Raw genomic sequence first — 57,671 nt, 5'->3', positions numbered from 1 at the left:
TGATGATAGCCGGCCGCCACCGTGGTGGAGGCCAGGCACAGCAGGAAACCATAGAACAGGGCATGGTGAAAGCCCCGTCGCCATTGGGTAAAACGCCCGTCCACGTCATTGCAGCCGCCGCCCCCGCCGTCCAGGTTGCGCAGGGTGAGCAGGTCCGCCGCCGCCCGGGGCAGGGCCCGCCACCAGGATGAGGCCGGCGGTGCGCCCCGACCGATGTCCCGCCAGAAACGGGCCACCCCGATGCCCAGGGCCAGCATCGATGTGCCCAGGGTGATCAGGGCCAGCGTGGTCATTACCCCCCAGGGGATCACCGCGTAGAAGGCCCCTGCCTCCCGGTGCACGGCAAACAGGGTGTCCCAGGGCACCAGTATCAACGTGAGCAGGGGGATCAGCAGGGTGGCGACCAGGCTCACCATGAGGGTGGCCGGACCGCTGCGGGCCAGCAGGGCGGCGAAGGCACGGGGCCAGGCGTAACGGCGGTAGCTGTCGTGGCGAACCCGGGCCAGGGTGGCGGGCACGTTGATGGCGAATTCGTGGGGCGGGGCATACTGGCAGGCATACCAGCAGGCCCGGCAGTTGTGGCACAGGTTGGCCAGGTAATGGAGGTCGTCCCGGGTGAGGTCCGGGCGCTGTTCCGAGGCGTGGAACACGGCGCAGTAGCCGGTGCAGTAGCTGCAGACGTTGCACAGGTTCATCACCCGCCGGGCCTCGGCGAGCGTTGTGGAGGAATCCGGGGGGCTCAGTTCAGGCATTTTTCTCCCTCGGGGCGCGGTGTCAGGACCCGGCGGGCGGCTTCCTCCCCGGCGATGCGGCCAAACACGGCGCCCACGGTCAGGGCGGCACCGGCCACGTAGCCGGTGCCCAGGACCGTGGGAGCCATGATCATCCCCGCCGCATGAAGACCGTCGCAGGGCCGGCCGTCGGCCGTCATGATCCGGGCCCGGGCGTCCACCTTGAGGCCGTGGCAGGTGAAGGTGATGCCGGGGGCCATGGTCCAGGCATGGAAGGGCGGGGTGGTCAGGGGCAGGGCGCGGCGGGTCTTGGGCGGTTCCAGGCCCTCGGTGTGGCCGTCCTCCGGGCCATCGGGCCGCAGGGCCGCGTGGTAGCGATCCACCGTGTCCCGCAGGATGGCCGGGTTCAGTGCCAGGGTCCGGGCCAGTGCCTCCAGGGTATCCGCCCGGTGGGTGGGATAGATGGAGGGTGGCGCCCGGCGCAGTCCCGCCGCGTCCAGGATCAGGTGGGCCCTGGCACCGGGCAGGCGGGCCACCCGGCGGCCCCAGAAGGAATACCGGCGCGGGGTGATCTCCGCCCCTTCATCCTGAAACCGGCGTCCGTCCCGATCCACCACCAAGCCCCAGGGCATGCCGTCCACCCGGGTGACGATACCGCCGTCGGCGGCGGGGGCCATGGCATTCACCGCCACCAGATGGCAGGCCCCGGGAACCCCCGCCGGCGCCGCGCCCTGGGCCAGCAGGGACAGCAGGATCTCGCCCCGGACATGGGGGCTGCCCCGGACCAGGAAGGCCGCGGCATCGATGCCCCAGGTCCGGGACAGGGCCTCGGGGTTGGCCTGATAGCCGCCGCTGCAGATCACCACGGTGCGGGCCGAGAGGGTCAGTGATGACCCTTCCCGGCATGCCGGAAGGTGGTGGTGGTCCCCGGCCCGCAGCCGGACATCCAGAACTTTCGTGTCGTGCAGGATCTCCACCCCCAGGTCTTCGGCGGTTCGGGCCAGGGCGTTGATCATGGCCCTGCCGCCGCCCAGGAAGAAGGCGGTCTTGCAGGACCAGGGAAGCATGCCGTCGCCGGTGGGCTGGAACCTCACGCCCTGGGCCTGCAGCCAGTCAGGTAATTCCCGGGAACGCTCCGCCATCAGACGGGCCAGATCTTCATCCATGTGGCCGCCGCTGACCCGCCGCAGGTCGGTGAGAAACTCCTCCACGGTATAACGACCCGGGAACAGGGGTGAGGGCGTGTCGTGGACCAGACGCAGGTTGCGGGAGTGACGGGCGTTGCCTCCCAGCAGATGGCGGGGGGCACTGTCCACCAGCTGCACCGAGGCACCGGCCCGGCGGGCGGCGAGGGCGGCACAGAAGGCGGCGATGCCGCCGCCGATGACCAGGACATCGTTCATGACGGGGGCAGGGCGCCCATGGGGCGGCTGATGTCCCAGAGCCGGTCCAGGTCCAGATCCTCTTCCAGTTGCACTGCCAGGGCGTCCAGGGTGGCCTGGGTCTGCCTGGCATGGTGCAGCTCGCCGGCCTCGCCCCCCATGCGCCGGAGCCAGTGGCCGCGGAAGCCGTCCCCGGCGAAGAGGCCATGCACATAGGCCCCCATGACCCGGCCATCGGCGGACTCCGCCCCTTCCGGCCCCTCATCCAGCATGAGCCAGGGTCGGGCCAGTCCCGGCCCCGTGGTGCGTCCCATGTGCATTTCGTAGCCCTGCACCTGCTGTCCGCTGCGACGGTCCAGCTGATCCAGATCCAGCAGGCGCTTGTCCCGGGTGATGGTGGTCTCCAGATCCAGCAGCCCCAGGCCCGGTGTGTCGCCGGGCGGGCCTTCCAGACCCTGGGGGTCCCGCACCACCCTGCCCAGCATCTGGTAGCCGGCACACAGCCCCACCACGCCGCCCCCCTGGCGTACGTGGGCCAGGATGTCGATGTCCCAGCCCTCCCGCCGCAGCATCTCCAGGTCGGTGCGGGTGGCCTTGGACCCGGGCAGCAGGACCACGTCCGCCGCCAGTGGGATGGGTTCGCCGGGATTGACCCAGCGCAGGTTTACACCCGGCTCCGCCGCCAGCGGGTCCAGGTCGTCGAAATTGGCGATGCGGGACAGCCGGGGCACGGCGATCAGCAGACCCGATTCCGTGCGGGCACGGCGTTGCTCCAGGGCCAGGGAATCCTCCTGGGCCAGCCGGGCGGCGCCGTCGAACCAGCGTACCAGGCCCAGGCAGGGCCAGCCGGTGGCCCCGGTCATGTCCTCGCGGGCAGGATCGAAAATCCGCGGGTCGCCGCGGAAGCGGTTGACGATATAGCCGCGCACCCGGTCCCGCTCCGAGGCCGTCCATAGCTGGTGCGCTCCCAGTACCGAGGCGGTCATGCCGCCGCGGGCATCCTCCCCCAGCAGGGCCACGGGGATGTCCGCCGCCTCCGCCAGACCCATGTTGGTGATGTCCCGGGCCCGCAGATAGCGTTCGGCGCCGCTACCGGCCCCCTCCACCAGCACCAGATCCGCCTCGGCGGCCAGGCGCCGCAGGCTGTCCAGGACGGCGGGCATGAGGCCGGGCTTGAGATCCTGGTAATCGGCAGCGGCCCAACTGCCCAGCACCCGGCCCCGCAGCACCACCTGGCTGGTCAGGTCGCTCTGGGGTTTGAGCAGGACCGGATTCATGTGCACCGAGCAGGGGGCACCGCAGGCCAGGGCCTGCAGGGCCTGGGCCCGGCCGATCTCCCCCCGGGCAGGGCTGCCGTCAGGACCCGGCGGGGCATCCGCGTCGATGGTGACGGCGGCGTTGTTGCTCATGTTCTGGGCCTTGAACGGCCGCACGGTCAGACCCCGGCGGCTATAGGCCCGGCACAGGCCCGCCACCAGCAGGCTCTTGCCCACGTCGGCACTGGTGCCCTGGATCATGAGGATGCGGGCGCGGGCCGGGAGGTCGCCGCAGGGGGAAAAATGGATTTTTGGCATCCGCTGGATTGATTGTCCGTCAGTGATGGCCGGAGCATCCGGCATGTGATGATACCCGATGGTACCCAAACGGGCGCCCTGTGATGAAGTGCGCCTTTGCCTTTATCGATTGGTTGCCGCAGTATCGCCGTTGCAGGGCAATTGAGGTTTCAGTCATCAGGTACCGGTCGTTCGGGCCGCGGCCTTGGGAAGCTGGCATGGACATCCCGACACTTTTCCTGATCATTGCACTGACCAACATTCTGCTGGCGGTGGCCATGGCGTCCATGGCCGATCAGCCCGGACACGACGCCATGGGGCCGTGGTCCCTGGCTGCGCTGGTCAATGCCGGGGCCTACCTGGGTTTCATCTGGCAGGCCCACGCCGGTCATCCTCTCCTGCTGGTGGTGTCCAACGTGATGGTGGCCGCCTGGCTGGCCCTGGTCGGCGAGGGGTTTCAACGATTCTATCAGCACCCATGGCCCCGCTGGATCCTATGGATTCCGTTGCCCGTCATGCTGGTGGGGCTGTTGGCCTTGCTGGACAACCTTCCAGGCCGGGCCATCCTGGTGGCCATCCTCCTGTCGTATCAGACGATCGTGATCCTGTTCATGGTACTGCGCAATCGTCACGATACACCGGGGCGCGGACAGGTCATCATTGTCATCAGCCTGGTGGTGCTGCTGGTTCTGCTCGGTATCCGGGCGCTTATGGCGGGGCTGGGAGGCATGGACAGGATGACGAGCATCCTGCAGGCCAATGCCCTGCAAGTGCTGACCTTTCAGGCGGGGTTGCTGGCCATGATCCTGCTGGCCTTGGGCGTGATCGTGATGACTCATGAACGCACGGGACAGGTCCTTGCCGCCAGTGAACGTCGCTTTCGCATGCTGTTCGAGGAATCCCGTCAGCCGCTGACCCTGATGGACCAGGCTGGTTTTTTCACCGCGGCCAATCCGGCGGCTCTGGCGTTGTTTCACCTGCAACAGCCCGATCAGCTCATCGGCCGGCCGCTGACCGATTTCACGCCACCGATGCAGCCCGATGGCCGTCTCTCCATTGATCACGCCAGGGAGATGCGACGGCAGGCCCCGACCCTGGGCGGCCATGAATGCGAATGGCAGTGCCGGCGGGGAGACGGGCAACCCTTTGATGTCTTGCTCATGCTGACGGCCATTCAGTACGAGGAGCGACCGCTGCTGCACGTGGCCTGGAGCGACATCACCCGGCGCAAGGCCGCCGAGACACAACTGCGCATCAACGAGGAAAAGTTCCGGACCTTCGTCGAGGACGCCAACGACGTCATCTATACCCTGAATCTGGATGGCACCTTCCAGTACCTTTCACCCAACATCCGCGAACTCCTGGCACAGGAGCCGGAGGATTTCCTGGGCGGCCATTTCGCGGCCATCGTGCATCCCGACGACCTGCCTGCCTGTCAGGTCTTTCTGGAGCGGCTGCTTGCCACCCGAAGCAAGCAGAGCGGGCTGGAATACCGGGTGCGGCACGGTACCGCCGGCTGGCGCTGGCATGTCACCAACGCCTCTCCTCTGTTTGACAAGGATGACGGAACCATCATCGGCATGCTGGGCATTGCCCATGATATTACGGAGCGCAAGCAGGCTGAGGTCAGGATCATGCACATGGCCCATCATGACGGGCTCACCGCCCTGCCCAACCGGTCCTTGCTGTTCAGCCGCCTGGACCAGGCCATGGGCAGGGCAGGGGAAGCCGGCAGGATGCTGGCCCTGATGTTCCTCGACCTGGACAAGTTCAAGCCGATCAATGACACCCATGGCCATGCCGTCGGCGATCTGGTGTTGAAGCAAGTGGCGCGTCGCCTGATGTCCTCCGTGCGGGAAGCCGATATGGTGGCCCGTATCGGCGGTGACGAGTTCATCGTCATGCTGCCGGAGATCCGTCAGATGGAGCACGCCCTGATCGTGGCGGAAAACATCCGGCAGTCCCTTCAGGAGCCGTTTTGCTTCGACGGGCTGGAGCTGAGCGTCTCCACCAGCATCGGCATCGCCATTTATCCCGAGCATGGCCGGGACAGCCGGGAGCTGGCGCAGTATGCCGACATCGCCATGTACCACGCCAAGCAGGGCGGCGCCAACCGGATCCGGGTGTATGCCCCGGACCTGGGCACGGAAGGGGCCTGATCCCGGGTGTTATCTGGCCAGGGCCAGCAGGGCATCCAGATCCAGGTTCTCCTCGCAGTGATCCGCCAAGGCCTCCAGGGCCGCTTCCACCCGCGCCTCGTAATCCAGGGCGGAGGCCTGGGCGCCCACCCGTGACAGCCAGGCGGCCCGGAAGCCGTCGTCCCCGAAGATGCCGTGGACATAGCCGCCGGTGACCCGACCGTCGGCGGACACCGCGCCTTCCGGCCGCGGGCTGCCGTTGCCGTCGTCCAGCATCAGCCAGGGCCGTTCCAGGCCGGGGCCGTGGGTACGCCCCATGTGCATCTCGTAACCGGTGACCCGGCAGCCGCTCAGGGTGTCCCGGGCATCCAGTTCAATGAGCTTTTTCTCGGCGCCGATCTCCGTTTCCACATCCAGCAGGCCCAGCCCGGGGGTTTCTCCCGGTTCACCTTCGATACCCCGGGGGTCCCGCACCACCCTGCCCAGCATCTGGAAGCCGGCGCACAGGCCCACCACCCGGCCGCCCTGGCGCGCGTGGGAGAGGATGTCGATGTCCCAGCCTTCCCGTCGCAGCACCTCCAGGTCGGCGCGGGTGGCCTTGGAGCCGGGCAGGATGATCACGTCGGTATCCCGGGGAATGGGATTGCCCGGCTTCACCCAGCGCACGCTCACACCGGGCTCCGCCGCCAGCGGGTCCAGGTCATCGAAGTTGGCCACCCGGGAGAGCTGGGGCACGGCGATGTTGAGACCCCGGCCCTCTCCGTCGGCGGGGCGTTCCAGGGCCAGGGAGTCTTCCGCCGGCAGGCGGGTGGCCCCCTCGAACCAGCGCAGCACTCCCAGCGAGGGCCAGCCGGTGCGCTGGGTCATCAGTTCGCAGGCGGGCTCGAACAGGGACAGTTCACCCCGGAACTTGTTGATGATGTAGCCCACCACCCGGGCCTGCTCGGATTCGTTGAACAGGGCATGGGTGCCGACGATGGCGGCCAGGGCGCCGCCCCGGTCGATGTCCCCCAGGATCACCACCGGCAGATCGGCCAGTTGCGCCAGTTTCATGTTGGTGATGTCGGACTTGCGCAGGTACACCTCGGCGCCGCTGCCGGCCCCTTCCACCAGCACCAGGTCCGCCTGGGCGGCGGTGCGGTGGAAACTGTCCATCACCGCTGGCAGTAATTGGGGCTTCATCTTGTGGTAGACCTTGGCCCGGCAGTTGCCCAGCACCCGCCCCCGCAGTACCACCTGGGAGCCGATCAGGGTCTGGGGCTTGAGCAGCACCGGATTCATGTGGATGGAGGGCTCCACCTTGCAGGCCCGGGCCTGCAGGGCCTGGGCGCGGCCGATCTCTCCGCGGGGGATCTGTCCGTCAGGCCCCGGCGGCAGGTCGCTGTCCCGGGTGACGGCGGCGTTGTTGCTCATGTTCTGGGCCTTGAAGGGCCGCACATTCAGGCCCCGGCGGGTATAGGCCCGGCACAGACCGGCCACCAGCAGGCTTTTGCCCACGTCGGAGCTGGTGCCCTGGATCATCAGTGCCCGGGCCTTGCGGGGACCGGGATCGGGCATGGCGGGGAAGTCGATGGGGGCGGTGGGATCTTCGATCACGGGGGATACCTGGGCAGTGACGGTAAAGGCGATGGGTCAAGATACAGGCAGGCATTTGGCCTGGGCAAGGCGATGCCCTGAAACGACGAAGGGCACCCCGGAAGGTGCCCTTGCGTCAATGACGGCCCTGGCTGTCGTTCAGACGGCGCCTCAGGCGTTTTCCTTGATCTTCTCCTTGATCTTGGCGTCATCCATGCTCTCGGGCAGCTGCTGGTCCCCGCCGCCGCAGATCTTCACCTGCTGGGCAGTGCTGGAGGTGTTCTCCGGCAGCTGCTCGTCGCCGCCACCGCAGGCCTTGAGGGCGGCACCCTTGGCACCGGCACGCTTGCGGGGCGGTGCGCTCTTCCACTTGATGACCTGTTCCTCAAGCTGCGGCTCGGGCTTGACCAGGGTGCGGGAGGTGTCGAAGTTCCAGTTCACGGTCTTTCTGGACTGGGGACCCCAGTAGCCGGCCTTGCCCAGGTCGTAGAAGCGACGCTCGAAGGCACTCTTGAGGAACGCCTTGAGGCAGCCCAGCAGGTACTTGCGGCGCAGCGGGTTTCTTTCCCACGGATAGCCCAGGAAGGCCTTCTTCATGTAGAAGCGGCGGTAGTTGTGCATCACCCGGTCCAGCAGTTCGCCGCGGGTCATGGCCTTGGGCTTCATGATGGGGGTCACGAAGTTGTACTTTTCGAAGTCGAAGATCTCCACCTTGTCCTTCATCTCCGTGTACAGGTCGGAGAAGGGCCAGGGGGTGAACATGGCCCAGTTGGCCATGTCCGGGTTCCAGTCCATGCACAGCTGGAAGGTTTCTTCCAGGGTCTCGGCGGTCTCGTTTTCCAGGCCGACGATGAACTGGGCCTCGGTGACGATGCCGGCATTGCGCAGCAGTTCGATGGCCCGCTTGTTCTGGGCCACGGTGGTTTCCTTGACGAACATGTCCAGGTTGAGCTGTGCTGCCGCTTCGGTGCCCAGGGAGATATGGACCAGACCCGCCTTGCGGTAGAAGGGCAGCAGGTCTTCGTCGCGCATGACGTCGGTCACGCGGGTGTTGATGCCCCAGAGCACGCCCAGGTCGCGGTCGATGAGTTCCTGACAGAACTCCACGAACTTGGCCTTGTTGATGGTGGGCTCCTCGTCGGCGAGGATGAAGAAGCCGACGCCGTGTTCCTTCACCAGGATCTCGATCTCGTCCACCACCTTCTTGGGATCGCGCACCCGGTAGTCACGCCAGAACTTCCACTGGGAGCAGAAGCTGCAGGTGAAGGGGCAGCCGCGGGCCATGTTGGGGGTGGCCACCGGCACACCCATGGGGATGTAGATGTATTTCTTCCAGTCCAGCACGCCCCAGTCGGGGATGATGGAGTCCACGTCGCGGATGGTGGGCGCGGCGGGGGTGGCGACCACCTTGTCGTCCTCAATGTAGGCGATGCCCTTGATGTCCTGACGGCCGGATTCCCAGCGGCCCTCGTCCACGGCACGGACCACTTCCAGCACCACGGCCTCGCCTTCGCCGCGCACGATGGCGTCGATCCAGGGGGCTTCGGTGAGCACCTGCTGGAACATGAAGGTGGCGTGGATGCCGCCGAGCAGGGTCACTGCGTTGGGGCAGGCTTCCTTGGCGATCTTGAGGGTCTGTTCGGCCTTGTAGATGGCGGGGGTGACGGCGGTACAGGCAATGATGTCGGGCTGGGCTTCGGCGAAGATCCTGCGCAGATCCTCATCCGAGGTGTCGTCGGTCATGGCATCGACGAAGACGTACTCGGTGTAACCGTGGGTCTTGAGATAGCCGGCCAGATAGGCCACCCAGGCGGGGGACCACTTACCGGCGATTTCGGCGCCCCCGGAGTGGTAATTGGGATGGACGAAGAGGATTCGCATACGTTGCTCCCGCGAAAGGATTCATCACCCCCGGGGTCTCCCGCGGGTGAACAAGACAGGCGGGGCGTTCCTAAGTTCCCCGGAATGCCCGATCGTACCCGTGCATTTTTGGCACTGTCAACCTTGATGGACAGCCTGACATGCGCTGCGTCAAGGGCTTGTGTCATCCAGGTTCTCCGGGGCGCCGCCCTTGCAGACGGTGCGGTTGCGTCCCTGGGACTTGGCTTCGTAAAGGGCCTCATCCGCCAGGGCCAGCATTTCAGTCAGACTGCTGTCCCTGGCGGTGACGCAGACACCGATGCTGATGGTGACGGGCAGTGCGCCGACGCGGGTCACAATCGGTGTTTGATGCAGCTGCCGGCGCAACATGTCGAAGAGCTGATATGGCCTGGCCCCGGTGGGCATGGCGGCGATGATCAGGAATTCCTCGCCCCCCAGACGGCCGACGGCGTCGTAGGACCGCACGCTCTCCCGCAGCATGCGGGAAATGCCGCACAGGACTTCATCCCCGGTCTGATGGCCGTAGGTGTCGTTGATGGCCTTGAACCGGTCCACATCGCACATGCCGATGGCGAGGGTTTCGCCATTGCGGGCGCAGCGTTCCCGCTCCCTTTCCAGTCGTTCCAGAATGGCGCGGCGATTGGGCAAGCCGGTGAGGGGGTCATGGGTGGCCTGGTAGGCCATGTCTTCACGGCTCTGCAGCAGGGCATCCTGGAGTTGGATAATCCGGATGCCCACGCCCATCCTGGCCCGCAGTTCGCCGGCGTCGAAGGGCTTGATCAGATAATCGTCGGCACCGCTGTCCAGGGCGTGGATCAGGTCGGTCTTGGTATCCCGGCAGGTCAGCATGATGATGAACGCGGGCAGTTCGGTGTCCGTGGCACGCACCCTGCGCACCACTTCGATCCCGTCCATCTCCGGCATCATCCAGTCGAGTATCGCCAGCCGGGGGGCGTCGGGCATCTGCAGAATCCGCCAGGCTTCCATCCCGTCCCGGGTCTCGATCACTTCATGACCGGCCTTCTCCAGCAACGATACCAGCAGGGTGCGGGAAGTCAGGTCGTCTTCAGCGATCAAGATGCGCACCGGCGTGTTACCTCGGGTGGTCATGCCGTTGCGGCACTGGGTCATGGATCATTATCGGATAACTCCCGCAGCGCAAGCCGCAGGGCCTCCAGCAGTTCCTTGCATTGCTGTTCGAGATCCGGTAGCAGGTCGGCTGCGGCCTGGACATCTTCGCCTGCGGCCGTTTCCAGGCGCTGAGCGGCCAGACGCAGGTGCTCACCCCCGGTGCTGGTGGCGGCCCCCTTGATGGCATGGGCCTGGCGCCGGATCTGTTCCGCGGTGCTGCCGGGCGTGATCAGCAGCCGTTCCAGTGTTTCAACCTGACGGGGCAGATCTGCCAGCGCCGTTTCCAGTACCTTGCGAAGCAGGTTCCGATCTCCCTGCAGACGCCTTTCCATGCCCGGCCTGTCGAAGACCGGAGAACCGGGAGATGGCCGTATCGGCACACCGGATGGGGGGGGCTCATCCCCTGTATCCCGACCGAGCCATGGCAGCAGCGTTCGTGCCACGACTTCGGGTGTCAGCGGTTTGCCCAGGTGCCCGTTCATGCCCGCTTCACGACAAAGGACCTGCTCTTCGGGGGTGTTCTGGGCGGTCATGGCGATGATCGGTATGTTCTTGGCGGCAGGGCCGGCCTCTCCGCGGCGGATGCGCCGGGAAACCTCCAGGCCATCCATATCCGGCATCTGGATGTCCAGCAGAAGGAGGCCGTAGTCCCGATGCCGCAGGGCTGCCAGCGTGTCCCGGCCATAAGGAACGGTATCCGCCGACAGTCCCAGCTTGCGCAGGATGCCCATGGCCACCTCGCGGTTCACCGGGTTGTCATCCGTCACCAGGATGCGGGTGACGGGGCCGTTGACCTTGTCGAGCCCCAGTGTCGGCGCAGGGTGGAGCGCTGCCGAGGTGGTGGCTTCGAGGGGCATCGTGAACAGAAATGTGGAGCCCTGTCCCTCCCGGCTCTCGACCTGGATATCTCCGCCCATGATTTCCACCAGCTGTCGGCAGATGGCCAGCCCCAGCCCACTACCGCCATAGCGGCGGGTGGTGGAGGCATCCACCTGAGTGAACTTCTGGAACAGCAGGTCCAGCTTGTCCGCCGCTATGCCGATCCCGCTGTCCGCGACCGCGAATTGCAGCAGCAGGCGCCCCTGCTGCTGTGCATGTCGGCTGACGGTGATTCTTATGCCGCCTGCGTGGGTGAATTTGACGGCATTGCCGGTGAGGTTGAACAGGACCTGACGCAGCCGGGTCGGATCACCCAGCAGCCATGCCGGTACATCCGGTTCAATGTGATACTCCAGCGTGAGACCCCGGGCATGGGCGGCGGGAGCCAGTGGGCCGGTCACGCTATCCAGCAGTTCAGGAAGGCAGAAGGGGATTTTTTCCAGTTCCAGTTTGCCGCTTTCGATCCGTGAGAAATCCAGGATGTCGTTGATCAGGTCCATCAGGGTACGCGCGCTGGCCAGCAGGGCACGGATGTAACCGGCGTGCCGGGGTGCCATGGGGACGTCCCTGAGCAGTTCCGCCATGCCGATGATGCCGTTCATCGGCGTGCGTATCTCATGGCTGATGTTGGCCAGGAAATCGCTCTTGGCCTGGCTGGCTATGAGGGCGGCTTCCTTGGCCTGTACCAGTGCCTGCTGGGCCTGATGACGGGAAGTGGCGTCATGGACGATGGAAAACAGCAGGGTCTGACCGTCCAGCGCCAATGGTGTGGCGTGGACCTCCACATGACGGATGCTGCCGTCATGCAGGCGGTGTTGAAATTCAAACTTGCATTGGCGCTGCAGCAGGGCTTGCTGCATCGCCAGCCTGACTTCAGCCTCCGGCAGGTTGTTGATCTGGAAGATGCTCATGGTACGCAGTGTTGCCGGCTCATGACCGTAGAATCGGGCGGCAGCTGGGTTGGCATCCACGATGCTCCCGTCACGGGGGTTGATGAGCAGCATGACGGCACTGTTTTTCTCGAAAAAGCCGCGGAAACGCTGTTCACTTTCCCGCAGTTCCCGTTGCTGCTCACGGATACCGGCATCGGTCCGCCGCAGCAGCACGACCAGGAATCCGAGCAGGCCTCCCAGCAGCACCAGAGTCCATGCACCGGACAGGCCCAGGACCCTGCTGTGGGCCGCCTGGATTCCGGAAATCTCGTGCAACAGCAGCAGGTTGCCGATCCGATACCCGCCGGCGTCCTGAAATGGGAGGGCCGTCAGGCGCCACTGCCCGTCCCTGAATGGGACGTCCCGCAGGGCATGCATGGGCGGCGCGGTGACGAAGGGCGCAAGGATCTCCCGCAACAGTGGGTCGGAGGCATAGAGCAGCGTGCCTGACCGGGGCCGATGTTCGCCCGGCTGATGGCCCTCCGGTGCGGATACCGGTGCGAGGAAGGCCAGCTCCATGTCCGGTCGCAGATGGCTGCCGGCAAGCACCTGATCGAAGGGCAGCGCAAGCTCCAGGGTGCCGAGCAGCTGTTCCCGCGAGTCCAGGATCGGGCGGGTAGCCTGCATGAGCAGGTTTCCCGTCTCATCCAGCATCAGTCGTGATGGCGCCTGCTCCCCTGTCGGGGGGTATCCCCAAAGGGGGTGGAGTCTGGTGGGCATCCGGGTCGTGCAGGCCCGGCACTCGCCTTCCGTGGTCAGCAAGGCTGCGTAACGGAGTGGGTAGAGTGAGGCGAACTGATGCAGCAGATCGAGGACATCGCCCGTTGATGCGGCGTCATCGGGGTGGCGCAGTGCCTGCTCCAGGCTCGGGTGATGGATCAGCAGTTCGGCGCTGGTGTTCAGGATGCGCGCCTGCTCGCCCTGGAGATGGCGGATGTCTCTCACGACCCCGGTGTAGGCCTCCCGGCTGGACTCCCGGAGTTGCGCAGACTGGAGCCAGAGTACGATGAGATTGAAGCCGCTCACCAGCAGGATGAGCATCAGCACCAGCGGGATCAGCAGCCGGCCAAGGATGGGGCGGGGAGATTCGTGGAGCCGGTGTGTGGAGACAAGCGCGGCGGCAAACCCGATGAACAGGCTCCAGAAAAAGCCCAGAGGGAGGGCCGCCCGCCCGGCAATGTCCTGTTTCCACGTGCTTGCATCCACGTCGATGCCCAGGATGGCCGGTATGTTGCCGGTGTCGGGATCCTGGATGGGCAGGATGGCGCTGACCCAGGTGCCCCACTCGTCGGTCAACGGGCCTTCCACGAAGGGTCTGCCGTGTTCGAATGCGGCAACAAGCTCCGCCGAGTGCTCTTCGAATATCGAGCCGGGCGGCAGTTCAGCCCATTCTTCCCAGGGGGCGAATGGCTGATCCACCAGGAAGATCACCCTGCCGGTCGAATCCAGCCCCAGGAGATAGAGATAGGCATAGCGCTCGTTGCCGAGGCGTGCCTGCATCAGCCTGGACTGCAGCGAGCGGAAGGCTTCCAGTTCGGTATCGTCGGTGTGGCCGCTCAGGGCGCGGATCTGCTCAATGTCCAGGCCAAGCCGGACCCCCCCTGCCTTCTCCAGCAGTTCCTGGCGAAGTTTCAGGTCGATGTGCTGGATGGCGATGCTGCTCAGCAGCAGGCCGATACCCATGGTGATCGCCATCACAAACATGACGTGGCGGAGAGCCCAGCGATTCATCCTTACCCCGGTTGTAGACGAGGTAGCTTAACCAATATTTCCGGGGTGGTGCAGGTATCAACTGATGATTGATGGCGCTGTGCGCAGGAGCGGTGGCATGCCTGGATACGGGCAGGCCATTCACGGTTCCGGCTGCGCATCCTCCGGCCGGGTCACCCGGTAGCGGGTTTGTTCGTGACCGTCCCACAACACCGGACGTTCCAGCCATTTCTGGATGAAGTTCCATGACTGGCGGTAACCGTCATGGGGCAGGGTGCAGTCACTGCAGTCCTTGCGCCGCATGCCCCGTGGATCGGTGAAGACCGTGTAAGGCCCGGGACATTCATAGGCAATCAGCGGGCAGTAGCAGAACAGGCAGTTGAATTCCCGGGTGACGCCCCGGTGGCAGGGCATGAACGGGCAGGCGTTGTTGGTAAAGCCTTTGTAGGCCTCGTTTTCGGTGCTGTCTTTGGGCTCCATGGTGCTCCTCCGGGGCCTGCGCGGGAGGGGCAGGTTTGGGGATTGCCGGCCACTTGTCAAGCATGCCCGGGTCCGGGGAAAGTCCGATGACTGTACTATGCTTCATGCAGGGCGGATGCCCGTTCCCGTGGCAAAAAGCCGGTCTTGCACAGGAACTGTGCACGCCGGTCGGCGTCCAACCGGAAAGACAGGCCACGGGTCAGGCTTGAAAACGTACCCGGGCAGCTCATCCACCTTCCCGTTCAGGTTGCCGGCGAATCGGGCCCTTGCCCAGGGGCGGTCTGGCGGGTTGAGTGCGACAGACATTCGGCTGTGGTCCCTATCTTGCATAGGTCAACGCAGTGTCATCTGACTCCAAATGACGAGGGGGTGATTGCGATGGATTCGGCTGAAGCCTTGATTGCGCAGTACGCACGCGCCTATCAGAAACGCCAGGAGACGGAGATGTCCCTGGGTGAATATCTGGAGGGATGCCCCGATGATCCGATGCGCTATGCCAGTGCCGCCGAGCGGCTGGTGGCCGCCATCGGCGAACCCAGGGTACTGGACACCGCCAAGGATGAACGGCTGGGGCGCATCTTTCTCAACCGCACCATCAAGATCTATCCCGCCTTCGAGGATTTCTACGGGATGGAGGAGACCATTGAGCGCATCGTGGGTTTTTTCCGCTATGCGGCCCAGGGTCTGGAGGAGCGCAAGCAGATCCTCTACCTGCTCGGTCCCGTGGGGGGCGGCAAGTCATCCCTGTCCGAGCGTCTCAAGGCCTTGATGGAGAAGCATCCCATCTATGTGCTCAAGGCCGGTGACGAGATCTCGCCGGTGTTCGAGAGTCCGCTTGGATTGTTTGATCCCACCGTCATGGGCGAGACCCTGGAGCAGCGCTTCAACATCCCCCGGCGCCGCCTCACCGGCCTCATCTCCCCCTGGGCGGTGAAGCGCCTGGACGAGTTCGGCGGCGACATCGCCCGCTTCTCCGTGGTGCGCCTCTATCCCTCCCGCCTGCGCCAGATCGCTGTCTCCAAGACCGAGCCGGGGGACGAGAACAACCAGGACATCTCCTCCCTGGTGGGCAAGGTGGATATCCGCAAGCTGGAGCTCTACAGCCAGAACGATACCGACGCCTACAGCTATTCCGGCGGCCTCAACCGGGCCAACCAGGGGATGCTGGAGTTCGTGGAGATGTTCAAGGCCCCCATCAAGATGCTCCACCCGTTGCTCACCGCCACCCAGGAAGGCAACTACGTGGGCACGGAGAACATCGGCGCCATCCCCTATCAGGGGATCATCATGGCCCATTCCAACGAATCGGAATGGCAGAGCTTCAAGAACAACAAGAACAACGAGGCCTTCATCGACCGCATCTCCGTGGTCAAGGTGCCCTACTGCCTGCGGGTTGAGGAGGAGGAGAAGATCTACGGGAAACTGATCCAGTCCAGCGAACTGGCCGACGCCCCCTGCGCCCCAGCCACCCTGGACATCCTGGCCAAGTTCTCCGTGCTCACCCGTCTGCGGGAGCACGAGAATTCCAACCTGTTCTCCAAGATGCGGGTCTACAACGGCGAGAGCCTCAAGGACACCGACCCCAAGGCCAAGTCCATGCAGGAATACCGGGACGTGGCCGGGGTGGACGAGGGCATGGACGGGGTCTCCACCCGCTTTGCCTTCAAGGTACTGTCCGAGACCTTCAACTACGACACCCGGGAAGTGGCCGCCGACCCGGTGCACCTGCTCTACATGCTGGAGCAGTCCATCCGTCGCCAGCAGTTCCCGGAGGACACGGAGCGGCGCTACCTGGAGTACATCAAGGCGGAACTGGCGCCCCGTTATGCCGACTTCATCGGCCACGAGATCCAGAAGGCCTATCTGGAGTCCTACAGCGACTTCGGCCAGAACCTGTTCGAACGCTATGTGTCCTACGCCGACGCCTGGATCGAGGACCACGACTTCAAGGACCCGGACACCGGCCAGTTGCTGGACCGTCAGGCCCTGAACCAGGAGCTGAGCAAGATCGAGAAGGCGGCGGGCATCGCCAATCCCAAGGACTTCCGCAACGAGGTGGTCAAGTTCGCCCTGCGGGCCCAGGCCAGCCAGGGAGGCAAGATGCCCTCATGGACCTCCTACGAGAAGATCCGGGAGGTGATCGAGAAGCGCATGTTCAGCCAGGTGGAAGACTTGCTGCCCGTGATCAGCTTCGGCGCCAAGACGGACTCGGACATGGAGCGCAAGCACACCGAGTTCGTCCAGCGCATGGTGGAGCGTGGGTACACCGAGCGGCAGGTGCGCCGCCTGGTGGAATGGTACATGCGGGTCAAGCAGGCGGGCTGACGGCCCTGCCGCGGGAGTGCCACTGTGGTCAATATCGTCGACCGGCGTCTCAATCCGAAGGACAAGAGCCTGGCCAACCGCCAGCGCTTCATCGGCCGTGCCCGGCGCCAGATCCTGGACGCGGTGCGGGATGTTTCGGCCCGGCGCAAGGTGGCGGACATCGGGCAGGGGGGCGAGGAGATCAGCATTCCGGCCGATGGCCTGCAGGAGCCCGGCTTCCGCAAGGGCAGCGACAAGGGTCTGCGTCGCCATGTGGTGCCCGGCAACAAGCAGTATGTGGCCGGAGATGCCATCCCGCGCCCCGAAGGCGGGCAGGGGCAGGGCGGTCGCGGCGGCAGTCCCCAGGGGGAAGGGGAGGATGCCTTCCAGTTCACCGTCAGCCGGGACGAGTTTCTGGATCTGTTCTTCGAGAACCTGGAACTGCCCGATCTGGTGTGTACCCAGCTCACCAAGGTGAAGCATCATGGCCTGCAGCGGGCGGGCTATTCCGTCTCCGGTTCCCCCTCCAATCTCAACCTGGCCCGCACCATGCGCAACTCCCTGTCCCGGCGCCTGGCCCTCAAGCGTCCCCGGCGGGAGGAGACCCGGGCCCTGGACGAGGAGATCGACCGCCTGGAGCGTTCCGGCAAGGATCCGGAGCGTCTGCGGGCGCTGATCCGGCTGCGGGAGGAACAGGTCGTCCGTGCCAAGCGCATCCCCTACATCGACCCCATCGATCTGCGCTACAACCGCTTCGATCCGGTGCCCAAGCCCATTTCCCAGGCCGTGATGTTCTGTCTCATGGACGTTTCCGGCTCCATGACCGAGGACATGAAGGACCTGGCCAAGCGCTTCTTCATGCTGCTGTACCTGTTCCTGCAGCGCCGCTACCAGCATGTGGACATCGTCTTCATCCGGCACACCCATATTGCCCAGGAGGTGGACGAGGACACCTTTTTCTACTCCCGGGAAACCGGCGGCACCCTGGTCTCCCCGGCTTTGGAGGAGATGGAGCGGGTGCTGCGGGAGCGCTATGACCCGGCGGACTGGAACATCTACGCCGCCCAGGCCTCCGACGGCGACAACACCCCGGCGGACAACCCGGCGGTGGTGGATCTGATGGAGTCGGTGATCCTGCCGGTGTGCCGGTACTTTGCCTACATCGAGGTGGCCGAGGAGCGGGGCTGGGAGATGACCACGGACCTGTGGCAGGTCTACGAGCGCCTGGTGAAGGCCGGCCGGCCCCTGGCCATGCGCAAGGTGAAGTCCCGGGCGGATATCTTCCCCGTGTTCCGGGACCTGTTCACCCCGGTGGAACTGCGGCGGTAGGAGGATGCACCCGATGACCACGAACGCCCCCCTCTACACCGGTGCCGACTGGGACTATCCGCTCATCAAGAAGGCCTTCGACGCCATCGAGCGGGTGGCCATCGACGAGATGGGGCTGGACCCGTACCCCAGTCAGGTGGAGATCATCAGTTCGGAACAGATGCTGGATGCCTATTCCTCCATGGGCATGCCCCTGTTCTATCGTCACTGGTCCTTCGGCAAGCACTTCGCCCGGGACGAGATGTACTACCGCAAGGGCATGACCGGCCTGGCTTACGAGATCGTCATCAACTCCAATCCCTGCCTGTGCTACATCATGGAAGAGAACACCATGACCATGCAGACCCTGGTCATGGCCCACGCCGCCTTCGGTCACAGCCATTTCTTCAAGAACAACCACCTGTTCCGCTCCTGGACCGACGCGGAAGGCATCCTGGACTACCTGGATTTTGCCAAGGCCTATGTGGCCGAGTGCGAGGAACGTTACGGCCCGCGGGAGGTGGAGCGGGTGCTGGATGCCGCCCATGCCCTGATGAGCCACGGGGTGCATCGCTATCCCCGCCGCCAGCCGCTGAACCTGCATCAGGAGTTGCAGCGCAAGAAGGAACGTCGCCGTTACGAGGAGCAGACCTTCAGCGACCTGTGGCGCACCCTGCCCCAGCGTACGGGCGGGCCGGCCCCCCGGGAACGGGCCCTGGACGAGCGCCGGGAGGCCCTCGGCCTGCCGGAGGAAAACCTGCTCTATTTCCTGGAAAAGCGTGCCCCCCGGCTGCAGCACTGGCAGCGGGAGATCCTGCGCATCGTGCGGGTGGTGTCCCAGTATTTCTATCCCCAGAAGCAGACCAAGGTGATGAACGAGGGCTGCGCCACGGCGGTGCACTATCACCTCATGACCCGTCTGCACGAAACCGGCCGGCTCACCGACGGTGCCTTCATGGAATTCCTGCACCACCACACCAACGTGGTGTTCCAGCCGGAGTACGATGACCCTCGGTTTTCGGGCATCAATCCCTATGCCCTGGGCTTCAACATCCTGCAGGATCTGAAGCGGATGTGTCTGAATCCTACCGAGGAAGACCGGCGCTGGTTCCCGGACATTGCCGGCAACGGGGACGTTCTGGGCACCTGGAAGCAGGCCTGGGCCGAGTATCGGGACGAGAGCTTCATCCTCCAGTTCCTGGGGCCGAAGGTGATGCGGGACATGCGACTGTTTTCGGTACGGGATGATGCGGACGAGGCGAAGCTGGTGGTGGAGGCCATCCATGACGACGGTGGTTACCGGGATGTGCGCAGGGCCTTGTCGGCCCAGTACGATCTGGCCCGCCATGAGCCGGACATCCAGGTGGTGGACGTGGACCTGTCCGGAGACCGGCGGCTGATTCTGGAGCATCGCGTGGTGGACGGCCGCCTGCTGGAGGAGTCCGATGCCCGCCAGGTGCTGCGGCATCTGGCCACCCTGTGGGGGTACGGGGTAAAGCTCCACGAGGTGGACGCACGCACCGACCAGGTGCTCAACGAGTTTCCCGAGGTGGCCCCGGCCGCGGACTGAGGCAGAACCCCCACTCCCGCCTCAGACCCATTCCCTGGGGGTGAGATACCGCTCCAGCAATTGCGCCTCCGGGCTTCCCGGCGGCGCCTGATAGTTGTACTCCCACCGCACCAGCGGCGGCAGGGACATGAGGATGGACTCGGTCCGTCCCCCCGACTGCAGCCCGAACAGGGTGCCCCGGTCATGGAGCAGGTTGAACTCCACGTAGCGCCCCCGCCGGTAGAGCTGGAAATCCCGCTGGGCCTGGGTGTAGGGCGTTTCGTGACGCCGCGCCACGATGGGCAGATAGCCGGGCAGGTAGCCGTCCCCCACGCCGCGCACGAATTCAAAACAGCGCTCAAAGCCCCATTCGTTCAGGTCATCGAAGAACAACCCGCCGATTCCCCGGTGTTCCCGGCGGTGTTTGAGATAGAAGTACTCGTCACACCACTGCTTGAAGCGGGCATGGACCCCCTCGCCGAAGGGCGTGCACAGGGCACGGGCATGACCGTGCCAGTGAATGCAGTCCTCGTCGTGGCCGTAATAGGGGGTGAGATCGAAGCCGCCGCCGAACCACCACACCGGTTCCTCGCCCTCCTTTTCCGCCAGAAAGAAACGCACGTTGGCATGGGAACTGGGGACGTGGGGATTGAGGGGGTGAATGACCAGGGAGACCCCCGCGGCCTGGAAGCGCCGTCCCGCCAGGGCAGGGCGGTGGGCAGTGGCGGTGGGGGGCAGGTTGCGGCCGGAGACGTGGGAGAAGTTGATGCCGGCCTGTTCGAAGATCGCCCCTCGGCGCATCACCAGACTGCGGCCACCACCACCTTCCTCCCGGGTCCAGGCATCCTCCACCCAGGCGGCGGCCGGGTCCCTGTCGGCCAGGGTCTGGCAGATCCGGTCCTGCAGACCGCGGAAATAGTCCAGAACCGGTTCAATGCGGGGAGGGGCCGTGCTGGTCATTCAATCCGTATCATCCTGTGGGTCGGGTCGGGTCGGCGCTGGTGCCGGAGTCGATCTCCCTGGGGGCTGGCAGGGTTTCAGCTGCTCCTGACCTGCCGGCCGGTCTGCAGGTCCCGGATTTCGCTGGGGTTTTCCCGGCCGCCGGTGGGGCCTTCCAGGATGGCGTCCAGCAGCTTGCCCAGGGCCGCGTCCACTTCGTCGGCGGATCGGCCCGGGGGACGGCCGGACAGGTTGGCGCTGGTGGAAACCAGGGCCATGCCGGCCGCCCGGCACAGTGCTGCCGCCAGGGGATGATCGGTGACCCGCACCGCCAGGGTGTCATGGACCCCGGTGAGCCAGCGGGGGGTGTCCGGCCGGGCCGGCCACAGCCAGGTGCAGGGTCCGGGCCAGGTGCCCAGGGCCTGCTCCTGTAGCCGGGCATCCACCGGCCGCAGGAAGGGGGAGAGTTGGGGGAAATCCGCGCCGATGAGGATCAGCCCCTGGTCGGGGAGGCGTTGCTTGATCTGCAGCAGCCGGTGGACCGCCACTTCGTTACGGGGATCGCAACCCAGACCGAACACGGCCTCGGTGGGGTAGGCAATGACGCCGCCCCCACGGATGAGGGCGGCGGCATCGGCGGCGTCCGTCAGTCGTCTTGCCATGGAGGGCCGTCAGCGGGAGTTGCCGGCACTGCGCTCGGCGGGAGGGCTGTCCCGTTCGCCGGTCTTGGCAGCGGCGGCCTTGCGGGAACGGGTACCCGTCCTGGCAGTCCCGGATGCGGTGGTCCCGGTCTTGCTTTTGCTTGTGGTGGCCTTTTTTCTGGGTTTAGCCTTGTCGTCGGAAGCCTCCTTGGCAGTGGCAGCCTTTTTCTTCGGCGCGGCCTTCCGGGTACCCCGGCCCTTCTTCTCCGGCGCGGCCGCCAGCAGGGTGCGGCACTGTTCCAGGGTCAGGGCCTTGGGATCCTCATCCTTGGGAATGCGGGCGTTCTTGTTGCCGTCGGTGATGTAGGGGCCGTAGCGTCCATTGAGGATCTGGATGCCAGCTTCCTCGAACACCTTGATGAAACGGTTGGCGTCCGCTTCCTTCTTCTCCGCCACCAGTTCCAGGGCCCGGGGCAGCTCAATGGTGTAGGGGTCGTCCTCCTTCTTCAGGGAGGCATAGCGGCTGCCGAACTTCACGTAGGGTCCGAAGCGGCCGATGTTCACGCTCACCGGCTCCCCTTCCGGGGTCTCTCCCAGTTCCCGGGGCAGCTGGAACAGGGCCAGGGCCTCGTCCAGGGTGATGCCGTCCATCTTCTGGCCGGGGCGCAGGCCGGCAAAACGGGGTTTTTCCTCGTCTTCCTTGGTGCCGATCTGGACGAAGGGCCCATAGCGCCCCATGCGCACGGAGACCGGTCGGCCCGACTTGGGATCGGTGCCGATCTCCCGGGCCTGCACCGCCTCCTCGCGGGTCACCGAGGCATCCTTTTCCTTCACCTGCTCATGGAAGCGGCTCCAGAAGCCTTCCATCACCGGGATCCAGTCCTTCTCGCCCCGGGAGATCTCGTCCAGTTCGTCTTCCAGGCGGGCGGTGAAATCGTAGTCCACGTACTGGGTGAAGTGCTGGGTCAGGAAGGTGTTGACGATGCGGCCGATGTCCGTGGGCACGAAGCGCCGGTTCACCAGTTCCGCGTATTCCCGTTGCAGCAGGGTGCTGATGATGGAGGCGTAGGTGGAGGGACGGCCGATGCCGTGCTCTTCCAGGGCCTTCACCAGGCTGGCTTCCGAATACCGGGGTGGCGGTTCGGTGAAGTGCTGATCCGCCTGCACGTCGTTCAGGGTGACGTGTTCGCCTTCCTGAAGCTCCGGCAGCAGACGCTCGTCACTTTCCACCGGGGCGTCGTCCTGGTCTTCCCGGTAGACGGCCATGAAGCCGGGGTCGCGCACGGAGGAGCCGGTGGCGCGGAAGACATGTTCGGGACTGCCCGCTTCCAGGTCGGCGGCCACCGTGTCCAGGGTGGCGTGGATCATCTGGCAGGCCACGGTACGTTTCCAGATCAGGTCGTAGAGCTTGAACTGGTCGGCGGTCAGATGGCCCTTCACCTCATCGGGCAGGCGCAGCACCGAGGTGGGGCGGACGGCCTCGTGGGCTTCCTGGGCGTTCTTGGATTTGGTCTTGTACTGGCGCGGGCTGCCGGGGACCTTGTCGCGGCCGTAGCGCTGGGCGATCAGGTCGCGGATTTCCTCCACGGCCTCGTTGGCCAGGGTGAAGGAGTCGGTACGCATGTAGGTGATCAGACCGATGGGGCCCGAACCCAGATCGATACCTTCGTAGAGCTGCTGGGCCACGCGCATGGCCCGGCTGGCGGAGAAGCCCAGCTTGCGCACGGCTTCCTGCTGCAGGGTGGAGGTGGTGAACGGCGGTGCCGGATTGCGGCGCCGCTGTTTCTTTTCCACCCTGGCCACCCGCAGCCGGCCCTGGGCGGCAGCCAGCAGCGTCCGGCGCGCCTGGTCGGCGTCGGCCTCGTTGTTGATGTCGAACTGTTCCAGCTTGCGGCCGCCATGGATTTGCAGGCGGGCGGTGAACGGGCTCTCGTCCTTGGCCGCCAGGGCGTCCAGGGTCCAGTATTCCCGGGTGATGAAGCGCTCGATTTCCTCTTCCCGCTCCACGATCATGCGCAGGGCGGGGCTCTGCACCCGGCCGGCGGACAGGCCGCGCTTGATCTTCTTCCACAGCAGAGGGGACAGGTTGAAGCCCACCAGATAGTCCAGGGCGCGTCGCGCCTGCTGGGCGTTGATCAGGTCGTTGGACAAGCCGCGGGGATGGTCGATGGCATCACGCACGGCCCGCTGGGTGATCTCGTGGAAGACCACCCGCTCGGTGGTCTTGTTGTCCAGCAGGCCCCGTTCCCGCAGCAGCTCATGGAGATGCCAGGAAATGGCCTCGCCTTCCCGGTCCGGGTCGGTGGCCAGGATCAGGCGATCGGCCTTCTTCAGGGCGCGGGCGATACTCTCCACATGCTTCTCGTTGCGGTCGATCACCTGATAGTGCATGCGGAAGTCGTGGTCGGGGTCCACGGCGCCCTCCTTGGGCACCAGGTCGCGCACGTGGCCATAGGAGGCCAGCACCTCGAAATCGCTGCCGAGGTACTTCTTGATGGTCTTGGCCTTGGCGGGGGACTCGACGATGACCAGGTTCTTGCTCATGTCCTGGCTACCTGTGGTTCTTTGTGGGGTTTCAGTGCAGATACTCCGGCGGGCTGTCGAACATCATGCTCTCCAGCCAGGTATAGGCGGCTTCCTGCCCAGGCTGATTGAACAGCACCATGAGCGTGATCCATTTGATTTCTTCCAGGCTGATGTCTTCGGCATCCAGATCCATGATCCGGTTGATGACCACCTCGCGGGTGGCGGGGCTGATGACGCCGTTCTGTTCCAGAAACAGCAGGAATCCGCGGCTTTCGGCATCCATCCGGTTCATCTCGGCCTCCGTGTAGAGGCGCAGGGCCGAGCCGGCATGCACCGTCTGCGGGGAGTCCTGACCCGCCAGGTTTTCCAGCCAGTCGAAGGCCTTGTGGATCTCGGCCACCGGAAACCCGGCATCCAGCAGAAGGTCCCGAAGCTGCTCACGATCCGGTTCCAGCTCGGTATCATCATCCATGTAGTTTTCAAACAGGTACATCAGGACATCAAGTACGTTTTCTTTCATTTTCCGCTTTCCGACCTCAGGCGGACATAACGACCACCGGACAAGGAGGCCACCTGGCCACGCAACTCCATGAGTAGCAGCATGGAGGAAACCGCACCTACGGTCAATGTGGTGCGGGCCACCAGCTGGTCCACCGAGACCGGGTCATACCCCATGGCTTCCAGCAGGCGGACATGATCCTCGTCCGGCATATCCTGGTCGGGAGCCGCCGGCGGTTCCATCAACCGGGACTGGCGTGCATGGGGTGGCAGCAGGTCACCCAGTTCTTCAAGGATATCATCCGCCGTCTCCACCAGTTTTGCGCCCTCGCGGATCAGGCGGTGACAGCCCCGGGCCAGGGGATTATGGATGGAGCCGGGGATGGCGAACACTTCCCGACCCTGTTCCGCCGCCAGCCGGGCGGTAATCAGGGAGCCGCTGCGGGTGGCCGCCTCCACCACCAGGGTTCCCACGGCCAGCCCCGCCAGGATGCGGTTGCGCCGGGGGAAGTTCTGCGGGGTGACCGGAGTGCCGGTGGGCAGTTCCGTCACCATGGCCCCTTCGGCCACGATGCGATGCGCCAGGGCGCGGTGGGCGGCGGGATAGATCCGGTCAGGGCCGGTGCCCGTTACCGCGACGGTCAGTCCCTGGGCCGCCAGGGTGCCTTCATGGGCGGCGGCATCAATGCCCTTGGCCAGGCCGCTGGCGATCACCAGTCCCCGGCGGGCCAGGTGGGCGCTGAAGGCCGCGGCGGTTTCACGACCGCCGGGCGTGGGGTGGCGGCTACCCACCACCGCCAGCATGGGCCAGGACAGCACCTGAGGGTCGCCCACCACATAAAGGACCGGCGGAGGGGCAGGCGTATTCTTCAGTCTGGGAGGGTAGCGGGGATCTTCCAGGGTCAGGATGTGATGCCCATCCCGGCAGACCCAGTCCAGATCCGCCTGAATCCCGGGCGGGGTATCCTGCTCAAGGAAGGCCATGGCCTCCGGCGACAGCCCTGCCTGTTGCCAGGCAGTCCGGCCTGCCGCCAGCACCCCCTGGGGGGTGGCGTGTGCCTGCAGCAGTCGCGTGAAGGTGACGGGCCCCACCCCCGGCGCATGCCAGAGGTGGAGCCAGGGGGCCAGCGCCGACGGTTCCATGTGTCCTGTCAGTATCCCTGTCCGCCCCTGTTCAGGGGCGCTTGACGGTGAAGCCCTTTTCAATGGGATGGGTGGATTCCATCACCAGCGCGTAGCTCACCTTTTCGAAGGTCCGGAATACCATGACAAGGCCCACCCGCTCGTCCGGCAGGGTGACCAGTTCCCCCGTGCGCCCCGCCAGCCGGTCGCGGACCACCCGTCCGGACTGGTAGGTGGCGAAGACATGGCCGGGCTCAATACCTTCCCTTTCCCCCAGGTTGATCACCGCCACCTGAAACCGGGCGATCTGGCTGATGGCATCGAACAGGGAGATGATCTGACCTTCCGCTTCAATGGGTGGGGCGGAAGGGGTGAACAGAAATGCCTGCTCATCGGCCTGCTGGGGCAGCAGGCGATCTCCGATCAGGGCTTCACGGTCACTGCGTACCAGGAGCACGGTGGCTGGATCACCCTCGCGCACCAGCTCGGCCTCGCCAACGGGAATGGCCTCGTAACCCAGCAATTCACGGGTCTTGGGATCAATGAGCTCGCCGCCGGCGCGGAAGACGTCGAAGCGCTGGCCGACAGGCTCTCCCCCCAGACGACGGGCGTAGAGGCGGTCATGGGCCCCGAATATCAGTCGTTCGTCACGGGCGGCCATCAGATAGGCGGAATCTTCAAGCTGTTCTTTTGTCACAACCCTCGGACGCACCAGAAACTGCTGCAGGGCCTGTATGGGAACATCCAGGGACGGCGGCAGGGGTTCCGCCCTGACCTGGGGCGAGAGACGTATGGCCGGCCTGACTCGCGGCCCTCCGTCCACCGTGAGGTGGGGAACGCCATCCACGAAGTACAGGGTGATGATGTCGCCGGGATAGATCAGATGAGGGTTGGCTATCTGCGGATTGCTGACCCAGATCTCGGGCCAGTACCAGGGTTCCCGCAGGAAGCGGTTGGAGATGTCCCAGAGTGTATCTCCCCGCTGGACCACGTAGCGTTCCGGCGCGGTGGGTCGGATTTGCTCCCTGGTGGGAGTCCTGGCCGGTTCCGGCGCTGGTGCCGGGGTGGCCACCGGCTGCTGGGCCGGGGCCGGCAGCTCGGGTTCGGGTTCAGCCGGTATGCTGGCGCATCCTGAAGCCAGGAACGCTAGAATAAGCGCAACGGCGGTCAGGCGGCGTCCATTACGCCGCATGATTGGAGCGGACATGTTTTCCCCTCGTGACTTAAGGCATCATTGTTCCGGACCTTTTCATCGTGCTGTCCCCGTGACAGCCCATGTAAAGCTCCATGGCTGGTGTGAAGCAACCTACCAGTACGGCAATGATCTGATATTGTCTCAACCGATATTGCCTGAACTGTAGCAGAAATGATTTTGAGCCTGCACAAATACACCCACTTTAGCGGATGAGCGGTCATGGCCCTGCTAGAAATCCTGCATTTTCCCGATCCCCGGCTGCGTCGTCAGGCCGAAACCGTCAAGGTGGTGGATGACGCCACCCGCAGACTGGTGGACGACATGTTTGAAACCATGTACCACGCCTCGGGCATCGGTCTGGCCGCGACCCAGGTGGGGGTGCTGCACCGGGTGGTGGTGATGGACGTGGCCGAGGAGGGTTCGGACGAGCGTTCCGGCCGGGGGCAGCACCCCCTCTGCCTGATCAACCCCGAGATCATTGCCCGCGAGGGCGATGTGGAAACCGAGGAAGGCTGTCTGTCCGTCCCCGGCTTCTATGAGCCGGTGCGGCGCGCCCAGCGGGTGCGGGTGCGGGCCCTGAACCGTGACGGCAAGCCCTTCGAACTGGAGGCCGGCGGTCTGCTGGCGGTCTGCATCCAGCATGAGATCGATCACCTGGACGGCAAGCTGTTCGTGGATCACATCTCGTCCCTGAAGCGGGGCCGCATCAAGAAAAAACTGGAGAAACAGGCCAGGCTGACCGGAGCCGCCGGTACCGCCCGTCACCGGGAGGCCGTCTGAGCCTCCCGTTCGCCTCCGCGCCTGATTCCACGTTCATCCACAAGGTTTCCCATTGCCCAGTCCCCTGCGCATCATCTACGCCGGCACCCCGGATTTTGCGGTGCCGGCCCTTGAGGCATTGATTGCCTCCCCCCACGACGTGGTTGCGGTCTATACCCAGCCGGATCGCCCGGCCGGTCGCGGTCGCAAGCTGACCCCCAGCCCGGTGAAGCAGGTGGCCCTGGCCCACGGGATTCCGGTGGAACAGCCCGAACGCCTGCGACCCGAGCCGGTGCAGGAGCGATTGCGCGACTATCGGCCGGACCTGATGGTGGTGGCGGCCTACGGCCTCATCCTGCCCCAGTCGGTGCTGGACATTCCCCGCCTGGGTTGTGTCAACATCCATGCCTCCCTGCTGCCCCGCTGGCGGGGCGCGGCCCCCATCCAGCGGGCCCTGGCGGAAGGGGATGAACGGACCGGTGTCACCCTGATGCAGATGGCGGCCGGCCTCGATACCGGCGACATGCTGCTCAAGGGGGAATGCCCCATCACTCCCGCCGACACCGCGCAGACCCTGCACGACCGCCTGGCGGCGATGGGGGCGGCACTGCTGCTGCCCTGCCTGGATGATCTGGCCGACGGCCGGCTCTGTCCCGAGCCCCAGGACGAGACACTGGCCACCTATGCCCGCAAGCTGGACAAGGCTGAAGCCCTGCTGGACTGGTCCCGCCCGGCAGTGGTGCTGGACCGGTGCGTCCGCGCCTTCAACCCCTGGCCGGTGGCCCAGACCCTGTATCAGGGGCAACCACTCAGGCTGTGGATGTCATGCGCCCTGCCCACGGACGTTGCCGAGGCGGCACCGGGCACCGTGGTGGCGGAAGGGCCGGAAGGGATCGACGTCGCCACCGGCGAGGGGATTCTGCGAATCACCCGCCTTCAGCTCCCCGGCGGTAAACCCCTTGATGCGGCGCCCTTTCTGAACGCGCGGTCGTTGCTGGGGGTGGTGCTGGGAAATGACGTGAACGTGGAATAATCCGAACATTGCCTGTCTTGCCCGCTCAGCCGGGCATCCATCCGTAGTCCCGCATGGTCGATGGGATCGTGTTATTTTTCCGGTGAATAACACTGGAGTCCCGCATGTCCCTGTCTGCCCGTGAAGCCGCCCTCCATGCCATTCTGCGTGTCCTGCGGGACGGCGGCTCCCTGTCCGAGGCCCTGCCACCCCTGCTGGATCAGGTTGGTGCCCGGGACCGGGGACTGGCCCAGGCCCTGAGCTACGGTACCCTGCGCTGGCATCGCCGTCTGGAGGCCATGCTGGCCCAGTGGATGGACAAGCCCCCGCGGGGACGGGACCAGGACGTGGCCTGCGCCCTGGCCATGGGCCTGTTCGAGCTGCTGTACATGAACACCCCCGACTATGCGGCCATCCAGCAAACGGCGGATCTGGGGCGGCGGCTGCGCAAGAAATGGGCGGTGGGTCTCATCAACGGGGTATTGCGGCGGGCCCAGCGGGAGATGGATGAGACGGCCCGGCTGGTGGACCGGGATCCCGCGGTGCGCCACGCCCTGCCGGACTGGCTCTACCGCCGTCTGGCGTCTGCCCATGGGGATGACACCGAGGCCCTCTGTGACGCCCTCAACGCCCATCCCCCGATGACGCTGCGGGTCAACCTGACACGCTCCACCCGTGATGACTACCGGCATCGCCTGGCGGATCAGGGGCTGGAGGCGCGGCCCCACCCCTGGGTGGAGACGGCGCTCACCCTGGAGCAACCCGTGGCGGTGGAACGCTTGCCGGGTTTTGATCAGGGCCTGGTATCGGTTCAGGATGCCGCCGCCCAGCTCACGGCCCCGCTGCTTGGTTGCCGGCCGGGAATGCGGGTACTGGATGCCTGTGCCGCTCCGGGTGGCAAGACCCTGCACCTGCTGGAACAGGCGGGTGGGGCGCTGGATCTCACGGCCGTGGATGTGGACCCTGACCGCCTGGAACGGGTTCGCGAGAACCTGCGGCGCGGCGGTTTTGATGCCCGCCTGATCGCCGCCGACGCGGCGGAACCCGCGCAGTGGCACCACGGGGGCAGTTATGACCGCATCCTGCTGGATGCGCCCTGCTCCGGCACCGGGGTGATCCGTCGGCACCCGGATATCAAGCACCTGCGCCGGGAAGAGGATATTGCATCATTGCAGGCCCGGCAGGCACGTCTGCTGCGGGCACTCTGGCCCCTGCTGGCCCCGGGCGGTATGCTGCTTTATGTGACCTGTTCCCTGATGCCCGAGGAAAATGTCACTACAGTCTCTCGTTTCCTGGCCGAGGAACCCGAGGCCCGGGAGCTGCCCATCGAGGCAGACTGGGGTCTTGCCGGCCGGGCCGGTCGCCAGCTGCGTGCCGGTGAACAGGGAATGGATGGATTTTACTATGCCCGATTGAGCCGCCATTGAGCCCGCTACCCCGTCAGCTTCGAGTTGTATCTCCGGCCATCCTGCTGATGAGCTGGCTGCTGGCGTGGCCGGGCATGTTATCGGCGGAAGAGGGCAACCCGCTCCAGGTTCGCTGGGCCGGTACCGAACTGGTCAATGGCATCTATCTGCTCAATGCGGATATCGATTACCGCCTCACCCGCAAGCTCGATGAAGCCCTGCACAACGGCGTCAAGCTCACCTTCGAGGTTCAGGTTGAAATCAGCCGCAGCCGGGACTGGTTATGGAATGCCTCCGTGGCCGAGCTGGTGCAGCGCTACCGCGTGGAATATCACGCCCTGACCCGGCTGTATGTCATCACCCACCTCAATACCGGCGTCCAGCGGGGCTTCTACCGCCTGGAGTCGGCCCTGACCGTCCTGGGAGACCTGCGGGAAATACCGCTGCTGGATGTCTCCCTGCTGGATGGGGGACAGGACTACATCATTCGCCTGCGTGCCCGGTTGCGGGCGGAAGACCTGCCCCTGCCGCTGCGTGTTCGGGGGTATCTGTCCCGGGAGTGGAGCCCGGTGAGTGAGTGGTACTCATGGTCGCTGCGCTGAAAAAGGCTCCCGTGGGGCTGCTGTTCATGGCCACCGTGTTCATGCTGTTGCTGGGCTCTCTGGTGGTGATGGGGGATGCGGCCCAGAACTCCGAGCGCTTTGAACGTCTTTACGTCTGGATGCTGCTGTTCAATTCCCTGGCCCTGGTGGCCATGGCCCTGGCCATCTGCGTGCGTCTGCTGAGGGTGAGCCGACAGGTCATCCGCAGTGAGCCCGGGTCCCGGCTTACGGCCAAGCTGCTGGTCCTGTTCGTGGCCCTGTCTCTGCTGCCGGTCACCATCGTGTACTATTTTTCCATCAAGTTTCTGGACGAAGGCATCGACAGCTGGTTCGACGTGCGGGTGGAAAAGGCCCTGGAAGATGCCCTGGAGTTGTCCCGTTCGTCCCTTGATCTCAGGGTCCGGCAGCATACCCGTCAGACCGAGTTGCTGGCGAGGGAGCTGGTCGATGTCCCCGATACCCTGGCGGCCCTGCGCCTGAGGGACATGCGTGAAGGCAGCCAGGCCCTGGAGCTGTCCCTGTTCGGGGCCAACAACCGCATCATCGCCTATGCCAGTGGGGAGCGGGTACAGCGGTTGCCGGTCCTGCCGGCGGGCGAGGTGCTGCTGGCGCTGTCCCAGGGCCACACTTATGCCGCGCTCGAACCCATCTATGAGAGCGGTCTGCATATCCGGGTGGTGACCCAGGTCCCCAGTCGCCATCCCACCGGGGAGGGGAGCATCCTGCAGGCTGTCTACCCCGTGGCGGCACGCATGGGCCTGCTGGCGGACAGCGTCCAGGACGCCTTTTCCGACTACAAGGAATTCGCCTATCTGCGGGTGCCCCTGAAGCAGAGTTTCAACACCACCCTTTCACTCGCCCTGCTGGTATCCGTGATGACGGCCATCTGGGCGGCCCTGTACTTTTCGGGCCGTCTGGTCGCCCCCATCCAGGAACTGGCCGAGGGCACACGCTCAGTGGCCGCCGGTGAGTATCACAAGAAACTGCTGGTCACCCGCAATGACGAACTGGGTTTTCTGGTGAGTTCCTTCAACACCATGACCGCCACCCTGGCCGCCACCCGTGATGAGGTGGATCGCAGCCGCCGTCTTGCGGAAAGCCAGCGCATGTACCTGGAAACGGTGCTGCAGAATCTTTCATCCGGTGTCATCACCCTGGACCGGCGCCTGACCCTGAGAACGGCCAATGCCGCCGCGGCGCAGATCCTGGAAGTGGATCTGGAGCGCCATCTGGGGCGCTCCCTGGAGGAGATTGGACAGCATTCCAGGGTGGTGGAAACCTTCAACGAAACCCTGCGTAACCGCTTCCATCATCGTGAGCCCGAGTGGAGCGAACAGCTTGCCGCCTTTGGCGCCAGCGGACGCAAGGTGCTCATGTGTCGCGGTGTCTGGCTCTCCTACGGCGGTGGACTGCGGGGCGGCCCGGTGGTGGTATTCGATGACATCACCACCCTCCTGCAGGCCCAGCGGGATGCCGCCTGGGCCGAGGTGGCCCGGCGCCTGGCCCATGAGATCAAGAATCCCCTGACCCCCATCCAGCTCTCCGCCGAGCGTTTGCAGAAGAAGCTGCTTCCCCATCTGGGGCCGGAGGAGGAACAGGTGCTCCGGCGGGCCACCCATACCATCGTGCAGCAGGTGGAAGCCATGAAGGCCATGGTGAACGCCTTCAGCGACTATGCCCGGCCTCCCGCCATGAGTCCCGGGCCGCTGGATCTGAACCGCCTGATGCGGGAAGTGACGGAGCTTTATCGCCATGGGGACAGCCCGGTTCAAATCAATCTGGCGCTGTTTGAGGACTTGCCCACCCTGGTGGCCGATGCCGGCCGTGTTCGTCAGTTACTGCATAACCTGATCAAGAACGGCCTGGAAGCCCTGGAGGGCATTTCCGGGGGGCAACTGGTTCTGGAAACCCGTTGCATGCAGGATGACAGCCACGGCATGGTGGAGATCCTGGTCAGTGACAATGGACGCGGCCTGCCGGAGGACATGATGCCCCGCCTGTTCGAACCGTATGTCACCAGCAAGCCCCGGGGCACCGGGCTCGGGCTGGCCATCGTGAAGAAGATCGTTGAAGAACATAACGGCATGGTTTGGGCGGAAAACCGTGACGGGGGTGGGGCGCGGATCATCATACGTCTGCCCCTGTCCGGGCCCGGGGGCATGCACGCCCTGGACAGTGAAGCGCGGGAGGTTGTGTGAACCAAGCCAGTATCCTGGTCGTAGACGATGAGCCGGATATCCGGACCCTGGTTCAGGAGATCCTGGAGGACGAGGGTTACAGCGTGGAGGTGGCCGGCACCGTGGAAGCGGCTCGCGAACAGCGACGCCGGCGCCGGTTCGATCTCATCCTGCTGGATATCTGGATGCCGGATGGGGATGGCATCAGCCTGCTCAAGGAATGGAGCGAGGCCGGTGGCCAGCCCAGCCTGGTGATCATGATGTCCGGTCATGGATCGGTGGAGACCGCGGTGGAGGCCACTCGCCTGGGGGCCTATGATTTTCTCGAAAAGCCCCTCTCCATGGCCAAGCTCACCCTGACGGTGGAGCGGGCCCTGGAGGCGGACCGTCTGACCCGGGAAAACATCGGCCTGCGCAAACGATTCAGCCATGTGGTCCAGCCGCAAGGGTCCAGCGCGGTGATGCAGGCCCTGCGGGAACAGGTCCTGCGCATTGCCCAGCATGACACCTGGGTCCTCATCAGTGGCGAGGCGGGGGTGGGCAAGCAGACCTTTGCCCGTTACCTGCACAGCCAGAGTGCCCGCGCCGCCCGTCCCTTCGTGGAGGTGCCGGTGGGAACGATGACTGCCGATGAGGCGGCGGTGGAGATCTTCGGGCAGGAACAGGGCAACCGTATCCGCTATGGCCTGCTGGAGCAGGCCGAGGGTGGCGTGCTCTATCTGGACGAGGTGGCCCAGATGGACCTGCATACCCAGGGCCGCCTGCTGGCCGCCCTGGAAAACCGGCGCATGACCCGGGTCGGCGGCAGTGATCCCATCGCCGTGAACGTGCGGGTGGTGGCCGCCACCCGCGTGGACCTGCGTACCCTCGTGCATTCCGGCGGGTTCCGGGAGGACCTGTACTATCGCCTGAGCGTGGTGCCCCTGCATGTTCCCCCGTTGCGGGGGCACCCGGAGGACATTCCCGAGTTACTGCATCATCAGGCCGAAGCCCTGCATCAGGAGGAAGGCCTGCCCCTGCGTCATTTCAGTGAAGCCGCCTGCGCCCGTCTGGCCCGCTACCCCTGGCCCGGCAATATCCGCGAGTTGCGCAATCTGGTGCAGCGCCTGCTGATTCTGGGCAATGCCGATGAAGTGGACGAGGACGAGGTCGAGGCCACGCTGGCCGGCCGTGGCCCGCTGGCGCATGACAGCCGGGAAACCCCCCGGGTGGATGTGGGGCTACCCCTGCGGGAAGCCCGTGAACGGTTCGAGCGGGAATACCTGCTGCGACAAATGGAGCAGGTGGACGGCCACATGACCCGGCTGGCGGAGCGGGTGGGGCTTGAACGCACGCATCTTTACCGTAAACTGCGCGCCCTCGGTATCGAGCCCAAGAAGGCGAAAGAATGAAGATCCTGATCCTGGGGGCAGGGCAGGTGGGCAGTTCCGTGGCCCACAACCTGTCCAGCGAGGCCAACGACATCACCATCATCGATACCCGGTCGGACATCCTGCGTGCCCTGCAGGACCGCCTGGATTTGCGTACGGTGACCGGTTTTGCCTCCCATCCGGAGGTTCTGGAAGCGGCCGGTGCCCGTGACGCGGACATGATCATCGCCGTCACCAACTCCGACGAAACCAACATGATCGCCTGTCAGGTGGCTTACACCCTGTTCCACACCCCCACCAAGATCGCCCGGGTCCGTGGTGTGGAATACCTGGGCTATCCGGCCCTGTTCGCCCCCGAAGCCCTGCCCATCGACGTGCTGATCAGTCCCGAGGAAGAGGTCACCAACTACATCCAGCGCCTGATCGAACATCCCGGCGCCCTGCAGGTGCTGGATTTTGCCGATGGCCGGGTCTCCCTGGTGGCGGTACGGGCCTATCATGGCGGGCCGCTGGTGGGTAAGGAACTGCGTCATCTGGCCACCCACATGCCCGGAGTCCAGACCCGGGTGGCGGCCATCTTCCGCAAGGACACCGCCATCTACCCGGACGGCCAGACGGTCGTCGAGGTGGACGACGAGGTCTTCTTCATCGCCGCGCGGCGGAACATCCGGGCCGTCACCAGCGAGCTGCGCAAGCTGGACAAGCCCTACCGGCGCCTGATCATTGCCGGTGGCGGCAATATCGGCAAACGTCTGGCCCAGGCGCTGGGGCCTCACTTCTCCGTCAAGCTCATCGAGCACAACCCGGTACGGGCCAGGGAACTGGCGGAGGCGCTGGACAAGGTGGTGGTGCTCGGCGGCGATGCCGCCGACGAGGAGCTTCTGATCGAGGAAAACATCGAAAACACCGATGTCTTCGTGGCGGTGACCAACGACGACGAGGCCAACATCCTCTCCGCCATGCTGGCCAAACGCCTGGGGGCGCGCACCGTGATGTCCCTGATCAATCGCCCCAGTTACGTGGAACTGGTGCAGAGCGGCATCATCGACATCGCCATCTCTCCCCAGCAGGTGACCATCGGCGCCCTGCTCACCCATGTGCGGCGGGGCGACGTGGTGGCGGTGCACAGCCTGCGCCGCGGGGCCGCCGAGGCCATCGAGGCGGTCGCCCACGGCGACAAAAAGACCTCCCGGGTGGTGGGGCGCATGGTGGAGGAGATCAACCTGCCCCGGGGCTGCACCATCGGCGCCCTGGTGCGGGGGGACGAAGTCATCATCGCCCACCGCGACACGGTCATCCAGGCGGAAGACCATGTGATCCTGTTCCTTACCGACAAGCGCCGCGTCAAAGAGGTCGAGCGCCTGTTCCAGGTGAGTGTGACCTTCCTCTAGGGGGTTCATCCATGAGCAACATTCAGCGTTTTGAAGCCATGCTGGCCGCCGGCCAGGACAATGCCATGCTGCGTTTCACCCTGGGCAACGCCCATCTGGCGGAAGGGCGGCCGGGAGAGGCCGCCATCCATCTGCGGGCCGCCGTGGGCCAGGATCCCGGGTATTCCGCCGCCTGGAAACTGCTGGGCCGGGCCCTGGCCGAGGGCGGCGCCCTGCACGAGGCCATCGAGGCCTTCGACGAGGGTATCCGGGTGGCCGGGCAGAAGGGCGACCTGCAGGCGGTCAAGGAGATGCAGGTGTTCCGCAAGCGGGCGGAGAAACAGCTGGCCGGGCCGGATCAATGACGGAAGTGACGGACACCGCCGGGCGCAACCAGGCCCCTGAAGGCTATTTGCCGCCTTTCCGGCCTTTCATGCTCCATCCCCGCTACTGGGTGACCTGGCTGGGCATCGGCCTGCTGTGGGCGGTCATGTGGCTACCGCGGCCCGTGGCCCTGGGTCTGGGCCGATTGGTGGGCTGGCTGGCCTGGCGCAGCGGCGGCAAGCGCCGGCACTTTGCCGACGTGAACCTGCGCCTGTGCTTCCCCGACTGGGACGCCGCCCGCCGGGAACAGGTACTGCGGGACCATTTCCGCATCGCCGGTCAATGCTTCGTCGATTATCCGCTGCTGTGGTTCGGCAGTCGCCGTCGTCACCGGCAGCGCATCCGGCTGGTGGACGAGGCCGGGGTACTGGCCATGCAGCAGGCCGGCCGGCCGGTGATCCTCTGTGCCGCCCATGCCCCGGCACTGGATTTCGGCGGTCTGCGGCTGAGCCTGGAGGTGGGCGGCGTGTCCTTTGCCAAGCCCATGTCCAATCCGGTGGTGGAGTGGATCAACACCCGCAGCCGTTCCCAGTACGGGGCCGCCATGTTCTCCCGGGATCAGGGCCTGCGCCCGGCCATTCGACATATCCGTCTGGGCAAGGTGTTCTACTATCTGGGCGACGAGGACCTGGGCCGGGAAAATGCGGTGTTCGCTCCCTTCTTCGGCATCCCCAAGGCCACGGTGCCGGCCCTGGGGCGCCTGGTGAAGCTCACCGGGGCACCGGTGGTACCCGCCATCGGCTTCTACCGCACTGATGAGGACTGTTACGAGCTGGTGATGGCGCCGCCGCTTGAGGACTTTCCCACCGGGGATGACGCGACCGACGCGGCCCGCATGAATGCCGCGCTGGAAGCGCTCATCCGCCGGGATCCGGCCCAATATCTCTGGACACTGCGCTTCTTCAAGACCCGCCCGGAAGGGGCGCCCCGCGTCTACTAGCGACCCGGGCGGCCGAGGGGGCGGGATTGCGTTGAGTCAAATTCTGCTTGACCTGCCCGTCCGGTGCGTTATAAATAAACGTACGTTTACTATTCCCAAAGGCACCATGGCTGAAGCGAACGACACCAAGGATCGTATCCTGGACACGGCGGAACATCTGTTTGCCGAGCGCGGCCTTGGGCAGACCTCCCTGCGCCAGATCACCTCCCATGCCGAAGTCAATCTGGCGGCGGTGAACTATCACTTCGGTTCCAAGGAAGGGCTTATCAAGGCGGTACTGGCGCGGCGGCTGGAACCCCTCAACCGGGAGCGCATCCGTCGTCTGGACCGGTTGGAGCGGCAGGGCAGCATCACCCTGGAAGGCCTGATCGAGGCCTTCATCGGTCCCCCTCTGGAGCTGAGCCGGGACGGGGGGGGCGGCAGCCGTTTCGTGCGACTGATGGGGCGTACCTATACGGAACATGCCAGTTTCCTTCACGAACACATGCGCCACGCCAACGAGGCACTGGTGAGCCGGTTCAAGCCGGCATTCCGGATGGTGCTGCCGGAATTGCCCAAGGCGGAGCTGTACTGGCGGCTGCATTTCCTGCTGGGTGTCATGTCCTATGTGATGGCCGGCAACGACATGATGCAGTTGCTGGCATCCAGCCGGAACGCGGAACTGGAAGAACCCCGGGAAATCATCCGTCGCGTGGTGCCCTTTCTGGCCGCCGGTCTGCGGGCACCGCTACCGGAAGAACTGGCCCGGATGGGGCGGGAAGCAGTGGAGACCGATGCCATGAGCCCGGTCTGAGCGGTCATGACGGGCATGCAGTAATGCCCGGTGTTTTTTTGAGCCTCAGTAAAACAAACGTTTTAATGACGCATTGCAGCATCCACGGTGGCTGCACGATGATTCATCAAGGCACGGCACGTATTATTTTTTTCAATGGAGTAAAACAAACGTTTAATCTTTTGCGCTGCACCATCGGCCTCACGGAGGGCCGGTCACATGCAGCGCATGAAATCCCAAGAAATCAGGCTGCGCAGACAGCCCGGACAGGATCGGAGGTAACACCATGGAAACGCGGACGGATTACATACCCCCCGGGGAAGCCGGCACCTTGCCCCGTCTGTTTCAGGCGCGGGTACGGCGCACCCCCGAGGCCATCGCCTATCGTCAATTCGATGCCGGCCAGGGTCTCTGGCGGGAATGCAGTTGGGCCGCCGCCTCGGCGGCCGTGGAACGCTGGCGGGCGGCCCTGTCCCGGGAAGGCCTCAAGCCGGGTGATGTGGTGGCCATCATGCTGCCCAACAGCGGTGAATGGCTCACCTTTGATCAGGCGGCCCTGAGCCTGGGGCTGGTGGTCGTTCCCCTCTATACCAGCGATCGGGCCGACAACCTGGCCTACATCCTGGAAGACAGCGGCGCCAGCGTGCTGATCCTCCAGCAGGTGGAAACATGGCGTGGTATCGAGCAGGGTGGTCAGGCACTCAAGCGCCTGCAGCGGGTGATCGTGACCCAGGCGGCGGGTCCCATGGACAGCCGAGGGCGGGTCATGGGCCTGGACCAGTGGCTGGAACGGGGCGGCGACGGCGGGGCCGAAGCGATAGCCGCAAACGGCCATGATCTGGCCTCCATCGTCTACACCTCCGGTTCCACGGGACGTCCCAAGGGCGTGAGGTTGTCCCATCTGAACATGCTGGAAAATGCCTGGGCCGGTCTGCAGCGCATCCCCATCTATCCGGACGATCTGTTCCTGTCCTTCCTGCCCCTTTCCCATACCCTGGAGCGCACCATCGGCTATTACGTGCCCGTCATGGCCGGTGCCACGGTGGCCTATGCCCGGTCGGTGAACGACCTGCCCGAGGACCTGGCCCATCACCGTCCCACCGCCCTCGTTTCGGTGCCGCGCATCTATGAGCGGGTCTACGGACGCATCCTGCAGGGACTCAAGGAAAAATCCCCAACTGCCCGGGAGTTGTTCCATCAGGCGGTGGCGGTAGGCTGGCATCGCTATCAGCGTGAGCAGGGCCTGACCTCCTGGCATCCGCGAGAACTGTCATGGCCGCTGCTTCGCGCCCTGGTGGCCGGCAAGGTCACCCGTCGCCTGGGTGGCCGCCTGCGGGTGGCCATCAGCGGCGGCGCTCCCCTCAGCCCCGAGATCTCCCGCCTGTTTCTGGCCCTGGGCGTCCCGGTGCTGGAAGGCTACGGACTCACCGAATCCAGCCCCGTCATTGCCGTCAACACCCTGAAGGACAACCGCCCGGGGAGCGTCGGCAAACCCCTGCCCGGCGTGGAAGTGCGCATCGGTGAACAGGATGAACTGCAGGTGCGCGGTCCCAACATCATGGCTGGTTACTGGAACAACCCCGCCGCCGACCGTCAGGCCCTGACCCGGGATGGCTGGCTGCGCACCGGCGACAAGGCCCGCCTGGACCCGGAGGGGCGCATCACCATCACCGGCCGGATCAAGGAAATCATCGTGCTGGCCAACGGCGAGAAGGTGCCGCCCATCGAGGTGGAGATGGCCATCGCCAACGACCCGATGTTCGAGCAGGTGATGGTGGTGGGGGAGGGGAGACCCTATCTGGTGGCGCTGGTGGTACTCAACGAGGCGATCTGGCGGGAGGTGGCCGCCGAGCACGGCCTGCCCGCCCGCATGGATGCGGCCAGTACCTCGCCGGAGGTGGAAGCCTGGCTGCTGGAACGGATCGGTGACCTGCTGCACCGCTTCCCGGGTTACGTGCAGGTGCGGCGTCTGCGGATCCTGCCCGAACCCTGGACGGTGGACAACGCCATGCTCACGCCCACCCTCAAGCTCAAGCGCAACAGCATCCTGAAATGCTTCCAGGACGATCTGGAGGCTCTGTACGAAGGGCATCACAGCCCCCGCCAGGCCCCGCGTCTGGCCCACTCAAGATGATAATGGAGGAGTCCATGAGTTCAGTGATGATGCACCAGGCGGCGCTTGGCGCCCCCTTTCGTCCGGCGCCCACCTTCATCCGGCGTGCCGCCGTGCTGGGCGCCGGGGTGATGGGGGCGCAGATTGCCGCCCATCTGGTCAATGCCGGCATCCCGGTGGTCCTGTTTGAACTGCCCGCCGACGGCGGCGATCCCAATGCCCATGCCCGTCGCGCCATCCAGGGGTTGGGCAGGATGCAGCCCGCCCCCCTGGCGGACCCGGCCGATGCCGCCCATATCCGTCCCGCCAACTATGACACCGGCCTGTCGGCCCTGTCCGAGTGCGATTTCGTCATCGAGGCCATCGCCGAGCGCATGGACCTCAAGCGGGAACTCTACGGTCGCATCATCCCCTTCCTGTCCGAGGATGCCCTGCTGGCCAGCAACACCTCGGGGCTGTCCATCAATGCCCTGGCCGATGTCCTGCCCAAATCCCTGCGCCGCCGCTTCTGCGGCGTTCATTTCTTCAATCCTCCCCGCTACATGCACCTGGTGGAGCTGATCCCCGGGCGGGAAACCGATCCCGAGGTGCTGGATGCCCTGGAGACCTTCCTGGTGGGCGGTCTTGGCAAGGGGGTGATCCGTGCCCGGGACACACCCAACTTCATCGCCAACCGCGTCGGCGTCTTCTCCCTGGTGGCCACCATCCACCATGCCGAGGCGATGGGCCTGGGGGCGGACGTGGTGGACGCCCTCACCGGTCCCGCCATCGGCCGGCCCAAGTCCGCCACCTTCAGGACCGCGGACGTGGTGGGGCTGGATACCCTGGCTCACGTGGTGGACGGATCGGCCCGTCTGCTGCGGACGGACCCCTGGCAACCCTTCTTCAGGCTGCCGGACTGGATCGGCGGGTTGATCCAGCAGCGGGCCCTGGGCCAGAAGACCGGGGCGGGCGTCTACCGTCGCCAGGACAGGCTGCTGCAGGTCTTTGACCCCTCCCAGGGAGGATACCGGGAGGCTCGCCAGGTGATGGACGAGGCGGTGCGGGAGATCCTGAGCCTGAAGGACCCGGGGGAGCGGCTGGACGCCCTGCGGTCCAGTGAACATCCCCAGGCCCGTTTCCTGTGGGCCATTCAGCGGGATGTCTTCCATTACGCCGCCTGCTGGCTGGCGGAGATTGCCGACAGTGCCCGGGACGTGGATCTGGCCATGCGCTGGGGCTTCGGCTGGGCAAGCGGACCGTTCGAGACCTGGCAGGCGGCGGGCTGGGAGCGGGTGGCCGGCTGGATCCGGGAAGACATCCAGGCCGGACGCAGCCTGGCCGGCGCCCCCTTGCCCGATTGGGTGGATGACGTATCCGAGGTCCACCGCTCGGAAACCTCCTGGGATGCCCATGGGCGGGAGTATGTCGCCCGCTCGCCGTTGCCGGTGTACCGGCGCCAGCTGTTTCCTGACCGGGTGCTGGGAGAGGTTCCTTCGCGCCCCCGTTATGTGACTCTGGATACGGGGGCCGTTCGTCTGTGGCATCTCCAGGAAGACGTGGGCATCCTCAGTTTCCTGACCCCTCAACATGCAGTGGGGGCCGCCGTGCTGGAGGGTGTGCTGCAGGCCGTGACCGAGGCGGAACAGCGCTATCAATCCCTGGTGCTGTGGCAGCCCACCGAACCCTTCTGCGTGGGGGCGGACCTCAAGCAGGTGCTGGCCGCCCTGGAACGCAAGGACTATGGCAGCCTGGAAGACATGCTGGCCCGCTTCCAGGAGGCCACGCTGCGTCTGCGCCACGCCAGCATCCCGGTGGTGGGGGCGGTGCGCGGCCTGGCCCTGGGGGGCGGATGCGAATTTCTCATGCACTGCGACCATGTAGTGGCCGCCATGGAGAGCTACATCGGCCTGGTGGAGGCCGGGGTGGGCCTGATCCCGGCCGGGGGCGGCTGTAAGGAACTGGCCCGGCGGGCGGCCCAGTCCAGCCCTGACGGGGACCTGTTCCCCTTCATCCGCGGCGCTTTTGAAACCGTGGCCCTGGCCAAGGTGTCCCGCAGTGCCAGGGAGGCCCGGCAGATGGGTCTGCTGCGCCCTTCGGACACGGTGGTGCTCAATCCCCACGAGCTCCTGCACGTGGCCCATGTGCAGGCCCGTGCCCTGGTGGAAAGCGGCTACCGGCCCCCCTTGCCGGTGCCTGTCCCGGTGATCGGCAAGGCCGGGCTGGCCAATCTGCAGGCCCAGCTGGTGAACATGCACGAGGGCGGCTTCATCTCCTCCCACGATCTGGCCATCGCCCGTCATGCCGCCGCCGCCCTGTGTGGCGGGGAAGTGGAAAGCGGCAGCAGCGTCAGCGAGGAATGGCTGCTGCAGCTGGAGCGCACCGCGTTCATGGCGCTGCTGCGCACCCCCCAGACCGAGCAGCGGATCGCCCACATGCTCAAGACCGGCAAGCCCCTGCGCAACTGAGCCGAACCGATGACGGCAAGGAGTCATGCATCATGAGTGAAAACGCTGTGTACATTGTTTCTGCCCTGCGCACCCCGGTGGGCAAGGCGCCCCGGGGGAATCTGCGCCACACCCGTCCGGACGACCTGCTGGCCCATGTCATCCGCGGCGTGCTGGATGCCTGTCCCGACCTGGACCCGGCCCTGGTCGACGACGTGGTGGTGGGCTGTGCCATGCCGGAAGGCTCCCAGGGACTCAACGTGGCCCGGGTCGGCGCCCTTCTGGCCGGGTTGCCGGACCGGGTGCCCGGCTATACCGTCAACCGTTTCTGTGCCTCCGGCCTGCAGGCGGTGGCCCTGGCGGCGGACCGCATCCGCCTGGGGGAGAGCGAGGTGATGATCGCCGCCGGCACCGAGTCCATGAGCCAGGTGCCCATGATGGGGCATCGTCCCCAGTTCAATCCTTCCCTGTTCCATGACGAGGGCCAGGTGGGCATTGCCTACGGCATGGGCCTGACCGCCGAAAAGGTGGCGGTCCGCTGGGGCGTGAGCCGGGAGGATCAGGATGCCTTCGCCCTGCAGAGCCATGCCCGCGCCGTCGCCGCAATGGATGCCGGGCATTTCCGGCGGGAGATCCTGCCGGTCACGGTGCGCCATGCGGAGCCGGGCCCCCAGGGGAACTGCATCGCCGTGCGGGAGTGTCGGGTGGACACCGATGAGGGGCCGCGTCCCGACACCAGTGCCGAGGCCCTGGCCCGCCTCAAGCCGGTGTTTTCCGCCACCGGCAGCGTCACCCCCGGCAACAGCTCCCAGATGAGTGACGGCGCCGGTGCCGTGCTGCTGATGAGCGAGCGACAGGTGAAGGCCCTGGGACTGGAACCGCTGGCCCGCTTCGTCGGTTACGCGGTGGCCGGGGTGCCGGCGGAGATCATGGGCATCGGTCCCGTGGAGGCGGTGCCCATGGCCCTGCGCCGCGCCGGCCTGGGCATTCAGGACCTGGACTGGATCGAACTCAACGAGGCCTTCGCCGCCCAGAGCCTGGCGGTGATGCGGGAACTGGATCTGGATCCGGCCCGGGTCAATCCCCTGGGCGGCGCCATCGCCCTGGGGCATCCCCTGGGAGCCACCGGCGCCATTCGCACCGCCACCCTGACCCATGGCCTGCGCCGCACCGGCGGCCGCTACGGCATGGTGACCATGTGCGTGGGCACCGGCATGGGTGCCGCCGGCATCTTCGAGCGCATGTAGGCGCGCCGGACCTGGAAAGCACGGGTTGATGCGACCCGGTGTAAAACGATCGTTTGTATATGGGGCGGGATGCCCTTGCCACCAAGAGGTGAACAAAAATGATGCTGGCAATTGCTATGGCCGTGGCCGTTCTGGGCGGGGTGTACCTGGCCTATCAGGGTGCGCCACTGGTGATCTGGACCCTGGCGGTCTTTCTCTACGCGCTGGGACTGTGGGGCGGCGGCTTGCTGCCGGATGGGGGGATGCTCCTGACCCTGGCGGTGCTGACGCCCCTGGCCCTGGTGCTGAATCTGCCGACGCTGCGCCGTCGCCTGCTGAGCCGTCGGCTGTTCACGGTGTTCAAGCGCAGCCTGCCGCCCATGAGCGCCACCGAACGGGAGGCCCTGGAGGCCGGTGATACCTGGTGGGAAGGGGAGCTGTTCAAGGGCAACCCGGACTGGCAGCGTCTGCGGTCCATCCCGGTGACCCGACTCACCGAGGAGGAACAGGCCTTTCTGGATCACCAGGTGGCTCACCTGTGCCGGATGCTGGACAACGATCGCATCGAACGGGAACAGGGCGACCTGCCCGCCGAGGTGTGGGAATACATCCGCAAGGAGCGCTTCTTCAGCCTGATCATTCCCAAGGCCTACGGTGGCCGGGAGTTTTCCAGCTACGCCCAGAGCTGCGTCGTGACCCGCATCGCCACCCGCAACATCTCCACGGCGGTGACGGTGATGGTCCCCAACTCCCTGGGACCGGGGGAACTGATCCTGCACTACGGCACCCAGGCCCAGAAGGATTACTGGTTGCCCCGGCTGGCGGATGGCCGGGAAATCCCCTGCTTTGCCCTCACCGGTCCCGACGTGGGCTCGGATGCCGCCTCCATGCCGGATTTCGGCGTGGTCTGCCGGGGCATGCACGAAGGCCGGGAGGTCCTGGGGGCGCGGGTCAGTTTCTCCAAGCGCTACATCACCCTGGCCCCGGTGGCCACGGTGGTGGGTCTGGCCTTCCGTCTCCATGACCCGGAGGGTCTGCTGGGCGCGCCCCGGGAACACGGCATCACCTGTGCCCTGGTACCCGCCGCCCATCCGGGCATCCGCATCGGCGACCGCCATCTGCCCATGGGACTGGCCTTCATGAACGGTCCGGTGGAAGGGCGGGACGTGTTCATCCCCCTGGAGTGGATCATCGGCGGCCCGGAAATGGCCGGCAAGGGCTGGCGCATGTTGATGGAATGCCTGTCGGTGGGGCGTGCCATCTCCCTGCCGGCCCTGGGCACCGCGGCCGGGCACATGAGTTTCCGCATGACCGGCGCCTATGCCCGCATCCGGCGCCAGTTCCGGCTGCCCATCGGACGCTTCGAAGGGGTGCAGGAGGCCATGGCCCGCATCGGAGGCTATGCCTACCGCATGGAGGCGGCCCGGCGGCTCACCGCCACCGCCGGCGATCTGGGCATCAAGCCCTCGGTCATCTCCGCCATCGCCAAGTACCACATGACGGAAATGATGCGCCGATCCATCAATGACGCCATGGACGTGCACGGCGGCCGGGGCATCATCTTCGGACCCCGCAACTACCTGGGTTACAGCTACCAGGCCATCCCCGTGGGGATCACGGTGGAGGGGGCCAACATCCTCACCCGCAACCTGATGATCTTCGGCCAGGGGGCGGTGCGCTGCCATCCCTTCGTGTTCCAGGAGATGGAAGCGGTGCGCAATGAGGATCTGGTCGCCTTCGACCGCCTGTTGCTCGGCCATGTGGGATATTCCCTCAACCGGGGGACGCGGGCCCTGGTGCTGGGCCTGACCGGTTCCCGCTGGGCGCAGACACCGGTCCGGTCCGGCCCCACCGCCGATTACTACCGGCAGCTGACCCGGATGAGCGCGGCCCTGGCCTTCGTTTCCGACGTGGCCATGGGGGTGCTGGGCGGGGAACTCAAGCGCAAGGAGCGTCTGTCCGCCCGTCTGGGGGATGTGCTCAGTCACCTCTATCTGGGGTCCGCCGTGCTCAAGTTCCACGAGGATGCCGGTCGCCCGGAGGCAGAGTTGCCGTTCGTGCGCTGGGCCCTGGATGACTCCCTCAACCAGATCGGTCTGGCCTTCGACGAGTTCTTCCGCAACTTCCCCAGCCCCCTGCTGGGCGCCGCGCTGCGGGCCCTGGTCTTCCCCCTGGGCCGTCCCTACCACCCGCCCCGGGACAAGGATGGCCAGTCCATCGCCCAGGCCATGATGCAGACCGGCGGGGTGCGCGACCGCCTCACCGGCATCGGCTTCTGGGCCGAGGATGATGGGGAGGATGCCGTCGGCCGCATGGAGGTGGCCCTGCGCATGCTGGATCAGGTGGAGCCGCTGTATGACCGCTTCCAGAAGCTGGTGGCCCGGGGAGAGGTGGAAGGCCTGACCTTCGGCGAGCGTCTGGCCCAGGCCCGGGAGCGGGGCCTGCTCGACGAAGAGGAAGCCGAACGGCTGCAGGTCTATGAAGACCTGCGCTACGAGTGCGTCCTCACCGATGCCCTGCCGCCGGAGGCCCTTGCCCCGACCGGCGCCAGGCCCTCATCCGGCCGGCGCCGGGAAAGGGCGGATTCCGCCGCCGTATAGGCCCCCTTCAGGCCTGAGGGTTGCCGGGCCCGGCCCGGCAACCCTGTTTCATCCGGGGGGCGGATTCCTTCAGATCCATCAATCCCAGTTCAATGCTCCACCGGTCTGGTATTCGGTCACCCGGGTTTCAAAAAAATTCTTCTCCTTCCTCAGGTTGGCCTGTTCATCCAGCCAGGGCAGCATGTTCTGCGCGCCGGGAAAGGGTTCGTCCAGCCCCAGTTGGCGGGCGCGCCGGTTGGCGATGAAGCGGAACTGATCCACATGCAGCGTCGCGGAGTACCCAAGGATGGGTTCCCGCAGGATGTAGCCCGCATAGTCCGTTTCTGCGGCTTCGGCCTCGTCCCACAGTTCGCGCAGGCGGTGTGGGTCGAGCTGGAGGTTTTCCTCCTGCAGCAACTGGTGCACCACGCGGATGCCGAAGGCGCAGTGCATCACTTCATCACGCATGATGTACTGCAGTTGCTCGGCCGCGCCCTTCATCAACCCCCGGCGTTGCAGGGCAAAGATCGGTGAGAAGCCGTTGTAGAACCAGCATCCTTCAAAAATACCGGCAAAGAACAGATAGGAGAGTGCAAATTCGTGCAGGTTGTCGCGGTTCCTCAAGTCGAAGTCGGAGCGCATCACCCGCTCCAGGCGCTGGTTGGCAAGCACGATCTTGCCGTGGATCTCGGGCACCACACGGTAGCGGTTGTAGATCTCCTGCTGGTCCAGGCCGATGCTCTCGATGCAGTGCTGGTAGGCCCAGGTATGCATGGCCTCCTCATAGACCTGGCGGGCCTGATAGATCTGGAGTTCCGGGGCGCTCATCTTCTCCATCACCGCCAGACCGATGTTGCGCATCGCCAGAATGTCGGAGGTGGTGAGGTAGGCCAGCACGTTTTCGAACACATGGCGCTCTGCCGGAGTGAGCCGGTGGTGGTAGTCATGGACGTCCTGGGCCATGGAAATCTCCAGTGGCGTCCAGTGATTCCTGTTGGCGTTGAGAAAGAACTCCCAGGCCCACGGATAACGGAAGGGCGCGAGTTGGTTGATGTCGGCCTGGCCGTTGATCACGCGCTTGTCCATCGGATTGACCGGTGCCGGTCGCGGCGCGGACGGATCATCGCTCATGGTCTGCGCGGAGGCAGAAAATGTCGGGGGGGTGATCCTGGGCTGACTGGGTGTGACTGGCGCGTTATCCCAGTCGTCGAAGCGAAAGGCATTCATTGGCAGGCCTCGCAATCCGGGTTGTCGATGGCGCAGACCGGCGGCTCGGCGATGGATGCGGCCCTGGAGACACTGGTCTTCTCCATCGCCGTGGCGCCCAGAGTGCGCAGGTAGTAAGTGGTCTTCAGGCCCCGTGACCAGGCCAGCCGGTACAACGCATCGAGCTTGCGCCCGGACGGGGCGGCGACGTAGAGGTTGAGCGACTGCGCCTGATCGATCCATTTCTGCCGGCGTGCCGCTGCCTCCACCAGCCAGACCGGGTCGATCTCGAACGCAGTGGCGTAACGGGTCTTGAGTTCGGGCGGCACACGATTGATGGGGGCAAGCGAGCCATCGAAGTATTTGAGATCGGCAATCATCTCCTCGTCCCAAAGCGCCAGTGCCTTGAGTTCCTCCACCAGGTATTCGTTGACCACGGTGAATTCACCCGACAGATTGGATTTGACATACAGGTTCTGATAGTTGGGTTCGACGGAGGCCGATACACCGACGATGTTGGCGATGGTGGCGGTGGGCGCGATGGCCACGCAGTTGGAATTGCGCATGCCGTGGCGGACGATGCGCGCGCGCAGGGCCTCCCAGTCCAGCGTGCCGCCGCGCTCGATGTCGACGAAGCCACCACGTGCCTCCGCCAGTGCATCCAGGGTGTCGGCCGGTAACACACCGCGCGACCACAGGCTGCCCTCGTAGCTGGAATAGCGTCCGCGCTCCTCGGCCAGCTCGGAGGACGCCAGATAGGCGTGGTAACACAGCGCTTCGGCGGATCGATCGGCAAAGTCCACCGCTTCATCGGATGCGTAGGCCACGCCGATGCGGTGCAGGCAATCGGCAAAGCCCATCAGCCCCAGGCCCACCGGACGGTGGCGCAGGTTGGCGGTACGCGCCTTGGGCGTGGCGTAGTAGTTGATGTCGATGACGTTATCGAGCATGCGCATTGCGGTGCGCACCGTGCGGGCGAGCTTGTCGTGATCCAGGGTCCAGCCCCCGTTGGCACCCCGAATGAGATGGGCCGGCAGGTTCACTGATCCCAGATTGCATACGGCGGTTTCGTCGGCCGAGGTGTTCAGGGTGATCTCGGTGCACAGGTTGGAGCTGTGCACCACGCCCGCGTGCTGTTGCGGGCTGCGCACGTTGCAGGCGTCCTTGAAGGTGATCCACGGGTGGCCGGTTTCGAACAGCATGGTGAGCATCTTGCGCCACAGCTGCAGCGCGGGGACCTTCCTGAACAGCTTCAGTTCGCCGCGCGTGGCCTTGTCCTCGTAGGCCAGATAGGCGGTTTCGAAATCGCGCCCGAAGCGATCGTGCAGGTCGGGCACGTCCACCGGCGAGAACAGCGTCCACTCACCGTCGTCCATCACCCGCTTCATGAACAGGTCCGGAACCCAGTTGGCGGTGTTCATGTCGTGGGTGCGGCGGCGTTCATCACCGGTGTTTTTGCGCAGCTCCAGGAAATCCTCGATATCGAGATGCCAGGTCTCCAGATAGGCGCATACCGCACCCTTGCGCTTGCCGCCCTGATTCACCGCCACCGCAGTGTCGTTGACCACCTTGAGGAAGGGAATCACCCCCTGGCTCTTGCCGTTGGTGCCACGGATCATGCTGCCCAGAGCGCGCACCGGGGTCCAGTCGTTGCCCAGGCCGCCGGCGAACTTCTGCAGCAGGGCGTTTTCCTTGATTGCCTGATAGATGCCCTCCAGGTCGTCGGACACGGTGGTGAGGTAGCAGGAGGACAGCTGGGAATGTCGCGTCCCGCTGTTGAACAATGTGGGTGTGCTGCTCATGAAGTCGAACGATGACAACAGACGGTAGAACTCGATGGCGCGTGCCTCGCGGTCGATCTCGTTCAGTGCAAGGCCCATCGCCACGCGCATGAAGAAAGTCTGCGGCAGTTCGATGCGGGTATCGTCCACATGCAGGAAATAGCGGTCGTACAGGGTCTGCAGGCCGAGGTAGTTGAAGCGCAGATCATTATCGGCGTCCAGCGCCGCGGCCAGGCGCGGCAGGTCGTATTCGCCCAGACGCGGATCGAGCAGACCCGCGTTGATGCCGCGTTCGATCAGCGCCGGGAAGCACTTGGCGTAGCCGTCGGCCATGTCCCCGTGAGTGAGGGGGTGCCCCAGCACTTCCTCGCGCAGGCTGTCGAGCAGCAGGCGCGCAGCCACCCTGGCGTAGGCTGGTTCCCGCTCGGTCAGCGTGCGTGCGGCCAGCACCAGGGATTGGCGCACCGCCGTGGGCAATACACCGTCGTAGAGATCGTTCAGGGCGCGTTCCAGCACGGTGTCGGCGGAAACGCCGCTCAGGCCTTTACAGGCCTCCAGGCAGCGTGCGCGCAATGCAGCGCGATCCAGTGGCATGTGATGTTCGCTGCAGGGCGCGGAGGTACGCGCCGCCTGTGCGTGTCCGGACAACGGCGACCCTTTGCGGGTGGCGGAGGATTCGGTTTTGGTATGGCTGGCGACTGCCTGCATGCTTGTACTCCCATGGCATCGAGGCGTAATGCCGACACGGCGGGCTGCGTGTTCCGCCATGGAGACACCCCGCCCCAGGTAAAAAAGCCGGCCCGTCATTCGGGTCGGCGCAGCGTCGGCAGGTCGGGGTCTTGCCCGGTATCGGCCTTCGCGCATTCGCCTCGCAGTGTAGCGCCGGTGCTTCGCCAGTGACAAGCTGAAAATACTACATGTTGAGTTTTTTTATATTTTTAAGACTATATGTAGTGATCTGGTGGTGTGGTGGCAGAAAGCGGTATGCCAGCCTCACCGGGCCGGCGTCAAGAAAAAGTCCCGGCGCGATGGCCGGGACAGCAGCGGTTCAAAAACGTAACGGATCAGGGCCGGGCGGCACGCAGCGCCTTTGCGGCGGCCACCATCCGGGTCAGGGCCGGGATCACCTCGTTCCACTGGCGGGTCTTGAGGCCGCAATCCGGATTCACCCACAGGCGTTCGGCGGGAATCCGCTCCGCGGCCTTGGTCATCAGGTCGACCATGTGGGCTTCGGTCGGGATGTTGGGCGAGTGGATGTCATAGACGCCGGGTCCGATCTCGTTGGGGTACTTGAATCGGTCGAAGGCATCCAGCAGTTCCATGTCGGAGCGCGAGGTCTCGATGGTGATCACGTCGGCATCCATGGCGGCGATCGACTCGATGATGTCGTTGAACTCCGAGTAGCACATGTGGGTGTGGATCTGGGTCTCGTCGCCCACCCCGTTGGCGGTGATGCGGAAGGATTCCACCGCCCAGTCCAGATAGTCCTGCCACTGGGAACGGCGCAGGGGAAGGCCCTCGCGCAGTGCCGCCTCGTCGATCTGAATGATGCCCACGCCGGCCTTTTCCAGGTCCAGCACCTCCTCGCGGATGGCCAGCGCCAGCTGCCGACAGGACACCGCACGCGGCTGGTCGTCGCGCACAAAGGACCAGTTGAGGATGGTCACCGGGCCGGTGAGCATGCCCTTCATGGGTTTGTCGGTGAGCGACTGGGCATGGCTGATCCAGTCCACGGTCATCGGCCGCGGGCGACTGATGTCGCCGAACAGGATGGGCGGCTTGACGCAGCGGGAGCCGTAGGACTGCACCCAGCCGAACTGGCTGAAGGCGTAGCCGTCGAGCTGTTCACCGAAATACTCCACCATATCGTTGCGCTCGGCCTCGCCGTGCACCAGCACGTCCAGCCCAAGCGCCTCCTGCTCGCGCACACAGCGCGCGATCTCCCCGTGCATGATCTCCTGATAGGCTGCCGCGTCGATCTCACCCGCCTTGAAACGCCGCCGCGCCACGCGGATTTCGCTGGTCTGCGGGAACGAGCCGATGGTGGTGGTGGGGAACTTCGGCAGCTGGAGCCGCGCCGCCTGCCGGATAGCACGCTCGGCATAGGGGCTACGGCGCTGGCCCATGCCGGCATCGATCCCGGCGATGGCCGCCTTCACGGTCGGATTGTTCACCCGGGGAGAGTGTCGGCGCGCCTCGATGGCGGCGCGGTTGGCAACCAGTTCGGCCCTGACCGCCTCGCGCCCCTGATTCAGGGCTGTCGCCAGGATGCGCAGCTCCTCCAGCTTCTGCCTGGCGAAGGCCAGCCAGGACTTGATCTCGCCATCCAGCTTGCGCTCGCTGTCCAGGTCCACCGGCACATGCAGCAGGGAGCAGGACGGCGCGATCCACAGGCGCTCGCCGAGCTGCGCGTGGATCGGCTCCAGCCAGTCCAGCACCCCGTTCAGATCGGTCTTCCAGATATTGCGCCCGTTGATGACACCCAGCGACAGCACCTTGCCGGAAGGCAACAGGTTCAGCAGCGGCGTGATGTCATCGCGGCCGTTGATGGCGTCGATGTGCAGGCCGGCCACGGGCAGGTTGGCGACCAGATAGCGCTGGTCCTGGAGTTCGCCGAAATAGGTCGCCAGCAGCAGCTTCACGGGCACGCTCTTGAGGGTGTGATAGGCGTCCTCGAAGGCATGGCGCCACGGCGCGTCCAGTTCAGTGACCAGGATGGGTTCGTCGATCTGCACCCACTCGACCCCATGGGCCGCCAGGGTGTTCAGCAGTTCTCCGTACACCGGCAGCAGGCGATCGAGCAGGGCGAGGCGGTCGGCCCCATCCTTCGACTTGCCCAGCGCCAGATAGGTCACCGGACCGATGATGACCGGCTTGGCGCCCACGCCTTGTGCCCTGGCTTCCTCCAGCTGCGCCAGCAGGCGGGAGGCATCAAGCCTGAAAGCCGTGTCGGCGGTGAATTCCGGCACGATGTAGTGATAATTGGTGTCGAGCCACTTGGTCATCTCGCCGGCGGCGACGCCTCCGCAACGGGCCTGGGCATCCGCTTCGGGCGCCGAGCGCCCGCGGGCGACACGGAAATAGTTGTCCAGCGCATCCCCTTCGAAGCCTTGCACGCGCTCGGGCAGGTTACCCAGCGTAAAGCTCATGTCGAGCATCTGGTCATAGAAGGCGAAATCCCCCACCGGTACCAGGTCCAGACCTGCCTGGTCCTCCCAGTGGCGCGCGCGCAGCTGGGCGCCCACCGCCTTGAGGGCATCCAGGGATGACTCACCCTTCCAGTAAGATTCCAGAGCGAACTTCAATTCCCGCCTGGCACCGATGCGGGGAAAGCCGAGGTTGTGCGTGATGGCCATGCCGATTGTCCTGAGTGGTGAATGGATGACACCATTCTGATCGGCCATTACCATGAATAAAAATGGTTTTATTTCATCAAAGCATGTATGAAATTCATGTGAGGCGGATGCCATGACACACCTGGACCGTTCCCATCTGGCGATCATCCGTGCCGTGGATCAGCACGGCTCCCTGACCGCCGCCGCCGAGCACCTGCATCTCACCCAGTCGGCCCTGAGCCATGCGGTGCGCAAGCTGGAAGCGCAGCTCGGCGTGGCCATCTGGTACCGGGAGGGCCGAAGTCTGCGCCCGACCCAGGCGGGTGAATATCTGCTGGCGGTGGCCCATCGCCTGCTGCCCCAATTTGCCCACGCGGAAGCCCGTCTGCGGCAATTCGCCCAGGGGGAGCGCGGCGCCCTGCGCATCGGCATCGAATGCCATCCCTGCTATCAGTGGCTGCTGAAGGTGGTCGCCCCCTACCTTGACGCCTGGCCGGACGTGGACGTGGATGTGAAGCAGGAATTCCAGTTCGGCGGCATCGGCGCGCTGTTCGGCCACGAGATCGACCTGCTGGTCACGCCCGATCCCCTCTACACCCGCGGCCTGCGGTTCGAGCCGGTGTTCGACTATGAGCAGGTGCTTGTGGTCGGCAAGGGGCATCGCCTCTGCCATGTCCCTTTCGTGGAGCCGGCGCAACTCGCGGAAGAGACGTTGATCACCTATCCGGTGGCCATCGACCGGCTCGACATCTACACCCGATTCCTCCTGCCGGCGGGCATCCGGCCCAAGCGTCACAAGCCCATCGAGACCACCGACATCATGTTGCAGATGGTGGCCGGCGGACGCGGCGTGGCGGCCCTGCCGCGCTGGCTGGTGGAGGAACATGCCCAGCGGCTTGACCTGACCTCGGTGCCGCTGGGGGCGCAGGGCATCGCCAAGCAGATCTTTCTTGGTATCCGGCAAGCCGATGCCGACATTGACTATCTGCGCGCCTTCATCGCGCTGGCGCGCACCCTTCGGGACCGCGCGGAACCGCCGACGGCATGATGCCCGTGGCGGCCCGCATCCGTCCCCTCCGGATCAGAAACGATGATTGAACGAGGCGGTGAGTATCTGCACCGAGCTTTCATAGCCACCGGAGATCTCGGGCAGGGCCGATTCCCCGTTGAGCACGATGTCCGCGTCCTTGAGGCGGATGTAGGCATACCCCAGATCCAGGCGGGTCCGGTCGGACGGCTGGAAGGTGGCCCCCACGGTTACCCAGGTGCGGTCATCGTCGGGGATGCGCGGGGTGCGGCAGCAGGTGCTCACCGGGCTCTCGTCATGGGCCAGCCCGCCTCTCAGGGTCCAGCGTTCATTGACCCGATAGCTGGCGCCCACGGCCAGGAACCAGGTGTCCTGCCAGTTGTATTCATCCACGCTCTCGGAAATGGCGCTGATGGGCAGGCCGGTGACCGGGTCCGTGGCCAGGGCGATGTCATCCGCAAACCGGATGCGCAGTTCGTCGAAGCGGCTCCAGCGGGTCCAGGTGGCGTCCGCCATCACCGACCAGCGAGGCCCGATGTCCTGATGCAGACCAAGGCCGACGGTCTCCGGCAGTTCCAGCTTGGCCGTGCCGCCCACCTTCTGGGGATCGGCGGTGACCGGTCCCAGACCGGCCGGGGTATAGCGGGCGTGGCCCGACAGCTCATGGCTGATGCGGGAACGGTAGGCCAGCCCCAGGCGCGTGCCCGCCACGGGTTCATACAGCAGGCCCAGATTGAAGCCGTAGGTCCAGTCGTCCCCCTCCACCTGGATCTTGCCGTCGGTGTCCGGGGTGATGCCCGCCCCCGGCACGGCGCTGCTCAGACTGGCGTCCGCATACTGGGCCGATAGACCGATCCCCAGCGCCAGCCGGGGGGACACCCGCCAGGCCAGGGCGGGATTGATGTCCACGGTGAGCAGGTCGGTATTGATGGCATCGTAACGGCCCACCCAGCGGCGGACATAATCGGTCTCCAGGCCATAGGGCACCGTCACGCTCAGCCCCAGGCGCAGCCCTTCACCCAGATCCCGGGCCACGAAGGCCGCCGGCACGAAGGCCCCCTGATCGCTCTTGCTGTGATGGGCGCCGGGGTAGGGCAGACCGGCCGTCGGGTTGTCCGAGGCATATTCGAACTGCGGCAGGATCAGGCTGCCCACCAGAGAGATCTCGGTCCCGGTGCCGTAGGCCAGGGCGGCGGGATTGAAAAAACTGTAACTGATGTCCTCCGCCCCCGCCGTGGCCCCCGCAAAGGCATTGCCCAGGGCGGCGGCGCTCTGCTCCTTGAGGGCGAAGGCGGCCCCCTGGGCGCCGCCGGACAGGGCACTCATCAGCAGGGCGCCGGGCAAGGCCGCCTGCCAGGCACGGCGGCGGGTGAAACGTCCATCACTGCTGTCATTGCGCATGATTGCGCCTCCTCAACCTTGGATCCATGGTGGTTTATTCGTTCTAATTTGATCGTTTGTTCGATCGCTTATAAGCTTATGCAGGCCTTGATTTTCTTTCAAGCGTTTGAAACACTCGGGGCATTGCCCACCCCCAGGAGTCCGAACGGATGAACCTGTACTTCCGGCTGCTTCTGCTGATGATCACCATGCGTTTCCGGCCCCGTCTGGGTCCCCTGGACGAGTCGGTGCTGCGGATGCGGGTATTGCCCAACGACCTGGATCTGAACCGCCACATGAACAACGCCCGGTTTCTGCTGCTGATGGACCTGGGGCGGGTGGACCTGATGTTCCGCAGCGGCATGGGCAGGCTGGTGGTGCAGGAAAAATGGATGCCGGTCATTGCCTCGTCCATGATGCGCTGGCGCCGCTCCCTCATGCCCTTCGAGCGCTTCGAACTGCGCACCCGGGTGCTCTACTGGGACGACAAGTGGTTCTATATGGAACAACGCTTCGTGCGGCAGGGGCGCACCGTGGCCATCGGTCTGGTGAAGGGACTGATCCGCTGCAAGGGCGGCCACGTGGCCCCGGAACGGGTCTTTGCCAAATCCCTGGGCTTCACCCCGGAAACACCGCCCCGGCCCACCGCCATCGAAGACTGGCTGGCCATGGAGAGCCACCTGTCCGGCGTGGATTGAATGGCGCTGATTGCAGAATAAACCTGACCTGAAACAGGAAGTGCGTCACAAAATCGGCTAATCTCGACTTCAGGACCATGCATTGGAAAAGGTCATGGAGTACAGGGAACCCGTGCGGCCCGAATGGGGTAGGGTCGCGGCATCTCACCTTGATCAATCCCCGATCACATCTCTTATCGCGGACGCGAAGCCGCCGGCCTGTCGCCATCGGGGCGACGTTTTACTGTTTGCCGGGCGGGTGCTGTGTTTCATCTCCAGGGTTGAATGGAATGCGTCGGTATCGCTTGGCGAACGTTGTATTTCATTCCGTGCATGTCAATTTATACAGGATCCGGATAGCACCGACTGCGTGGGTGCCTTCAATCATTGGGGGGCTGAGTTGGGCGTACCTTTTCGGGCTGGATGGTTTTTTGAATCAGAGGGTTGTGGGGGCGGGACGGAAGATGGGTGTGTTGTTGGTTGGAGGTGAAGCGGGTTACTGGGGTGTGCTATGCGGAATCTGTCTTTCCTTGGGAAGACAGATTCTGTCGAATAAATCTGTTGGGGCAGGAATACGGAATTTTATTTGCATACCGTTTGATGCCATCAAGAGAAAAATTAAGCAGAAAAATTCGGAAAATCATGCTATTCAATGACACAAAAACTTCGCTGGATAACGGAGTTGATCCAGCGAAGTTTTTGTGTCATTGATGAGCCCTCATTTTTCTGCCGTTGCGGATCTTGATGGCGCTACCTCGGTTCCAGGCTACGCGGGCTTTGAGCCACTTATGATAGCCCCAACAACTCGCAAGAGCAGATCTTGGCTGCGCTGCGCTCCGCCAAGACTGCTCAGCTTTATTCGTTAGCCTTCGTAGCGCATCAGTGCGGCACTCAAGAGCGCAACGTTGGTTAACTTGCAGTTGGAGTCGTAAATGTCTCGTAAGTGCATAATATGCGGCAAGCCCGCAGGATCAAGAGAGCATCTATTTCCCGCGGCCTTTGGCGGCAGAAGGGTCAGTAAGAAAATATACTGCGAAGCGCATAACAATGCGCTCGGTATTCATGTTGTTGCACTGCTTGAAGCGCTGGAATACTTTAATGCCGCTCTTGGTGTTCGCTCTGATCATAGACGTTCTCCAAAGCCGTATGAGGTTGAGGTGGAAACTGGAGAACGTTTTCATGTACTGCGCGATCAGTTCGATATCGCGCCACCGCGGCCCCTTCGAGAGACGCCGGAATTGGTGGAGCGGTCTGCGACATTGAAATTTTCGAGCAAAGAACAGTTTTATGAATGGGCTGAAAGTCAGCGGCGGGACGGCTATAAAGTTCAGAAAATTTCAGAGTCTAAATTCGAGAAGCAGTACTTTTCTGGGCCAATTAAGTTATCAATGGAGTTTGGGAACGAGGAATTCCGCCGCGCCATTGCATATCTTGGGTTAACGTACCTAGCGCACTACTATCCTGATGCCGCCCGACAGAGTGGACTCGAATCAATCAAGTTGTACGTCCTTGGAGAGGAGCCGGTCGAAGATCGGGTCTGGTGGGTGGATCCACATAAAATTACCTCCTGCGTAAGTGGTGAATTCAAGGCAACTCATTTCGTTACGGTCGTGATTGAGGAAGGCGGAAACTCATATGCACAGGTGGGTTTTTTTGGGAATCTATGTTTAACGGTTAGTCTTGGTTCGGTGCAGGGCGTCAAGCCAGAATGCGTAACCACCTATATCAACTCAACTGCAGAGTCAGCTGCTCCAGACATTGACGTAATAGTGGACCGTGAGCTCGGGGGGGGGATTCATTTAGGTTCGCCTGAACAGGGTAAGGAGTATCTTTCAAAGGTAATAGGCGGCGAAATCGCCCACCCAGTGTCTCAGATACTTAAAGCGCTTGACGACGAGCATCTAAATGCTGAGGTAGAAGGGATTCGCCGGAGATTAGATGATGCTCAGGGGCAACCCAAAGACGTAAGAGAAAATGTTTTGGTGGAAATTGTTGATGAGCAAGGGCAGCGGATATTCAACCATCTGCATACAGGAATTTCGGAGTTAATCGAAAGAAACCGAGATTTTCCTGCTCATATTCGGGCCCGGCTTGAAGAGTTAATCGCGCCAGATTCGGATTCGCCGAGTGGTCTATCGGATGCCGCGTTGACTGCCTTAGAGCGGGGAAAGATCGGCTTCGCCAACGAAATATCACGTCTTCAGGAAAATGGTCAACTTACAGATGAAACGCTGAAATTGCTACTTGCTGGTGGACTTGGATGCGCTGCCGTTTTGAGGCCGGTGCTTGATGACTTTCAAGCATCACTGCCACAGTAACTGTCGAGGTGGCGGCTAACAAGCGGCGGCAGTCGGATCAAGTTCCAGCTCGTTTCTCGCTACAACTTGCCCGCTGCGCCGGGCGGTTGAACTAAGCCGCATTCGCGGCAGCTTTCTCCGTCCTTGCCTGCGTAAATTGCACTGATCATCAAGACTCTCTTCAGGGCCATGTTTGCCCTGACATTTGAGAGGAGATCAGTGATGACACCCTTACGTCGCCAGATGCTGGATGCGATGTGCCAGCGTGGTTTTTCACCGCGGACCCAGCAGAGCTATATCTACGCGGCCAGATCCCTGGCTGCCTATTTTGGCCGTTCTCCGGCACGGCTTTCGATGC

At 64.7% G+C, this 57,671-nt stretch carries 38 protein-coding genes and 1 pseudogene (1 of these 39 running past the window's edge); 21 read left to right on the top strand and 18 right to left on the bottom strand.

Annotated features, from left to right (window positions below; genetic code table 11):
- The 3 genes in view from tcuB to CKO35_RS00190 are tightly spaced (each overlapping or abutting the next) and all read right to left on the bottom strand, a layout consistent with a single transcriptional unit that may run on beyond the window.
- Positions 1 to 752: the 5' portion of a tricarballylate utilization 4Fe-4S protein TcuB gene (tcuB, locus tag CKO35_RS00200; RefSeq protein ID WP_200171356.1), read on the bottom strand. It extends 394 nt beyond the left edge of the window; 752 of the gene's 1,146 nt are visible here — the first part of the coding sequence; the start codon lies at positions 750 to 752; its stop codon lies off the left edge, out of view.
- A complete protein-coding gene (gene tcuA / locus CKO35_RS00195) occupies positions 740 to 2,134 on the bottom strand; it encodes an FAD-dependent tricarballylate dehydrogenase TcuA (RefSeq protein ID WP_200171349.1) in 1,395 nt (464 codons plus the stop codon). The genes tcuB and tcuA overlap by 13 nt, the downstream gene beginning before the upstream one ends.
- Positions 2,131 to 3,687: a cobyric acid synthase gene (locus CKO35_RS00190; RefSeq protein ID WP_242466933.1), complete on the bottom strand. Its 1,557-nt coding sequence runs from the start codon at positions 3,685 to 3,687 to the stop codon at positions 2,131 to 2,133. The genes tcuA and CKO35_RS00190 overlap by 4 nt, the downstream gene beginning before the upstream one ends.
- A 197-nt stretch (positions 3,688 to 3,884) precedes the next feature.
- Here CKO35_RS00190 and CKO35_RS00185 point away from each other — a divergent pair, with 197 nt between their 5' ends.
- The gene (locus tag CKO35_RS00185; protein ID WP_200171348.1) at positions 3,885 to 5,825 is read left to right on the top strand and encodes a sensor domain-containing diguanylate cyclase; all 1,941 of its coding nucleotides are present in this window, start codon (positions 3,885 to 3,887) and stop codon (positions 5,823 to 5,825) included.
- A 9-nt stretch (positions 5,826 to 5,834) separates the two neighbouring features.
- Here the strand turns inward: CKO35_RS00185 and CKO35_RS00180 are convergent, their stop codons facing one another.
- The 5 genes from CKO35_RS00180 to CKO35_RS00160 form a co-directional block, all read right to left on the bottom strand.
- Positions 5,835 to 7,361 carry a cobyric acid synthase gene (locus CKO35_RS00180; protein ID WP_200171757.1) on the bottom strand — a complete coding sequence of 509 codons (1,527 nt, stop codon included), beginning with the start codon at positions 7,359 to 7,361 and terminating at the stop codon, positions 5,835 to 5,837.
- 189 nt (positions 7,362 to 7,550) lie between these two features.
- A complete protein-coding gene (bchE, locus tag CKO35_RS00175; RefSeq protein ID WP_200171346.1) occupies positions 7,551 to 9,260 on the bottom strand; it encodes a magnesium-protoporphyrin IX monomethyl ester anaerobic oxidative cyclase in 1,710 nt (569 codons plus the stop codon).
- 150 nt (positions 9,261 to 9,410) lie between these two features.
- Positions 9,411 to 10,391, bottom strand: a complete 981-nt coding sequence (locus CKO35_RS00170) for a GGDEF domain-containing response regulator (RefSeq protein WP_242466932.1) — start codon at positions 10,389 to 10,391, stop codon at positions 9,411 to 9,413.
- Positions 10,388 to 13,897 (bottom strand): ATP-binding protein, encoded by a 3,510-nt coding sequence (locus CKO35_RS00165; RefSeq protein WP_200171344.1) that lies wholly within the window; start codon positions 13,895 to 13,897, stop codon positions 10,388 to 10,390. Before CKO35_RS00165 ends, CKO35_RS00170 begins: the two co-directional genes overlap by 4 nt.
- A 156-nt stretch (positions 13,898 to 14,053) precedes the next feature.
- Positions 14,054 to 14,392: a cysteine-rich small domain-containing protein gene (locus CKO35_RS00160; RefSeq protein ID WP_200171342.1), complete on the bottom strand. Its 339-nt coding sequence runs from the start codon at positions 14,390 to 14,392 to the stop codon at positions 14,054 to 14,056.
- A 378-nt stretch (positions 14,393 to 14,770) separates the two neighbouring features.
- On the opposite strand from CKO35_RS00160, the gene CKO35_RS00155 reads away from it, so the two are divergent.
- Genes CKO35_RS00155 through CKO35_RS00145 form a run of 3 tightly spaced genes read left to right on the top strand, consistent with a single transcriptional unit; the run spans position 14,771 to position 19,574 of the window.
- Positions 14,771 to 16,717, top strand: a complete 1,947-nt coding sequence (locus tag CKO35_RS00155; protein ID WP_200171340.1) for a PrkA family serine protein kinase — start codon at positions 14,771 to 14,773, stop codon at positions 16,715 to 16,717.
- A 24-nt stretch (positions 16,718 to 16,741) separates the two neighbouring features.
- On the top strand, positions 16,742 to 18,025 hold the full coding sequence (locus tag CKO35_RS00150) for a DUF444 family protein (RefSeq protein ID WP_200171338.1): 1,284 nt from the start codon (positions 16,742 to 16,744) through the stop codon (positions 18,023 to 18,025).
- A 13-nt stretch (positions 18,026 to 18,038) separates the two neighbouring features.
- Positions 18,039 to 19,574: a SpoVR family protein gene (locus tag CKO35_RS00145; RefSeq protein ID WP_200171336.1), complete on the top strand. Its 1,536-nt coding sequence runs from the start codon at positions 18,039 to 18,041 to the stop codon at positions 19,572 to 19,574.
- Positions 19,575 to 19,595: 21 nt separating this feature from the next.
- Here the strand turns inward: CKO35_RS00145 and hemF are convergent, their stop codons facing one another.
- The 6 genes from hemF to CKO35_RS00115 form a co-directional block, all read right to left on the bottom strand.
- Entirely contained in the window at positions 19,596 to 20,513 is a 918-nt protein-coding gene (gene hemF, locus CKO35_RS00140; RefSeq protein ID WP_200171334.1) for an oxygen-dependent coproporphyrinogen oxidase, read from the bottom strand.
- A gap of 77 nt (positions 20,514 to 20,590) precedes the next feature.
- Complete coding sequence (tsaC, locus tag CKO35_RS00135) at positions 20,591 to 21,154, bottom strand: L-threonylcarbamoyladenylate synthase type 1 TsaC (protein ID WP_200171331.1); 564 nt, start codon at positions 21,152 to 21,154, stop codon at positions 20,591 to 20,593.
- Positions 21,155 to 21,163: 9 nt separating this feature from the next.
- Positions 21,164 to 23,677 (bottom strand): DNA topoisomerase I, encoded by a 2,514-nt coding sequence (locus tag CKO35_RS00130; RefSeq protein WP_200171323.1) that lies wholly within the window; start codon positions 23,675 to 23,677, stop codon positions 21,164 to 21,166.
- Positions 23,678 to 23,708: 31 nt separating this feature from the next.
- A complete protein-coding gene (locus tag CKO35_RS00125) occupies positions 23,709 to 24,179 on the bottom strand; it encodes a Smg family protein (protein WP_200171321.1) in 471 nt (156 codons plus the stop codon).
- Positions 24,176 to 25,300: a DNA-processing protein DprA gene (dprA, locus tag CKO35_RS00120; protein ID WP_200171319.1), complete on the bottom strand. Its 1,125-nt coding sequence runs from the start codon at positions 25,298 to 25,300 to the stop codon at positions 24,176 to 24,178. Before dprA ends, CKO35_RS00125 begins: the two co-directional genes overlap by 4 nt.
- 31 nt (positions 25,301 to 25,331) lie before the next feature.
- Complete coding sequence (locus tag CKO35_RS00115; protein WP_207143367.1) at positions 25,332 to 26,486, bottom strand: LysM peptidoglycan-binding domain-containing protein; 1,155 nt, start codon at positions 26,484 to 26,486, stop codon at positions 25,332 to 25,334.
- 207 nt (positions 26,487 to 26,693) lie between these two features.
- Here CKO35_RS00115 and def point away from each other — a divergent pair, with 207 nt between their 5' ends.
- From def to CKO35_RS00045, 14 genes are all read left to right on the top strand, one after another.
- On the top strand, positions 26,694 to 27,254 hold the full coding sequence (gene def / locus CKO35_RS00110) for a peptide deformylase (RefSeq protein ID WP_200171312.1): 561 nt from the start codon (positions 26,694 to 26,696) through the stop codon (positions 27,252 to 27,254).
- A 52-nt stretch (positions 27,255 to 27,306) separates the two neighbouring features.
- Positions 27,307 to 28,266 (top strand): methionyl-tRNA formyltransferase, encoded by a 960-nt coding sequence (gene fmt / locus CKO35_RS00105; protein WP_200171309.1) that lies wholly within the window; start codon positions 27,307 to 27,309, stop codon positions 28,264 to 28,266.
- Between the two features lie 104 nt (positions 28,267 to 28,370).
- The gene (rsmB, locus tag CKO35_RS00100; RefSeq protein WP_200171308.1) at positions 28,371 to 29,672 is read left to right on the top strand and encodes a 16S rRNA (cytosine(967)-C(5))-methyltransferase RsmB; all 1,302 of its coding nucleotides are present in this window, start codon (positions 28,371 to 28,373) and stop codon (positions 29,670 to 29,672) included.
- 47 nt (positions 29,673 to 29,719) lie between these two features.
- Positions 29,720 to 30,253, top strand: coding sequence for a DUF4390 domain-containing protein (locus tag CKO35_RS00095; protein ID WP_242466931.1), 534 nt, complete (start codon positions 29,720 to 29,722; stop codon positions 30,251 to 30,253).
- Positions 30,238 to 32,451 carry a sensor histidine kinase gene (locus CKO35_RS00090; protein WP_200171304.1) on the top strand — a complete coding sequence of 738 codons (2,214 nt, stop codon included), beginning with the start codon at positions 30,238 to 30,240 and terminating at the stop codon, positions 32,449 to 32,451. Before CKO35_RS00095 ends, CKO35_RS00090 begins: the two co-directional genes overlap by 16 nt.
- Positions 32,448 to 33,821, top strand: coding sequence for a sigma 54-interacting transcriptional regulator (locus CKO35_RS00085; protein ID WP_200171302.1), 1,374 nt, complete (start codon positions 32,448 to 32,450; stop codon positions 33,819 to 33,821). Before CKO35_RS00090 ends, CKO35_RS00085 begins: the two co-directional genes overlap by 4 nt.
- Positions 33,818 to 35,191 (top strand): Trk system potassium transporter TrkA, encoded by a 1,374-nt coding sequence (gene trkA / locus CKO35_RS00080; RefSeq protein WP_200171300.1) that lies wholly within the window; start codon positions 33,818 to 33,820, stop codon positions 35,189 to 35,191. Before CKO35_RS00085 ends, trkA begins: the two co-directional genes overlap by 4 nt.
- 11 nt (positions 35,192 to 35,202) lie before the next feature.
- The gene (locus CKO35_RS00075; protein ID WP_200171298.1) at positions 35,203 to 35,535 is read left to right on the top strand and encodes a tetratricopeptide repeat protein; all 333 of its coding nucleotides are present in this window, start codon (positions 35,203 to 35,205) and stop codon (positions 35,533 to 35,535) included.
- Positions 35,532 to 36,494, top strand: a complete 963-nt coding sequence (locus CKO35_RS00070) for an LpxL/LpxP family acyltransferase (protein WP_200171296.1) — start codon at positions 35,532 to 35,534, stop codon at positions 36,492 to 36,494. The genes CKO35_RS00075 and CKO35_RS00070 overlap by 4 nt, the downstream gene beginning before the upstream one ends.
- 106 nt (positions 36,495 to 36,600) lie before the next feature.
- Entirely contained in the window at positions 36,601 to 37,287 is a 687-nt protein-coding gene (locus CKO35_RS00065; protein ID WP_200171294.1) for a TetR/AcrR family transcriptional regulator, read from the top strand.
- Positions 37,288 to 37,552: 265 nt separating this feature from the next.
- Complete coding sequence (locus CKO35_RS00060; RefSeq protein WP_200171292.1) at positions 37,553 to 39,400, top strand: AMP-dependent synthetase/ligase; 1,848 nt, start codon at positions 37,553 to 37,555, stop codon at positions 39,398 to 39,400.
- A 14-nt stretch (positions 39,401 to 39,414) separates the two neighbouring features.
- The gene (locus CKO35_RS00055) at positions 39,415 to 41,826 is read left to right on the top strand and encodes a 3-hydroxyacyl-CoA dehydrogenase/enoyl-CoA hydratase family protein (protein WP_200171291.1); all 2,412 of its coding nucleotides are present in this window, start codon (positions 39,415 to 39,417) and stop codon (positions 41,824 to 41,826) included.
- Between the two features lie 32 nt (positions 41,827 to 41,858).
- Positions 41,859 to 43,052 carry an acetyl-CoA C-acyltransferase gene (locus tag CKO35_RS00050; RefSeq protein ID WP_200171289.1) on the top strand — a complete coding sequence of 398 codons (1,194 nt, stop codon included), beginning with the start codon at positions 41,859 to 41,861 and terminating at the stop codon, positions 43,050 to 43,052.
- A 98-nt stretch (positions 43,053 to 43,150) separates the two neighbouring features.
- Positions 43,151 to 45,631 carry an acyl-CoA dehydrogenase gene (locus CKO35_RS00045; protein WP_200171287.1) on the top strand — a complete coding sequence of 827 codons (2,481 nt, stop codon included), beginning with the start codon at positions 43,151 to 43,153 and terminating at the stop codon, positions 45,629 to 45,631.
- A 78-nt stretch (positions 45,632 to 45,709) separates the two neighbouring features.
- Here the strand turns inward: CKO35_RS00045 and CKO35_RS00040 are convergent, their stop codons facing one another.
- The 3 genes and pseudogenes from CKO35_RS00040 to metE all read right to left on the bottom strand — a co-directional run bounded on the left by CKO35_RS00040 (position 45,710) and on the right by metE (position 51,953).
- Positions 45,710 to 46,837 carry a ribonucleotide-diphosphate reductase subunit beta gene (locus tag CKO35_RS00040; RefSeq protein WP_242466930.1) on the bottom strand — a complete coding sequence of 376 codons (1,128 nt, stop codon included), beginning with the start codon at positions 46,835 to 46,837 and terminating at the stop codon, positions 45,710 to 45,712.
- Positions 46,834 to 49,188 (bottom strand): annotated as a pseudogene (locus tag CKO35_RS00035) (ribonucleoside-diphosphate reductase subunit alpha); the annotation flags it as partial. The pseudogene CKO35_RS00035 and the gene CKO35_RS00040, both read right to left, overlap by 4 nt.
- A 473-nt stretch (positions 49,189 to 49,661) precedes the next feature.
- Entirely contained in the window at positions 49,662 to 51,953 is a 2,292-nt protein-coding gene (metE, locus tag CKO35_RS00030; protein WP_200171283.1) for a 5-methyltetrahydropteroyltriglutamate--homocysteine S-methyltransferase, read from the bottom strand.
- Between the two features lie 112 nt (positions 51,954 to 52,065).
- Between metE and CKO35_RS00025 the strand changes: the two genes are divergently transcribed.
- Positions 52,066 to 52,980, top strand: a complete 915-nt coding sequence (locus CKO35_RS00025; RefSeq protein ID WP_200171281.1) for a LysR family transcriptional regulator — start codon at positions 52,066 to 52,068, stop codon at positions 52,978 to 52,980.
- Between the two features lie 33 nt (positions 52,981 to 53,013).
- Here CKO35_RS00025 and CKO35_RS00020 read toward each other — a convergent pair whose 3' ends face one another.
- Positions 53,014 to 54,360 carry an OmpP1/FadL family transporter gene (locus CKO35_RS00020; protein WP_200171279.1) on the bottom strand — a complete coding sequence of 449 codons (1,347 nt, stop codon included), beginning with the start codon at positions 54,358 to 54,360 and terminating at the stop codon, positions 53,014 to 53,016.
- A gap of 149 nt (positions 54,361 to 54,509) precedes the next feature.
- Here CKO35_RS00020 and CKO35_RS00015 point away from each other — a divergent pair, with 149 nt between their 5' ends.
- Together CKO35_RS00015 and CKO35_RS00010 are read left to right on the top strand one after the other, a co-directional pair.
- Complete coding sequence (locus CKO35_RS00015; RefSeq protein ID WP_200171278.1) at positions 54,510 to 55,037, top strand: thioesterase family protein; 528 nt, start codon at positions 54,510 to 54,512, stop codon at positions 55,035 to 55,037.
- Positions 55,038 to 55,948: 911 nt separating this feature from the next.
- A complete protein-coding gene (locus CKO35_RS00010) occupies positions 55,949 to 57,334 on the top strand; it encodes an HNH endonuclease (protein ID WP_200171275.1) in 1,386 nt (461 codons plus the stop codon).
- Positions 57,335 to 57,671 lie beyond the last annotated feature (337 nt).

Origin of the sequence: Ectothiorhodospira shaposhnikovii (assembly GCF_016584105.1) — a bacterium.
In the GTDB taxonomy this organism is placed as follows: Bacteria; Pseudomonadota; Gammaproteobacteria; order Ectothiorhodospirales; family Ectothiorhodospiraceae; genus Ectothiorhodospira; species Ectothiorhodospira shaposhnikovii.
Note: the sequence above shows the minus strand (reverse complement) of the source record. Positions and strands in the feature narration are given on the sequence as shown.

Bases quoted from the DNA above. Each gene is read 5' to 3' on its own strand.
- tcuA (WP_200171349.1), bottom strand. From the start codon at position 2,134: ATGAACGATGTCCTGGTCATCGGCGGCGGCATCGCCGCCTTCTGTGCC.
- CKO35_RS00190 (WP_242466933.1), bottom strand. From the start codon at position 3,687: ATGCCAAAAATCCATTTTTCCCCCTGCGGCGACCTCCCGGCCCGCGCC.
- CKO35_RS00185 (WP_200171348.1), top strand. From the start codon at position 3,885: ATGGACATCCCGACACTTTTCCTGATCATTGCACTGACCAACATTCTG.
- CKO35_RS00180 (WP_200171757.1), bottom strand. From the start codon at position 7,361: ATGCCCGATCCCGGTCCCCGCAAGGCCCGGGCACTGATGATCCAGGGC.
- bchE (WP_200171346.1), bottom strand. From the start codon at position 9,260: ATGCGAATCCTCTTCGTCCATCCCAATTACCACTCCGGGGGCGCCGAA.
- CKO35_RS00170 (WP_242466932.1), bottom strand. From the start codon at position 10,391: ATGACCCAGTGCCGCAACGGCATGACCACCCGAGGTAACACGCCGGTG.
- CKO35_RS00165 (WP_200171344.1), bottom strand. From the start codon at position 13,897: ATGGCGATCACCATGGGTATCGGCCTGCTGCTGAGCAGCATCGCCATC.
- CKO35_RS00160 (WP_200171342.1), bottom strand. From the start codon at position 14,392: ATGGAGCCCAAAGACAGCACCGAAAACGAGGCCTACAAAGGCTTTACC.
- CKO35_RS00155 (WP_200171340.1), top strand. From the start codon at position 14,771: ATGGATTCGGCTGAAGCCTTGATTGCGCAGTACGCACGCGCCTATCAG.
- CKO35_RS00145 (WP_200171336.1), top strand. From the start codon at position 18,039: ATGACCACGAACGCCCCCCTCTACACCGGTGCCGACTGGGACTATCCG.
- hemF (WP_200171334.1), bottom strand. From the start codon at position 20,513: ATGACCAGCACGGCCCCTCCCCGCATTGAACCGGTTCTGGACTATTTC.
- tsaC (WP_200171331.1), bottom strand. From the start codon at position 21,154: ATGGCAAGACGACTGACGGACGCCGCCGATGCCGCCGCCCTCATCCGT.
- CKO35_RS00130 (WP_200171323.1), bottom strand. From the start codon at position 23,677: ATGAGCAAGAACCTGGTCATCGTCGAGTCCCCCGCCAAGGCCAAGACC.
- CKO35_RS00125 (WP_200171321.1), bottom strand. From the start codon at position 24,179: ATGAAAGAAAACGTACTTGATGTCCTGATGTACCTGTTTGAAAACTAC.
- dprA (WP_200171319.1), bottom strand. From the start codon at position 25,300: ATGGAACCGTCGGCGCTGGCCCCCTGGCTCCACCTCTGGCATGCGCCG.
- CKO35_RS00115 (WP_207143367.1), bottom strand. From the start codon at position 26,486: ATGTCCGCTCCAATCATGCGGCGTAATGGACGCCGCCTGACCGCCGTT.
- def (WP_200171312.1), top strand. From the start codon at position 26,694: ATGGCCCTGCTAGAAATCCTGCATTTTCCCGATCCCCGGCTGCGTCGT.
- rsmB (WP_200171308.1), top strand. From the start codon at position 28,371: ATGTCCCTGTCTGCCCGTGAAGCCGCCCTCCATGCCATTCTGCGTGTC.
- CKO35_RS00095 (WP_242466931.1), top strand. From the start codon at position 29,720: ATGAGCTGGCTGCTGGCGTGGCCGGGCATGTTATCGGCGGAAGAGGGC.
- CKO35_RS00090 (WP_200171304.1), top strand. From the start codon at position 30,238: ATGGTCGCTGCGCTGAAAAAGGCTCCCGTGGGGCTGCTGTTCATGGCC.
- trkA (WP_200171300.1), top strand. From the start codon at position 33,818: ATGAAGATCCTGATCCTGGGGGCAGGGCAGGTGGGCAGTTCCGTGGCC.
- CKO35_RS00075 (WP_200171298.1), top strand. From the start codon at position 35,203: ATGAGCAACATTCAGCGTTTTGAAGCCATGCTGGCCGCCGGCCAGGAC.
- CKO35_RS00070 (WP_200171296.1), top strand. From the start codon at position 35,532: ATGACGGAAGTGACGGACACCGCCGGGCGCAACCAGGCCCCTGAAGGC.
- CKO35_RS00065 (WP_200171294.1), top strand. From the start codon at position 36,601: ATGGCTGAAGCGAACGACACCAAGGATCGTATCCTGGACACGGCGGAA.
- CKO35_RS00060 (WP_200171292.1), top strand. From the start codon at position 37,553: ATGGAAACGCGGACGGATTACATACCCCCCGGGGAAGCCGGCACCTTG.
- CKO35_RS00055 (WP_200171291.1), top strand. From the start codon at position 39,415: ATGAGTTCAGTGATGATGCACCAGGCGGCGCTTGGCGCCCCCTTTCGT.
- CKO35_RS00050 (WP_200171289.1), top strand. From the start codon at position 41,859: ATGAGTGAAAACGCTGTGTACATTGTTTCTGCCCTGCGCACCCCGGTG.
- CKO35_RS00045 (WP_200171287.1), top strand. From the start codon at position 43,151: ATGATGCTGGCAATTGCTATGGCCGTGGCCGTTCTGGGCGGGGTGTAC.
- CKO35_RS00040 (WP_242466930.1), bottom strand. From the start codon at position 46,837: ATGAATGCCTTTCGCTTCGACGACTGGGATAACGCGCCAGTCACACCC.
- metE (WP_200171283.1), bottom strand. From the start codon at position 51,953: ATGGCCATCACGCACAACCTCGGCTTTCCCCGCATCGGTGCCAGGCGG.
- CKO35_RS00025 (WP_200171281.1), top strand. From the start codon at position 52,066: ATGACACACCTGGACCGTTCCCATCTGGCGATCATCCGTGCCGTGGAT.
- CKO35_RS00020 (WP_200171279.1), bottom strand. From the start codon at position 54,360: ATGCGCAATGACAGCAGTGATGGACGTTTCACCCGCCGCCGTGCCTGG.
- CKO35_RS00015 (WP_200171278.1), top strand. From the start codon at position 54,510: ATGAACCTGTACTTCCGGCTGCTTCTGCTGATGATCACCATGCGTTTC.
- CKO35_RS00010 (WP_200171275.1), top strand. From the start codon at position 55,949: ATGTCTCGTAAGTGCATAATATGCGGCAAGCCCGCAGGATCAAGAGAG.